48 protein-coding genes (2 of these 48 cut by a window edge) are annotated in these 57671 nt (G+C 65.2%); 34 read left to right on the forward strand and 14 right to left on the reverse strand.

What is annotated here, in order from left to right:
- From R9J51_RS10955 to R9J51_RS10970, 4 genes are all read left to right on the forward strand, one after another.
- Nucleotides 1-483, forward strand: the final stretch of a protein-coding gene (locus R9J51_RS10955) for a TIGR03087 family PEP-CTERM/XrtA system glycosyltransferase (RefSeq protein WP_179504483.1). The gene continues 744 nt to the left of window position 1, outside the view; only the last 483 of its 1227 coding nucleotides appear in the window; the start codon falls outside the window, past its left edge; the stop codon is at nt 481-483.
- A gap of 100 nt (nt 484-583) precedes the next feature.
- A complete protein-coding gene (xrtA, locus tag R9J51_RS10960; protein ID WP_432787386.1) occupies nt 584-2113 on the forward strand; it encodes an exosortase A in 1530 nt (509 codons plus the stop codon).
- A gap of 18 nt (nt 2114-2131) precedes the next feature.
- Nucleotides 2132-4036 (forward strand): XrtA/PEP-CTERM system amidotransferase, encoded by a 1905-nt coding sequence (locus R9J51_RS10965; RefSeq protein WP_179504484.1) that lies wholly within the window; start codon nt 2132-2134, stop codon nt 4034-4036.
- A 280-nt stretch (nt 4037-4316) separates the two neighbouring features.
- Nucleotides 4317-6404, forward strand: a complete 2088-nt coding sequence (locus tag R9J51_RS10970; protein WP_432787387.1) for an EAL domain-containing protein — start codon at nt 4317-4319, stop codon at nt 6402-6404.
- A 386-nt stretch (nt 6405-6790) separates the two neighbouring features.
- Here R9J51_RS10970 and zapE read toward each other — a convergent pair whose 3' ends face one another.
- Together zapE and R9J51_RS10980 are read right to left on the reverse strand one after the other, a co-directional pair.
- Complete coding sequence (zapE, locus tag R9J51_RS10975; protein ID WP_179504485.1) at nt 6791-7909, reverse strand: cell division protein ZapE; 1119 nt, start codon at nt 7907-7909, stop codon at nt 6791-6793.
- 94 nt (nt 7910-8003) lie between these two features.
- Entirely contained in the window at nt 8004-8786 is a 783-nt protein-coding gene (locus tag R9J51_RS10980) for a succinate dehydrogenase iron-sulfur subunit (protein WP_022675959.1), read from the reverse strand.
- A gap of 296 nt (nt 8787-9082) precedes the next feature.
- Between R9J51_RS10980 and R9J51_RS10985 the strand changes: the two genes are divergently transcribed.
- Together R9J51_RS10985 and R9J51_RS10990 are read left to right on the forward strand one after the other, a co-directional pair.
- Nucleotides 9083-11113: an alpha/beta hydrolase family protein gene (locus R9J51_RS10985; protein ID WP_179562284.1), complete on the forward strand. Its 2031-nt coding sequence runs from the start codon at nt 9083-9085 to the stop codon at nt 11111-11113.
- A 337-nt stretch (nt 11114-11450) separates the two neighbouring features.
- The gene (locus R9J51_RS10990) at nt 11451-15098 is read left to right on the forward strand and encodes a tetratricopeptide repeat protein (RefSeq protein WP_179504487.1); all 3648 of its coding nucleotides are present in this window, start codon (nt 11451-11453) and stop codon (nt 15096-15098) included.
- A 77-nt stretch (nt 15099-15175) separates the two neighbouring features.
- On the opposite strand, the gene R9J51_RS10995 is transcribed toward R9J51_RS10990, so the two are convergent.
- Entirely contained in the window at nt 15176-18088 is a 2913-nt protein-coding gene (locus tag R9J51_RS10995) for an Rne/Rng family ribonuclease (protein ID WP_179504488.1), read from the reverse strand.
- Nucleotides 18089-18802: 714 nt separating this feature from the next.
- On the opposite strand from R9J51_RS10995, the gene R9J51_RS11000 reads away from it, so the two are divergent.
- From R9J51_RS11000 to R9J51_RS11020, 5 genes are all read left to right on the forward strand, one after another.
- Nucleotides 18803-19711, forward strand: a complete 909-nt coding sequence (locus R9J51_RS11000) for an N-acetylmuramoyl-L-alanine amidase family protein (RefSeq protein ID WP_168554512.1) — start codon at nt 18803-18805, stop codon at nt 19709-19711.
- Between the two features lie 74 nt (nt 19712-19785).
- A complete protein-coding gene (locus R9J51_RS11005; protein WP_179504489.1) occupies nt 19786-22356 on the forward strand; it encodes a transglycosylase domain-containing protein in 2571 nt (856 codons plus the stop codon).
- Between the two features lie 29 nt (nt 22357-22385).
- Nucleotides 22386-22943, forward strand: coding sequence for a peroxiredoxin (locus tag R9J51_RS11010; protein WP_168554514.1), 558 nt, complete (start codon nt 22386-22388; stop codon nt 22941-22943).
- Between the two features lie 137 nt (nt 22944-23080).
- Nucleotides 23081-24208, forward strand: coding sequence for a peptide chain release factor 2 (prfB, locus tag R9J51_RS11015; RefSeq protein WP_168554515.1), 1128 nt, complete (start codon nt 23081-23083; stop codon nt 24206-24208).
- 238 nt (nt 24209-24446) lie between these two features.
- Nucleotides 24447-25856 carry an NAD(P)H-dependent flavin oxidoreductase gene (locus R9J51_RS11020; RefSeq protein WP_168554516.1) on the forward strand — a complete coding sequence of 470 codons (1410 nt, stop codon included), beginning with the start codon at nt 24447-24449 and terminating at the stop codon, nt 25854-25856.
- Between the two features lie 77 nt (nt 25857-25933).
- Here the strand turns inward: R9J51_RS11020 and R9J51_RS11025 are convergent, their stop codons facing one another.
- Both R9J51_RS11025 and R9J51_RS11030 read right to left on the reverse strand, forming a co-directional pair.
- Nucleotides 25934-27256, reverse strand: coding sequence for an ammonium transporter (locus R9J51_RS11025; protein WP_432787389.1), 1323 nt, complete (start codon nt 27254-27256; stop codon nt 25934-25936).
- A gap of 65 nt (nt 27257-27321) precedes the next feature.
- Nucleotides 27322-28350: a 2-hydroxyacid dehydrogenase gene (locus R9J51_RS11030; protein ID WP_168555464.1), complete on the reverse strand. Its 1029-nt coding sequence runs from the start codon at nt 28348-28350 to the stop codon at nt 27322-27324.
- A 238-nt stretch (nt 28351-28588) separates the two neighbouring features.
- On the opposite strand from R9J51_RS11030, the gene R9J51_RS11035 reads away from it, so the two are divergent.
- A complete protein-coding gene (locus R9J51_RS11035) occupies nt 28589-29089 on the forward strand; it encodes an SH3 domain-containing protein (RefSeq protein ID WP_248290265.1) in 501 nt (166 codons plus the stop codon).
- A gap of 118 nt (nt 29090-29207) precedes the next feature.
- Here the strand turns inward: R9J51_RS11035 and R9J51_RS11040 are convergent, their stop codons facing one another.
- Nucleotides 29208-30404: an acetyl-CoA C-acyltransferase gene (locus R9J51_RS11040; RefSeq protein WP_168554517.1), complete on the reverse strand. Its 1197-nt coding sequence runs from the start codon at nt 30402-30404 to the stop codon at nt 29208-29210.
- Nucleotides 30405-30603: 199 nt separating this feature from the next.
- On the opposite strand from R9J51_RS11040, the gene R9J51_RS11045 reads away from it, so the two are divergent.
- From R9J51_RS11045 to R9J51_RS11145, 21 genes are all read left to right on the forward strand, one after another.
- A complete protein-coding gene (locus tag R9J51_RS11045; RefSeq protein WP_432787391.1) occupies nt 30604-31371 on the forward strand; it encodes a prepilin peptidase in 768 nt (255 codons plus the stop codon).
- Between the two features lie 256 nt (nt 31372-31627).
- Entirely contained in the window at nt 31628-32002 is a 375-nt protein-coding gene (gene ndhC / locus R9J51_RS11050) for an NADH-quinone oxidoreductase subunit A (RefSeq protein WP_168554518.1), read from the forward strand.
- Nucleotides 31999-32556, forward strand: coding sequence for a NuoB/complex I 20 kDa subunit family protein (locus R9J51_RS11055; protein WP_168554519.1), 558 nt, complete (start codon nt 31999-32001; stop codon nt 32554-32556). The genes ndhC and R9J51_RS11055 overlap by 4 nt, the downstream gene beginning before the upstream one ends.
- A 13-nt stretch (nt 32557-32569) precedes the next feature.
- The gene (locus R9J51_RS11060) at nt 32570-33301 is read left to right on the forward strand and encodes an NADH-quinone oxidoreductase subunit C (RefSeq protein WP_179504490.1); all 732 of its coding nucleotides are present in this window, start codon (nt 32570-32572) and stop codon (nt 33299-33301) included.
- A complete protein-coding gene (locus tag R9J51_RS11065) occupies nt 33298-34509 on the forward strand; it encodes an NADH-quinone oxidoreductase subunit D (protein ID WP_179504491.1) in 1212 nt (403 codons plus the stop codon). The genes R9J51_RS11060 and R9J51_RS11065 overlap by 4 nt, the downstream gene beginning before the upstream one ends.
- Complete coding sequence (locus R9J51_RS11070; RefSeq protein WP_168554522.1) at nt 34506-34715, forward strand: hypothetical protein; 210 nt, start codon at nt 34506-34508, stop codon at nt 34713-34715. Before R9J51_RS11065 ends, R9J51_RS11070 begins: the two co-directional genes overlap by 4 nt.
- Nucleotide 34716: 1 nt before the next feature.
- Nucleotides 34717-35052, forward strand: a complete 336-nt coding sequence (locus R9J51_RS11075) for a nuclear transport factor 2 family protein (protein WP_168554523.1) — start codon at nt 34717-34719, stop codon at nt 35050-35052.
- Complete coding sequence (locus tag R9J51_RS11080; protein ID WP_168554524.1) at nt 35052-35720, forward strand: complex I 24 kDa subunit family protein; 669 nt, start codon at nt 35052-35054, stop codon at nt 35718-35720. Before R9J51_RS11075 ends, R9J51_RS11080 begins: the two co-directional genes overlap by 1 nt.
- A gap of 3 nt (nt 35721-35723) precedes the next feature.
- Nucleotides 35724-37019 (forward strand): NADH-quinone oxidoreductase subunit NuoF, encoded by a 1296-nt coding sequence (gene nuoF, locus R9J51_RS11085; RefSeq protein WP_168554525.1) that lies wholly within the window; start codon nt 35724-35726, stop codon nt 37017-37019.
- Nucleotides 37019-39025: an NADH-quinone oxidoreductase subunit NuoG gene (nuoG, locus tag R9J51_RS11090; protein WP_179504492.1), complete on the forward strand. Its 2007-nt coding sequence runs from the start codon at nt 37019-37021 to the stop codon at nt 39023-39025. The genes nuoF and nuoG overlap by 1 nt, the downstream gene beginning before the upstream one ends.
- Nucleotides 39022-40068, forward strand: a complete 1047-nt coding sequence (nuoH, locus tag R9J51_RS11095; protein WP_168554527.1) for an NADH-quinone oxidoreductase subunit NuoH — start codon at nt 39022-39024, stop codon at nt 40066-40068. Before nuoG ends, nuoH begins: the two co-directional genes overlap by 4 nt.
- Nucleotides 40065-40550 (forward strand): NADH-quinone oxidoreductase subunit NuoI, encoded by a 486-nt coding sequence (gene nuoI / locus R9J51_RS11100; protein ID WP_168554528.1) that lies wholly within the window; start codon nt 40065-40067, stop codon nt 40548-40550. The genes nuoH and nuoI overlap by 4 nt, the downstream gene beginning before the upstream one ends.
- Nucleotides 40551-40562: 12 nt before the next feature.
- Nucleotides 40563-41180: an NADH-quinone oxidoreductase subunit J gene (locus tag R9J51_RS11105; protein WP_168554529.1), complete on the forward strand. Its 618-nt coding sequence runs from the start codon at nt 40563-40565 to the stop codon at nt 41178-41180.
- Nucleotides 41180-41485 (forward strand): NADH-quinone oxidoreductase subunit NuoK, encoded by a 306-nt coding sequence (gene nuoK / locus R9J51_RS11110; RefSeq protein ID WP_110761368.1) that lies wholly within the window; start codon nt 41180-41182, stop codon nt 41483-41485. The genes R9J51_RS11105 and nuoK overlap by 1 nt, the downstream gene beginning before the upstream one ends.
- 4 nt (nt 41486-41489) lie before the next feature.
- Complete coding sequence (nuoL, locus tag R9J51_RS11115) at nt 41490-43535, forward strand: NADH-quinone oxidoreductase subunit L (RefSeq protein WP_179504493.1); 2046 nt, start codon at nt 41490-41492, stop codon at nt 43533-43535.
- A complete protein-coding gene (locus tag R9J51_RS11120; RefSeq protein WP_168554531.1) occupies nt 43532-45064 on the forward strand; it encodes an NADH-quinone oxidoreductase subunit M in 1533 nt (510 codons plus the stop codon). Before nuoL ends, R9J51_RS11120 begins: the two co-directional genes overlap by 4 nt.
- Nucleotides 45064-46527 carry an NADH-quinone oxidoreductase subunit NuoN gene (gene nuoN / locus R9J51_RS11125; protein WP_179504494.1) on the forward strand — a complete coding sequence of 488 codons (1464 nt, stop codon included), beginning with the start codon at nt 45064-45066 and terminating at the stop codon, nt 46525-46527. The genes R9J51_RS11120 and nuoN overlap by 1 nt, the downstream gene beginning before the upstream one ends.
- Nucleotides 46528-46534: 7 nt before the next feature.
- Nucleotides 46535-47281, forward strand: coding sequence for a biotin--[acetyl-CoA-carboxylase] ligase (locus R9J51_RS11130; RefSeq protein ID WP_179504495.1), 747 nt, complete (start codon nt 46535-46537; stop codon nt 47279-47281).
- Nucleotides 47281-48087 (forward strand): type III pantothenate kinase, encoded by an 807-nt coding sequence (locus R9J51_RS11135; RefSeq protein ID WP_168554534.1) that lies wholly within the window; start codon nt 47281-47283, stop codon nt 48085-48087. Before R9J51_RS11130 ends, R9J51_RS11135 begins: the two co-directional genes overlap by 1 nt.
- Nucleotides 48088-48140: 53 nt before the next feature.
- Nucleotides 48141-49736, forward strand: coding sequence for a ribonuclease J (locus tag R9J51_RS11140; protein ID WP_218843599.1), 1596 nt, complete (start codon nt 48141-48143; stop codon nt 49734-49736).
- A 34-nt stretch (nt 49737-49770) separates the two neighbouring features.
- On the forward strand, nt 49771-50046 hold the full coding sequence (locus tag R9J51_RS11145; RefSeq protein WP_168554536.1) for a DUF1467 family protein: 276 nt from the start codon (nt 49771-49773) through the stop codon (nt 50044-50046).
- A gap of 87 nt (nt 50047-50133) precedes the next feature.
- Here R9J51_RS11145 and R9J51_RS11150 read toward each other — a convergent pair whose 3' ends face one another.
- Together R9J51_RS11150 and R9J51_RS11155 are read right to left on the reverse strand one after the other, a co-directional pair.
- Nucleotides 50134-51018, reverse strand: a complete 885-nt coding sequence (locus R9J51_RS11150; protein WP_168554537.1) for a bestrophin family protein — start codon at nt 51016-51018, stop codon at nt 50134-50136.
- 18 nt (nt 51019-51036) lie between these two features.
- Nucleotides 51037-51336: a hypothetical protein gene (locus tag R9J51_RS11155; RefSeq protein WP_168554538.1), complete on the reverse strand. Its 300-nt coding sequence runs from the start codon at nt 51334-51336 to the stop codon at nt 51037-51039.
- Nucleotides 51337-51522: 186 nt separating this feature from the next.
- On the opposite strand from R9J51_RS11155, the gene R9J51_RS11160 reads away from it, so the two are divergent.
- Nucleotides 51523-52404 carry a LysR family transcriptional regulator gene (locus R9J51_RS11160; protein ID WP_168554539.1) on the forward strand — a complete coding sequence of 294 codons (882 nt, stop codon included), beginning with the start codon at nt 51523-51525 and terminating at the stop codon, nt 52402-52404.
- Nucleotides 52405-52459: 55 nt separating this feature from the next.
- Here the strand turns inward: R9J51_RS11160 and phoB are convergent, their stop codons facing one another.
- The 6 genes from phoB to R9J51_RS11190 form a co-directional block, all read right to left on the reverse strand.
- Entirely contained in the window at nt 52460-53149 is a 690-nt protein-coding gene (phoB, locus tag R9J51_RS11165; RefSeq protein ID WP_168554540.1) for a phosphate regulon transcriptional regulator PhoB, read from the reverse strand.
- 101 nt (nt 53150-53250) lie between these two features.
- The gene (phoU, locus tag R9J51_RS11170; RefSeq protein ID WP_168554541.1) at nt 53251-53934 is read right to left on the reverse strand and encodes a phosphate signaling complex protein PhoU; all 684 of its coding nucleotides are present in this window, start codon (nt 53932-53934) and stop codon (nt 53251-53253) included.
- An 11-nt stretch (nt 53935-53945) separates the two neighbouring features.
- Nucleotides 53946-54788: a phosphate ABC transporter ATP-binding protein PstB gene (gene pstB / locus R9J51_RS11175; RefSeq protein ID WP_432787393.1), complete on the reverse strand. Its 843-nt coding sequence runs from the start codon at nt 54786-54788 to the stop codon at nt 53946-53948.
- Between the two features lies 1 nt (nt 54789).
- Nucleotides 54790-56073 (reverse strand): phosphate ABC transporter permease PstA, encoded by a 1284-nt coding sequence (pstA, locus tag R9J51_RS11180; protein WP_179504497.1) that lies wholly within the window; start codon nt 56071-56073, stop codon nt 54790-54792.
- Nucleotides 56066-57448, reverse strand: a complete 1383-nt coding sequence (pstC, locus tag R9J51_RS11185; protein ID WP_179504498.1) for a phosphate ABC transporter permease subunit PstC — start codon at nt 57446-57448, stop codon at nt 56066-56068. Before pstC ends, pstA begins: the two co-directional genes overlap by 8 nt.
- A 22-nt stretch (nt 57449-57470) precedes the next feature.
- Nucleotides 57471-57671 carry the final stretch of a substrate-binding domain-containing protein gene (locus tag R9J51_RS11190; RefSeq protein WP_168554544.1) on the reverse strand. The gene runs 846 nt beyond the window's last position, so the window shows 201 of its 1047 coding nt (coding positions 847-1047); its start codon lies beyond the right edge, outside the window — the gene reads right to left on this strand; it ends in the stop codon at nt 57471-57473.

Raw genomic sequence — 57671 nt, forward strand, 5'->3', positions numbered from 1 at the left:
CGCCAGGTCATGCCCCTGATCCGGGGGCGGTTTCCGCGTGCCGAATTCAACGTGGTGGGCCGCGCACCCACGCCGGCCGTCCAGGCGCTCGATGGCGTGAACGGCACCCGCGTGACCGGCGCCGTGGCCGATGTGCGCCCCTGGCTGGCCGGGGCAGACCTGGTCGTCGTGCCGCTGACGCTGGCGCGCGGGGTGCAGAACAAGGTGCTCGAAGCCATGGCCATGGCGCGGCCCGTATTGCTGACGCCAGAGGCCGCCACCGGGATTGCGGCCACGGACGGGCGCGACTTTGCCATTTCGCCGGCCGCCAGCGAGGAACTGGCCGCGCGCGCGGTTGGGCTGCTGTCCGACACGATCCGCGCCGATGCGCTGGGCCGTGCGGCGCGCGCTTTCGTGATCGCGCAATGCGGATGGGATCGCGTGCTGGCGCCATTGCCCGCGTTGGTTGGCCTCGATCGCCGGTTTGGCCGCCGTGCGGCTTGATATTTTTGCCAGATCCTCTCCCGCAAAGCGGGGGAGGGGGACCGCCGGCGCAGCCGGTGGTGGAGGGGGTGGGGCGCTCGATGCCCCCTCCGTCGGGCCTGTGGCCCGCCACCTCCCCCACGGTGTGGGGGAGGATCTTGGGCCTTGGGCCATTCTGGCGCTGTGCTGGCTGGGGCTGATCGCGCTGTTCCATGCCGATTGGGCGGCTATGGCGGGGCAGTGGTGGGAGAGTTCCACCTATAGCCACATCCTGCTGGTGCCCTTGATCCTGGCCTGGCTGGTGTCGCTGCGCTGGGCCGCCTTGCGCCAGATCGCGCCGCAGGGGTGGTGGCCGGGGCTGGCGCTGTTTGCCGGCGCTGCGTTCCTGTGGATGCTGGGCGATTTCGCCGGTTTTTCGCTGGTGACGCAGACGGCCTGCGTGCTGATGCTCCAGGCCAGCCTGCTCGCGCTGATGGGGCCGCGCGTCGGGGCCGCCTTGCTGTTTCCCCTGGCCTACATGCTGTTCCTGGTGCCGTTCGGCGATGAACTGGTGCCGATGTTGCAGCTGGTGACGGCGCGTATCGTCATGGCGCTGCTGCATGTGGTGGGCATTCCTGCGACGCTCGATGGCGTGTTCATCACCACGCCGGCGGGCTATTTCAAAGTGGCCGAAGCCTGTTCGGGCGTGAAGTTCCTGATCGCCATGGTCGCCTATGGCGTGCTGGTCTGCCAGGTCTGCTTTCGTTCCTGGCCGCGCCGCGCCGGGTTCATGGTGCTGGCGCTGGAGGTGCCGGTGCTGGCCAACGGGGTGCGCGCCTGGGGCACGATCGTGCTGGCGGGCAAGCTGGGCATCCAGTTCGCCGCCGGGTTTGACCATATATTTTACGGCTGGGTGTTCTTTGCCGTGGTCATGGCACTGACGATGCTGGCCGGCTGGCGCTTTTTCGATCGTGGGCGCGACGATCCGCCGGTGCGGGCCGCCGTGATCCTGGCGGACGCGCGCCTTGCCCGACTGGCACGGGCGCGCCTGGGGCAGGGTGTGGTGCTGGCCGGGCTCGTGGCCCTGGCGCTGGGCTTCGTTTTATGGGGAGAGGCGGCGGGCCGGCTGGCTGCACCCCTGCCGGCGCGGATCGACCTGCCGGCCGTGCCGGGGTGGCACCGTGTGGCAACGCCCCCGGCCTGGCCGTGGCAGCCGCGCCATGCGGGCGCCGATCATCGCCTGCTGGGCCGCTTTGCCGATGGGCAGGGCCATGTGGTCGATGTGTCATTCGCGCTCTATGCCGGGCAGGGCGAGGGGCGCGAGGCGGGCGGTTTTGGCGAAGGCGCTGTGCCGCCGGGCAGCGGCTGGGCCTGGGAAAAGCCCGCTCCGGCGCTGGAAGGCGGCAAGGGTGACATGATCCAGGCCCCCGGCCCGGTCCATCGCCTGGCGCTGACCTGGTACCGCACCGATGGCTGGCTGGGTGGCAGCAATATCCATCTCAAGCTGTGGAACATCGCCGACCGGCTCTTGCTGCGTCCGCGGACCACGGCCACGCTGATCCTGTCGAGCGAGGACAAGGCCAATGCACCGGCAGCGCCGGCACTGGCCGCCTTCGTGGCCTCCGCCGGGCCGCTCGACCGCTGGATCGACACCATTTCGCGCGGGCAATAAGGGGCTGGTTTTCACGGCATGTGCGGCATTGCGGGGATTTTTCACACCCAGGGGATGAAGCCGGTCGATCCGGTGCGCTTGCGCGCCATGGGCGACGTGATCGCGCATCGCGGCCCCGATGGCGATGGGGTGTGGACCGCGCCCGGCGTGGGCCTGGGCCACCGCCGCCTGTCGATCATCGACCTGGCCGGATCGCCCCAGCCCATGGCCAGCGCCGATGGCGCGGCAATGCTCGTGTTCAATGGCGAGATCTATAACTACCAGGACTTGCGCCGCGAACTGGTCGCGCTCGGCGCGCGGTTCCGCACCGACGGCGACAGCGAAGTGATCCTGGCCGCCTGGCAGCATTGGGGCGTGGACTGCCTGGCGCGGTTCAACGGCATGTTTGCCTTTGCCCTTTACGACTTGCGCGCACGCACGCTGCTGCTGGCCCGCGACCGGTTGGGGGTGAAGCCGCTGCACATGGCCACGCTTGCTGACGGCAGCGTGATCTTCGGCTCGGAGCTCAAGCAGTTGCTTGCCCATCCCATGCTGCGCCGCACGCTCGATCCGCTGGCGGTGGAAGACTATCTGGCCTGGGGCTTCGTGCCCGATGGCTGCTCGATCCTGGGCGGGGTGGAGAAACTGCCGGCGGGGCATTATCGCCTGCTGCGCCACGATGCCCCGCCACCGCCACCGGTGCAGTGGTGGGACGTGTCGTTTGCCGAGCGTGACCGCGCCAGCGAAAAGGACCTGGAAGCGCACCTGCTGCACCGCCTGCGCAAGGCGGTCACGTCGCGCATGGCGGCCGATGTGCCGCTGGGCGCGTTCCTGTCGGGCGGGGTGGACAGTTCCACCGTGGTGGCGCTGATGGCCGAGGCCAGCCGCGACCCGGTCAAGACATGCGCGATCGGGTTTGACGTGGCCGCGCTCGATGAAACCAGCTGGGCGGGCGCGGTGGCGCAGCGCTTTGCCACGCAGCACCATGCGCGTACGGTTTCTGCCGACGATTTCCAACTCGTTGACCGGCTGGTCGCGATGTTCGACGAGCCCTTTGCCGATGCTTCGGCGCTGCCCACCTTCCGGGTGTGCGAACTGGCGCGCAGCCATGTGACGGTGGCGCTGTCGGGCGATGGCGCGGACGAGGCCTTTGCCGGCTATCGCCGCCAGGTGTTCCATCATTGCGAAGAGCAGGCGCGCGCGCTTTTGCCCGCCGGCCTGCGCCGCCCGGTGTTCGGCGCGCTGGGCCGGCTCTATCCCAAGGCGGACTGGGCGCCGCGCCCGCTGCGCGCCAAGGCCACGTTCCAGAGCCTGGCCCAGGATGGCGAGGTGGGCTATGCCCGCGCCCTGGCGGTGACCGCGCCCGAGGCGCGTGCGGCGCTCTATTCCCCCGAATTTGCGCGGCTTCGCGGGGATTACCGCGCCGAGGAGCCGCTGGTGGCGCTGATGCGCGGCGCCCCGGCGCAAAGCGGGCTGGACCGCGCGCAATATGCCGATCTCAAGTTCATGCTGCCCGGCGACATCCTGACCAAGGTGGACCGCACGAGCATGGCCGTGAGCCTGGAAGCGCGCGAGCCGTTGCTTGACCACCGCCTGATCGAATTCGCCGCGCGCCTGCCCGAAACCATGCGGGTGCATGGGGCCACCGGCAAATGGCTGATGAAGCAGACCATGCGCCGCTACTTGCCCGACGATGTGTTGTTCCGGCCCAAGATGGGCTTCGTCACCCCGATCGCGGCCTGGCTGCGCGGGCCATTGGCGAGCGCGGCACGCGGCGTTGCCCACGGTGGCGCGCTGGCGCGCACGGGTTGGTTCGATGCGCAACGCATGGCCGCCCTGGCCGAATCGCATATTGCCGGAAGGGCCGACAACAGCCGCGTCCTGTGGCAGTTGCTGATGCTCGATCGCAGCCTGGCCCGGCTGGATAGCTCTTTGGCACCATAGCCTTACCCCGGGCCTAGGGCCTTGCGCGTTACCACCGATGGTAAACGGTAAGGTGATCTAAACCATTTCGGACTAGCTCAGTTAGGTAACCCAACTGCGCCGATGGTCCATGCGAAACTTTCTGCGATCCCCGATCGGAATATCGCTGCTGCTGAGCCTGGCGCTTTGGCTGCCCCTTTTGGGCATCACGGACATTCCCCGCCACGTATATTGGAACACTGCCTTTCACTTCGTGACGCGGCCTGCGCCCTCTTCGGTAGTGGTCGTTTCCGTGGATGGGATGCCCGAACTCGACACCGCTACCGAAGCCCGCGTGCTCGAAGGCGTGCGGCGGCAGATGCCGATGCAGGTGTTCGTCGATCTGCGCATCCCCTACGGGCTCGACGCCGACGGTGACAGGCAACTGAAATCGATCATCGATAGCTATGGTACCGACATCGCGTTCGTCGCGCGTGCAAGCGAGGCGAACCGCAAGGACAAGGGCGCCTTCACGTTTCCGGCGCCCGAGATTGCCGGCACGCATCCGATCTACGTGTCTTCGTGGAACGACAATTTCATCCACGCCGCCGTGTCCGCACCTTACGCCGTGGAAATCGGCGGCAGGTCGTATCCTGCATTGTCCGCAGCGCTGGCGGGTGTGAAGTCTGTGCCGGACGGCACGTTTTATCCCGATTTCACGGTCGATCCCAGCACCATCAAGCAGATCAGCGCGCGCACGCTGCTGGAACATTCCTATACCGCGGGCCTGCTGTCAGGGCGGACGGTTATCATCACGGCATCGAACGGCATCGCGCCCATGCGATACCTTGGCCACGGTATCAAGCCGCCCGTCTCGCTGGACATCGCCGGCGCGGAAGGGCTGAAGCGGCCGCTGAACGCCGATCTCTCGTTCTTGCCCTTGCTGATGCTGGCGGTGGGAACCGTGCTCTTGGCCAGGCGCATGCAACGCCGTGCTGCTAAGAATGCTGCTTACGTCGCCTTGATGGTGATCCTGATCTTCTTGCCGATCACCATTCGGTTCATCGGTCTCGTGATCCATCCCGATGTCGCGCTGACATTCATGGGCATATATGGAGCCATTCGGCTCTGGCAGCGACGAACGCGGCGGATCCAGCACACCAGCACGTCGGGCCTTCCCAACTTCCTTGCACTGTCGTCTCATCCAATCGACGTCGGCCGCGATGTAATCGTCGCGGTTGTCGCACGCTACGAGGAAATTCTCGCGACGTTGCCGCGCGACCTTCATGGCGAATGCGCCAACCAAATTGCACGTCGGCTGTCGGTTGGGTCAGGGGCTGGGCAAATCTTTCACGGCGACGGCGGCCATTTCGCCTGGGCGGAAGAGGCACGGCCGATCGATGTGCAATTGAGCCACCTGGAAGGTTTGCGCGCGCTGTTTTCGGCGCCATTGCAAATCGGCACGCACACGTTTGATACCAACATTCACTTCGGGTTGGACCGCAACGAAGGCTTGGACGCGCTGACGCGCGTGAATTCGGCCCTCGCGAGCGCGAACGATGCGTTGAGCAACGGGCGACCCGTGGAGGTTTTCGAGGCGCATCGACTCGCCGAAGCGCCATGGGAGCTTTCGCTGCACGCGCGCATCGACGAAGGCCTGCGCAATGGCGACATCTGGCTGGCGTTCCAGCCGCAGTGGGATTACCGCACTGGGCGCGTCTCGGGCGCGGAAGCCCTGATCCGTTGGAATCACCCGACGCGCGGGTTCATCGCACCGGATGCTTTTATCCTGCAGGCAGAGCGGGCAGGACGGATCGACGCGCTGACGTATTGGGTGCTTGAAGAGGCCATTACGGCGGCGCAGGCCGTGAATGCCCTTGGGCCGCGTTTCCAGATGAGCATCAACCTTTCGGGCCAAATGGTCGACAAGCCCGACCTGGTCGGAAACTTTCGTGAGATCGTGACCCGGCGCGGCATCAATCCCAGTCTGCTGACCATCGAGATCACCGAGACGTCAGGCATGAACAATCGCGCTGATGCCGTCCGCAATCTCTCGCGTCTTCGCGACCTGGGTTTCCGCCTGTCGATTGACGACTTCGGCACGGGTGAGGCCAGTCTTGCCTATCTGGCCGATCTGCCGAGCGATGAGTTGAAGATCGATCGGCGTTTTGTTTCGCGCTTGCTGACCAGTGACCGTGACCGGGCGATTATCACCAGCACCATTGGTCTTGCGCATGCTCTCGGGCAGGCGGTGGTGGCCGAAGGGATTGAGGACGAGGCGACGTTCCAATTGCTCGCCGCCTTGGGATGCGACCATGCGCAGGGGTATTACCTGAGCAAGCCCCAGCCTTTCGACATCATGTTTCGCGACTACCAGGCGCGCATGCAGCCGCAGAGCAAGGCTGTCTGATTTAACAATCTGAGCCGAATTGGTGAGCGCAGGCCGCCTTGAGCTGGCTGCGTTTCGTTGCGCTGCGTCAAATTTCCCTATGTTTATATACGGTTGGTTGTTCTGAAATGGGACAGGTGCCCCTTCGGGAGGCGAATTTGCAATTGTTTACTTCTTGTTAACCAAGGAACTTAGTGATATCTCGAGGCCTCTAACCGTGGATGGAGGTTCTCATGCTGCTTCGCCTGCTGTTCGGCTAATGCCGATACGGGAACTCGCTGTAGCGTAGGCATTTTTTAAATGTTGTGCGTATCAGGTCAGTAAAGCCCTTTAAAAAGCAAAAGCCCGCGATGAATAATCGCGGGCTTTCGTCTTTATAATGACTTTAAGTTTTATTGGATTATGGCTCACTCATTGCCGTGTCCGAGCGCCAGATAGTCTTGGCTTTGCATTTCCATCAGTCGACTCACGGTGCGCTCGAATTCGAATCGGCCGTCGCCCGATTCGTAAAGGTTAACGGGTTCGGCGTCGGCCGTGGCGATCAGCTTGACCTTGTGTTCGTAGAGCGCGTCGATGAGGGTGACGAAGCGGGCGGCTTCGTTGCGCTGTTCCGGGCCTAGTTGCGGAATGCCGACGATGATCACGGTGTGATAGGCGTGGGCGATCGCGAGGTAATCCGAGGCACCGCGCGGCTGGGCGCAAAGGCGCTTGAAGCTGAACACGCCAACGCCCTTGAGGCTTTTGGGCACGTGCAGCGTGCGTCCTCCGCCCACGTCGAGTTCTGCGCTCGGCACGTTGGCGCTGTCTTCGGGGGCAAAGTCGGTCATGCGGAAGAATGCTTCGCGTACGGCTTCGGTCGCGGCCGGGCCATTGGGCACGTGCCAGGTGCCCACGCCCTGCAGGCGTTCGAGCCGGTAATCGACCGGCCCGTTGAGCGCCAGCACGTCGAGCCGGCTTTCGACCAGCGCGATGAACGGCAGGAAATGCTCGCGGTTTAGGCCGTTCTTGTAGAGTTCCGACGGCGCGCGGTTGCTGGTGGTGACCACCACCACGCCATGTTCCACGATCAGCGCGGTGAACATCCGGCTCATGATCATGGCATCGGCGCTGTTGTTGACGACCATTTCGTCAAAGCACAGCACCCGGCATTCGGCGGCGAGGCCGGCGGCGACGGGCACGATCGGGTCGCCGCTCTCGCTCTTGCGCGCTTCGCGCAGGCGGGCATGCACATCCAGCATGAAGGCATGGAAATGGGCGCGTCGCTTGGCCGACACGGCGAGATTGTCGTGGAACAGGTCCATCAACATGGATTTGCCGCGCCCGACGCCGCCCCACATGTAGAGCCCGCGGGGCGGAGGCGGAGCCTTGTTGCCGAGCATGCGGCCAAAAAGACCCGGCGCGGGCGGGGGGCTTTCCAGTTCCTGCTGCAGCCGGTCGAGCCGGGTGGCGGCGGCCGCCTGTTCGGGATCGGGGCGCAGTTCGCCCGAGGCGACGAGTTGCGCATAGCGCTGGGTGATGCGAGTCATGAAAAAGGAACGGGCCCCTGGAAAAGCAGAACGCCGGCCGGAAGGGACCGGCCGGCGTTCGGGATAACGCGAGAAGGAAAGCCGGCGCTGCGCGTCAGATCGCGCGTTCGGCCTGCATCTTCTTGATTTCGGCAATGGCGCGCGCCGGCGAAAGACCCTTGGGGCACACGTTGGCGCAGTTCATGATGGTGTGGCAGCGATAGAGGCGGAAGGGATCTTCCAGCTCGTCGAGACGCTCGCCGGTCATCTCGTCGCGGCTGTCTGCCAGCCAGCGGTAGGCCTGGAGCAGGATCGCCGGGCCAAGGAACTTGTCGGAATTCCACCAATAGCTCGGGCACGAGGTGGAGCAGCAGGCGCACAGGATGCACTCATAAAGGCCATCGAGCTTTTCACGCTGTTCCGGGCTCTGCAGGCGTTCCTTGCCCGAAGGCGTGGGCGAGACGGTTTGCAGCCAGGGGCGGATCGACGCGTACTGCGCGTAGAAATGGGTGAAATCGGGAACCAGGTCCTTGATCACCTGCATGTGCGGCAGCGGGGTGATGCGGATTTCGCCCTTGAGATCCTCGATCGCGGTGGTGCAGGCCAAGCCGTTGCGGCCATTCATGTTCATCGCACAGGAACCGCAGATGCCTTCGCGGCACGAGCGACGGAACGTGAGCGTCGGGTCCTGCTCGCCCTTCATCTTGATCAGCGCGTCGAGCACCATCGGGCCGCACTGTTCGAGATCGATCTCGAACGTGTCGTAGCGGGGGTTCTCGCCGCTGTCCGGGTCATAGCGATAGACCTTGAACTTCTTGATCTTGCCGTTGGTGGCGGCGGCGTGATGGCGCGCCTTGCCGGTGATCGTGGAGTTCTTGGGGAGCGTGAAAGTCGCCATAAAACCGGGTCCTGCTGCACTGGGCCGCTGGCCGGCAAGGCCAGATCGGCTTCAACGAGTCGTCCTTAGCGCAAACGCAGCATGGGGCAAGGGGGGAGTGGGGCGCTTGCCCCATGGTATGCCCGAAACCGTTGGCCTCGCTCGCTGGCGGGGCATGTTGCCAGTGCGAAAAATCCCCGGGCGTGGCGGGTGGCGCGATAAATCCCATCCAGGATGGTGACAATTGGACGGTGGGAGGCTGGATTATCGCCCTGATTGTGCAATAGCTTGAAATAATGGGCTATATAGGGGGACAGATGCGGTACGAGCTGGCGCGCGTTGGGGCAATCGGCGTGTGTGCATGGGGTTGTGGCCTGGCGGCATTGCTGGCGACGCCGGCCTTTGCGGAAACGGGTGCGTCACCGCAGGGGGCGCCGCCGGCCGCCGCGTCTGCTGCCGCTGCCGCTTCAACGCCCAGCGCAACCGTGCCCGACGCCGATGCCTTTGCCCGGATTCCCTTCTTCGCCGATGGCGCGCTTTCGCCCGACGGGCAGCGGATTGCCGGCAAATTCGGCGTGGGCGGGATGCAGGTGATCGGCGTGCGCAGCCTGTTCGATCCCAAGGAAAAGCCGGTGCAACTGGCCGTACCCGACATGACCGAGGCGGACTGGGTGCAATGGGTCGGCAACGATTACCTGCTGGTCAAGCTGCGCGCGCTGGTGCCGCTGGGCCAGGGCGATCGCGGCTATGTCTCCCGACTGATTGCGGTGGAGCGTGCCACTGGCAAAGTGACGCGCATCCTGTGGTCGCTCAACGGGCAGAATACCGCCTCGGTGATCTGGACAGCGCACGACGGCACCCCCGAAATCCTGGTTTCGGCGCAGCACTCGATGTATCTGGACGAAGGTTTTTTTCCCACTGTCCACCGTGTGAACCTGGCCAACGGGCGCGATCGCATCGTGCAGAACTGGCGTGCCGGGGTGGTGGAGTGGCAGGCCGACGGCAACGGCGTGGTGCGCAGCGGCGTTTCCTTCACCCAATCGGGCCGCCAGGCGCAGTTGGTCTATCGCGGCGCCGATCCGGCCCAGGCGCTCCGCACGATCGACCGCGCCAGTTCGCGCGCCCATGAATCGCTGATTGACCCGATCGTGTTCCTGCCAGGCGGCGACAATGCAGTGGCCGTGTTTACCGGTGACGATGGCCGCGACCGGCTGTTCGAAGTCAACATGCTGACCCAGCAGACCGGGCGGATGCTGTTCGAAGCGCCGGCGGGGACCGAGATCGACCACACGGTACTTTCCACCGATCGCACCGCCGTGCTGGGCGTGGCCACCACCGATGCGCCGGGCCGGGTCCACTGGCTCGATCCCGAGATGGCGGAAATCCAGGGCGCGTTCGACAAATCCGTGGCGGCGCAGGGCGTGAGCGCGGAAATATCCAGCCTCAACGCCGACCGCAGCGCCATGCTGCTCACGCTCGCCCGGCCCGAAAGCCCGGGCGGGCTCTATTACTTCAGCCTCAATTCGGGCCAGATGCAGCGCATCGCGGTGTTCAACGATGCGCTCAAGCAGGTGCCGCTCTCCCCGGTCAAGACCATGCGCTACAAGGCGCGTGACGGGCTGGAGATCGAGGCTGTGGTGACGGTGCCCAAGGGGCACGAGGCGCACAAGTTGCCCGTGGTGATGCTGCCCCACGGCGGGCCCTGGGCGCAGGACGTGGCCAGTTGGGACTATCTGGCGCAATATATCGCCAGCCGTGGCTATCTGGTGATCCAGCCCAATTTCCGCGGTTCCACCGGCTATGGCGTGGGTTTCTTGCGCAAGGGCGAAGGGCAGATGGGCCTGGCCATGCAGGACGATATCACCGATGGCCTGGCCTGGGCGGTGGCCCAGGGCATGGCGGACCCCAAGCGGGCGTGTATCGTGGGCGCATCCTATGGCGGCTATGCCACGATGTGGGGCCTGGCCAAGGACCCGGACCTCTACCGCTGCGGCATCTCGATTTCCGGCGTGGCCAGCCTGCGCCGCGAAGTGAACGATTTCGGCGGCTATTACATGCAGGGCAAATACAGCGACGACTGGAAAGCGATGACGCCCGATTTCCCCGCCGTCTCACCGCTGAACGCGGTGGACAGGATCAAGGCGCCGCTGCTGCTGATCCACGGCCGCAAGGACGTGACCGTCGCCGCCTCGCAATCGGACTCCATGGCCAGCCGCATGCGCGCAGCCGGCAAGACGGTGGATTATGTCAGCCTGCCCAAGGCCGACCACTATTTCACCCGCGCCGAAGACCGCAAGGCGATGCTGGACGCGATCGGGGCATGGCTGGCGAAGTATAATCCTTCTTGAGCGCCCAAGGTCGAATCCTAGGTCGTGAATTCATAAATGGCACCCCCCCGAGGCGCCAAAATGGCGAACATATCGGGCCAAAGTGACCGCAGCGAAGGCTGGTGGCCTTTGCATGGGCACTTCGGGCGGAGATGGAAGCCATTTTGGCGTCTCTTCGGGTATTGACCCAAAGGCTCCCTCGCGGCGTCATTTCTGAGTTCACGATCCAGAGGTGCGGCACCGTCAGCTTGGCAATGTGCTGTTTCCTGATCTTGGCGTCGCTTCGTTCGAGCTGATTATGGGCATTTTAATTTCCGCGCTGGATGGCTAGCTTGCGGCCATCAAGGGAGTGATGTCCATGAAATTGCTGCTCTCTGCGCTTTTTGTCACCAGCGCGCTGACAAGTGCAGCGCTTGCGGCAGACCAGCCCGTGATCGCCCCAGCACCGTCGTGGGTCAAGCCGGTCAATCCGGCCACCGATAGCCAGCCGGCAGACGATGCACCGGTGCGCGTTCTCTTGTCCGACGAGCAAGTGTCACTGGAGCCGGGACGCCGCACGACGTACCTGGCCAGCGCCATCAAGATACAGACCTCGCAAGGCTTGGCTGCGGCCAACATCTCGTTGCCATGGCGGCCCGACACCGATGTGCTGACCGTGCACAAGCTGTTGATACGGCGCGGGGACCAGGCCATCGACGTGTTGAAATCAGGCCAGGCGTTCACGGTCTTGCGACGTGAGCAAAACCTGGAAAGCGCGGTGCTGGACGGCGTGCTGACTGCCAATATCCAGCCCGAGGGCTTGCAAGTGGGCGACACGCTGGAATTTGCGGCCTCGGTTTCCTCCAGCGATCCCACCTTCAAGAACCATGCCGAATATACCGCGGCGATGTGGAACGCTATTCCGATCGAGCATGCGCACGTGCGCGTGCAATGGCCCAGCGCGATGCCGGTGCGATTTCGCGCCGTGGATATTCCCGCCATGAAGCCCGTGAAAACGGGTAACCTGATGACGTTGGAATTGACGCTCGAACACATCACGCCCATCCGCCCGCCCAACGGTGCCCCGCCGCGATATCGCCTCGGGCGCGTTCTGGAATTGACCGATTTTGCCTCGTGGGCGGATCTCGGCGCGCTGATGGCACCGCTTTACGACAAGGCGGTAAGCGTCTTGGCGCAGGGTGCGTTGCGAGCGGAACTGGATCGCATTGCCAGTCAGTCAGCCGATCCCAAAGCGAGGGCGCTGGCAGCGCTTCTACTGGTGCAGGACCGGGTGCGCTATGTCGCATTGCAGATGGGGGCGGGCGGTTATGTGCCGGCCGATGCCGAAATCACATGGGCGCGTCGGTTCGGCGATTGCAAGGCCAAGACGGCGCTGCTGCTCGCGTTGCTTCATGGCATGGGAATCGAGGCTGAGCCCGTGATGGTGAGCACGTTTGCAGGCGATGGTCTCGATTCGCGCCTGCCCATGGTGGGACTATTGAATCATGTCCTGGTCAGGGCGTCGCTTGGCGGCCGCACCTATTGGCTCGATGGCACGCGAACGGGCGACACCAGCCTCGATCGATTGACCACACCCAACTTTGCCTGGGGCGTTCCCTTGCGCAGCAATGCCGCGTTGGTGCGCATGCTGCCAGCGCCGCTGGCCACGCCGACCGACGACCTTTCGATCCGGATCGATGCGAGTGCGGGCATTTCCGCCCCCGCGCCCATTACGATCGAAGAGACGCTGCGTGGCGACGAAGCGATCGTGATGCGTGGCGGACTGGCCAATCTTTCCGGGGACCTGCGCGATCGGATCCTGCAGGAATACTGGAAAAAGCAGTTCGATTTTGTCGACGTGAAAACGATCGATGTGTTGTTTGACCCCAATACGGGGGAAGAACGCCTCTCCATGAGCGGCGTGGCCACGATGGACTGGTCCTCGGGGGCGTACGAGACAGATCGCACCACGTTGGGCTATCGCGCGGATTTCAGCCGCGACCCTGCGCAAGACCGGGACGCGCCGTTTGCCGTTTCCTATCCAGCGTTCCACCGCACGGTGGAAACGATCGTCTTGCCCAAGGGACAGGGTGACTTCGTGCCCGGACCGGGAATGGACGTAGACCAGACGGTGGCGGGTTTTGAATATCACCGCCATGGCGCGGTCAAGGATGGTGTGTTCACGATCGAGAGTACCGAGCGCAGCATCGCGCCCGAATTTCCATCGAGCGAGGCGGTGGATGCGCAAGCGACTTTACGGGCGCTTACTGCCCGAACGGCCACCCTGCGCAAGCCGGCCGGCTACAAGGCATCGGCGTCGGAAGTCGCTGCCAGCCTGGCCACAACACCGTCCAGCGCGGCGGAATACCGACAAAGGGCGAGCCTGTTGATGCAGCAGGGCCGGCGCAAGGAGGCGCTGGCGGATTTCGACAAGGCCGTCGCGCTTGATCCCGGCGATGTTTCGGGATGGGCAAATCGCGCGGTGATACGCATCCAGGACGGCGATCTGCCCGGTGCGCATGCCGATCTTGCCAGGGCCTTGGCGCTCGATCCGGGTTTTGTGCAAGTCTTCATCGCCCAAGGCATGTTGGCAGATGCCGAGCACAGGCCGAACGATGCCCTTGCGGCTTATACCAAAGCCTTGCAGCGCGAACCCGGCCAGGCCTTTGCACTTCACCAGCGTGCCGCGGCACATACGGCATTGGGGCAGGATGAAGAAGCATCCGCAGACCGTCTTGCCGCCGCCGAAGCCATGGCTGCTGCCGATCCTGGCAATGCGCGCGCTTATGGCGAAAAGGGTAACGTGGAACTGGATGAAGGGAAGTTCGACGCAGCGATTTTCGATTTCGACAAGGCCCTGGAATTGGAACCCAACAACGCGATGGCTTTGGCTGATCGCGGCCTGGCCTGGGTGTGGAAGGATGACAAGGTCGCGGCGGAACGAGACCTGGATGCCGCGTTTGCGCTCGATCCGAAGAATCCTGTGATATTCCGTGCCCGCGGCCTGATGGCTGAGCGCAGCAATCGGTTGGCAGATGCGATTGCAGCCTATACCGCAAGCCTGAAAATCGAGCCCACCAACGCCTTTGCGCTCGAGCATCGGGCGCGGCTGGCATATGGTGTGGGCGATAGCGCCATGGCTGAGCGCGATACTGCAGCAGCGATTGCGCAAAGGCCGCATGCCATTGGGCTGTACTTGTTACGCGCCAATGTGCTGCGGGGGCTTGGTCGCGATCAGGACGTGCTGGCCGTGGCGCGTAGTGTCGAGGCTGCCAATCCTGCCGTGAATTATGCCCATGTGGTGGCAGCAAACATCTACAGTGCGCTGCACCGCGATACCGATGCAATGCAGGCCTATGACAGGGCAATTGCCAACAAGCCGGAAGCCTATATCTATCTCAATCGAGGCCTTCGTCGCCCCAAGGCCGATGTCGCGGGCCGGATGGCGGATATTGACGCGGCGTTGAAGCTTGACCCAGCCTTGGACGAGGCCATTGCGGAAAAGGCCAAGTTGCTGGCTGATGGCGGTGATGTTTCTGGGGGGATCGCGACTTTGTCCAAAGCGCTGGTTGCGGCGCCGGACAATGCCGTGCTTTTGGTCGGGCGCGGCCTGATCTATTTACAAGCCGGTGACGCCGCGCGTGCCGATGCGGATTTCAGGCAGGCGCGCGGTTCGGCCAAGACTGCCCAAGACTTGAACGCCATGTGCTGGAAAAAGGCGATTGCTGGCCTGGCACTCGAATCCGCCCTGGCCGATTGCGATGCGGCGTTGGCCAAGGTGCCAGGTTCGCCTGCATTCCTCGACAGCCGTGGATTGGTGTTGCTGCGCCTTGGCCGGCTGGACGACGCCATCGCCGATTATGACCAGGTCTTGGCCAAGCACGCCATTCCCACCTCGCGCTTTGGCCGTGCAGTGGCCTGGGCACGCAAAGGCGATCACGCCAAAGCCATCAGCGATGCCGCGTTGGCGGAAAAGTTGGATCCCGGCGTTCGGGCCGATTTTATCAGCTACGGCATAACGTTGTAGAACCAGCGCCCCGCAAAGAAAAACCCCGCCACCGGCTATCCGATGGCGGGGTTTTCTATCGGGCTTTGATCCCAGGCTCAGGCGCCGAAGGTGCGTTGCCACCAGCCGCGGCGGGGGGCGTTGCCGTCTTCGCCTTCGCCTTCGCTTTCCGCGTCACCGGCGGGTGCCGGGGCGGTGGCGCTGGGCTCGGCCGCTTCGGGCTGGGCCAGAGCAGCAGCGGGCGCAGGTTCGGTGGTCGCTTCGGCCGGGGCTTCGGCGACCTTCTTCTTGCGCACGCGCTTGGGCTTTGCCGGGGCTTCCTGGGCCGGGGCTTCCTGGGCCGGGGCTTCCTGGGCGGGAGCTTCAGCAACGGGCGCAGGTTCTGCGGTCACTTCGGGCGGGGCTTCGGCGACCTTCTTCTTGCGCACGCGCTTGGGCTTTGCAGGGGCTTCCTGGGCCGGAGTTTCCTGGGCTGGGGCTTCCTCAGCGGGAGCTTCGGCAACCGGCGCAGGTTCGGCGGTCACTTCGGCCGGGGCCTCGGCAACCTTCTTCTTGCGCACGCGCTTGGGCTTTGCAGGGGGTTCCTGGGCCGGGGCTTCAGGGGCCACGGCTTCGGTCGCCGGGGCTTCTGCGGCGGCCAGGGCCGCAGCAGCCGGTTCGGTCGCGGTGTCCTCGGCCACGGGGGCCGGGGTTTCCTCGCCGGCCGCATCGGCCTGGGCTTCTTCACCCTGCACGTCGGCAGCGTCATCACGCTGGCCACCGCGACGGCGACGGCTGCGGCGGCGGCGCTTGCGCGGGCCACGGTCGGCGTCGTCGTCAGCGTGGGCTTCGCCCGCGGTGTCTTCGGTGCTGTCGGCGTCTGCTTCGGCTTCGGCGCCATCGGCAGCGATGGCCGTTTCGTCGGCTTCGCCTTCGCCTTCATAGGCTTCGCCTTCGCCGTCTTCACCCGCTTCGCCGTTCACACCGTCTTCGCGGCGATCGCGGTTGCGGCCACGCCGGCGCTTGCGGCGCTTGCGACGACCACTGCCTTCGCCTTCGCCTTCGCTACGGCTTTCACGCCGTTCCTCGCGCTCGCGGCGTTCCTCGACGACTTCTTCTTCCTCGTCGTCATAGGAATCCTCGATCTCATCGTCTTCTTCGGGTTCGACGATGGGTTCGAAGCGGGGCACGAATTCCGGCTTGGGCCCGCGCGAGGCAACGCGCATTTTAGCGCCTTCGTTCTCGCCTTCGGGGATCACTTCCACGGTCACGCCATAGCGCAGTTCGATCTCGGCAAGATCGGCGCGCTTGGTGTTGAGCACGTAGATCGCCGCTTCCTGGCTGGCATAGAGCGTGATGACGTTGCCCTTGCCCTTGGCGGCTTCGTCTTCGATCATGCGCAGCGCCGAAAGGCCGGCGGACGAGGCGGTGCGGACCAGGCCCGAACCATCGCAGTGCGGGCAGGCGCGCGTCGTGGCTTCGAGTACGCCGGTGCGAAGGCGCTGGCGGCTCATTTCCATGAGGCCAAAGCCCGAGATGCGGCCCACCTGGATGCGGGCGCGGTCATCCTTGAGGGCGTCCTTCATCGCCTTCTCGACCTTGCGGATGTTCGATCCGTATTCCATGTCGATGAAGTCGATCACGACCAGGCCGGCCATGTCGCGCAGGCGCAACTGGCGGGCGATTTCGCGCGCGGCTTCCAGGTTGGTGGCCACGGCGGTCTGCTCGATGCCGTGTTCCTTGGTGGAGCGGCCCGAGTTGATGTCGATCGAGACGAGTGCTTCGGTCGGGTTGATTACCAGGTAACCGCCCGACTTGAGCTGCACCACCGGATCGTACATCGCCGAAAGCTGGTCTTCGGCGCCATAGCGCTGGAACAGCGGCACGGGATCGGCATACTGGCGCACCCGCTTGGCGTGGCTGGGCATCAGCAGCTTCATGAAGTCCTTGGCGGCGCGATAGCCCGCTTCGCCTTCGACGACCACTTCCTCGATGTCGCGGTTATAGATGTCGCGGATCGCGCGCTTGATCAGGTCGCTGTCGGAATGGATCAGCGCCGGGGCCGACGAGCGCATGGTGCGTTCGCGGATCTCGTCCCACAGGCGGGCGAGATAGTCGAAATCGCGCTTGATCTCGGGCTTGGTGCGCTGCAGGCCGGCGGTGCGGACGATGCAGCTCATCGAGCGGGGCAGTTCCATGTCGGCGATGATCTGCTTCAACCGCTTGCGATCTGAAGCCGAGCTGATCTTGCGGCTGATGCCGCCACCGTGGCTGGAATTGGGCATGAGCACGCAATAGCGGCCCGCGAGGCTGAGATAGGTGGTCAGCGCAGCGCCCTTGTTGCCGCGCTCTTCCTTGACGACCTGGACAAGCAGCACCTGGCGGCGCTGGATCACGTCCTGGATCTTGTAGCGGCGGCGCAGGGCCATGCGCTTGGCGCGCAGTTCTTCCGCTTCCTTGCTCTGGCCGCGGCCCTGGCGGCGGGGACGGCGCTGGCGGCGGCCGCCTTCACCGTTGGATTCTTCCGCTTCGCCATCGGCGGCGTCTTCGCCTTCGTGGTCAAAGCCGTTTTCGACCACGCCACCTTCGATCGTGGCGACCTGGTCCTTTTCCGAAGTGTCGACTTCGGTCACGCCCCGGCCGTCTTGATAACCGCCGTCTTCATAACCGCCGTCGTCGTAACCGCCTTCGTAATCCTCGTCGTCACCGTCTTCGGCGGCGCGCAGGGCGGCTTCTTCCTCGGCGTGGGCAGCTTCTTCAGCCAGCAGCGCCTCGCGGTCTTCCTTGGGGATCTGGTAATAATCCGGGTGGATTTCGCTGAACGCGAGGAAACCGTGACGGTTGCCCCCGAAATCGACGAAGGCCGCCTGGAGCGAAGGCTCTACGCGGGTAACCTTGGCGAGGTAGATATTGCCCTTGATCTGCTTGTGATCAGCAGATTCAAAGTCGAATTCTTCAATACGATTGCCCTTGAGCACAGCCACCCGGGTTTCTTCCTGGTGGCGCGCATCGATCAGCATGCGCGTGGTCATTCCGTTGTCTCCAGCCGCGCGGCCACGGGGCAGGGCCCGGGTGAATGGCGCGGTTTCTTGTAGTGAGGCAAAGGCCTGGCGTGCGCCCCTTGTCCTTTTGAAAAAGGAAGCTGGGCCAGTGGCGCTTTGCAAATGCGGGTTTGCCGGATCGGAGCATGGACAGGTTGCCCTGCGGCATGGCGCCGCAATGCAGGGGGCCATGGTGCTCGCCGCCCGGCGGCGGTTGGTGTGCGTCTGCGGTGGCAAAGACGTGCAACGATTGCCCCGTGCGGGGGCCCCGGTCTGCAAAATTGTCTGCAAAAGTACCGGGATATTCGTGCGTGCCGGCATCCGTCCAAAACGCAAAGGCCCCGGTGGGGCGCTTTGGCTGGAACGGTACGCGGCTCTTCATCACGGCATCAACCTCAAGCGCGGGCGAGGGTGGCGTCCTGCCTTGTCCCTTCTGCCCGCCAGGACCAAGCCCGACCCCTTCCATCCCCTGCCATTGGCGCGTGTGCCGTGGGCGTTGCGGCCGGGCGCACCATGCGGGCGCAGCGACAACGCGGCGGGAAAGGCAGTTGGTCGAACTGCTCCGTTAGATGGGTGCTAGCACCCCAATCGCAAAGCAGCAATTAAAACCGTGTCCCGAAACGCTCCGTCATCATGCGGATAGGCATTTGCCCCGGTTTTTGCGCTGGACCAGCCGGCCTGCGGCGCGGCATAGGCATCTGCAATATGGTTAAACCTTGGCCGATACCTGCGCGCACGCTGGCAATTGCCGCGCTGTTTGTCGTGCCGCTGCTTGTTCTGCTGGTGTGGGCGCGGGTGGTGCTGGGCATCGGGCCGGGCGCGGGCGCAAGGGTGCCGGCCTATGTCGTGCGCCTGGCGCTGCCCGACGGCACGCGCGCCGTCGATCTGCCGCCGGTGCTGGGCCCGGCCGATGCCAGCCGCCCGCTGGTGGTGATTGATGCCGGCCATGGCGGGCACGATCCGGGCGCCAGCGGCGAGGGATCCTTGCGCGAAAAGCAGTTGACCCTGGCGCTGGCGCTGGCGCTGCGCGATGCATTGCTGGCGCAGGGGCATGTGCGCGTGGCCCTGACCCGCAGCGACGATCGCTTCCTGGCGCTGGACGAGCGTTCGGGCATTGCGCGGCGCCTGCATGCCGACCTGTTCCTGTCGATCCATGCAGATTCCGCGCCGAGCGCCGATGCCGGCGGGGCAACGGTCTATACCCTGTCCGATCGCGGCTCGGATGCGGTCGCCGATGCCCTGGCGCAGCGCGAAAACCGTGCGGATACGATCAACGGCGTTAACCTTGCCGGCCAGTCGGGCACAGTTTCCTCCATTCTGGTCGATCTTTCCCGGCGCGCGATGCGCGGTCGCTCGCTGCGCCTGGCCGATCTTATCTTGCGCGAAGGGCAGGGCGCCGTTCGCTTCCATGTCGATCCGCGCCGCGAGGCCGCGTTCGTGGTGCTCAAGTCGCTCGATCTGCCATCGGCGCTGCTGGAGGCTGGCTATATCAGCAACGCGGCCGATGCGCGTGCGATGACCGACAAGGCCTGGCGCAACGGCTTTGCCCATGCCGTTGCGCGCGCCATTGCCATTTTCCTGGCGGAGCAGGAAAGCCGCCCCCTGGGCGCATGACGGGCGCCTGACCGACACGCGCTCAACATAGGCACTGGTGCGCGCGCAAACCCCCGTGCTAGAGCGCGGCCACGATGGCCGACGACTTGCCCCCGATCATTGCGCGCGGCGATGCGCCCGAACCTGACCGCAATCCCGACGGTGATCCCGAACGGCGGCGCTTTCGCATAAGGCGGGGGGGCAATCTGTGGGGCCGGGCCAAGGGGCTGTGGCAGCGTTCCAAATGGGTGCGCCGTGCCGGATGGCTGGTGCTGGTGCTGCTGATCCTGCGCGGGCTGCTGTGGGTGACGGTGGAGCGCACGCTGCCATCGGCCGATACGCTGCTGACCTATCAACCGCCGCTGCCGACCATGGTGCGCGGCGCGGATGGGCAGATCGTGTCGAGCTATGCGCGCGAGCGGCGCGTGCAATTGCGCTTCGTGGATTTCCCGCCGCAGTTGATCAACGCGTTCCTTTCGGCCGAGGACAAGACGTTCTGGAGCCATGGCGGCGTGGACCTGACCGGCCTTGCCGGTGCGGTGGTGGACTATGCCACCAAGCTGGGTTCGGGCGAGCGCGCGCGGGGCGGTTCTACCATCACCCAGCAGGTTGCCAAGAACATCCTGATCGGCAACGAATATTCGGTCACGCGCAAGCTCAAGGAAATGCTTCTGGCGCGACGCATCGAAAGCGTCTTGACCAAGCAGCAGATCCTGGAGCTGTACCTCAACGAAATTCCGCTCGGCCGCCAGAGCTTTGGCGTGCAGGCGGCAGCGCGCGCCTATTTCGACAAGGACGTGGGCGACCTGGCTTTGCACGAAGCCGCGTTCCTGGCGATCCTGCCCAAGGCGCCCGAAACCTATAGCCGGGCCAAGTTCGCCGAAAAGGCCATCACCCGCCGCAACTGGGTTTTGGACCAGATGGCCAAGAACGGCTGGGCCAGCGCGGCCGATGTGGCCCAGGCCAAGGCACAGCCGCTCGGCCTGGTGCCGCGCCGCACCGAAAACTACACCGCCGACGCGGGCTATTTCCTGGAGGAAGTGCGCCGCCAACTGATCGACCAGTTCGGCGAGCAGGCCGAGGACGGGCCCAACAGCGTCTATGCCGGTGGCCTGTGGGTGCGCACCTCGCTGGACCAGCAATTGCAGACCGCGGCCCAGGATGCGTTGCGCGCCGGGCTGCTGCGCTATGCCGCCGGGCGCGCCTGGCATGGGCCGATCGCGCATATCGACATGGATGATGGCAACTGGCAGGCGCAGTTGATCAACAGCAACCTGTCGATCCGCTATCTCGACTGGCGGGTGGCGGTGCTGGTTTCGCGGCGCGGCAGCAGCGGGCAGGTGGGCTTTGCCGATGGGCAGACCGGCACGCTCTATGGCGTGCCCGACGCGATGAAAGTGGGCGACGTGATCACCGTGGCCCCGGCCGGCAATGGCATCTGGGCGGTGCGCGTGGTGCCCGAAGTTTCGGGCGGCATGGTGGTGGAAGACCCGCAGAGCAGCCGCATCCTGGCGATGCAGGGCGGGTTCGATGCGCGGCTCGGTTCATTCAACCGCGCCACCCAGGCGCAGCGCCAGCCTGGCTCCACGATCAAGCCGTTCGTCTATGCCACGGCGCTCGACAACGGGATGACACCGGCCTCGATGGTCGTCGATGGCACGTTCTGCGTCTATCAGGGGGCTGCGCTGGGGCAGAAGTGCTTCCGCAACTTCGGCAACGAGGGCGGATCGGGCAGCCACACCATGCGCTGGGGGCTTGAGCAATCGCGCAACCTGATGACGGTGCGCGTGGCCAACGACACCGGCATGGACAAAGTGGTGCGCACGATCAAGGCCGTGGGTATCGGCGATTACCAGCCGTACCTTTCCATGGCGCTGGGCGCGGGCGACACCACGGTGACGCGCATGGTCAACGCCTATGCCGCGCTGGCCAACCACGGCCGGCAGCGCGACGCGACGCTGATCGACTATGTCCAGGATCGCAACGGCAAGGTAATCTGGCGCGCCGACAACCGCGCCTGCACGGGATGCAACCTGCCCCGCTGGGATGGCACGGCGATGCCGCGGCTGCGCGCCGCGGGCAAGCAGGTGCTCGACCCGCGCACAGCCTATCAGGTGGTCCACATGCTGGAAGGCGTGGTGGTGCGCGGCACGGCCGAAACCCTGCACGACCTGGGCCTGCCGTTGTTCGGCAAGACCGGCACCACCAGCGGCCCCACCAACGTGTGGTTCGTGGGCGGATCGCCCGACATCATCGCGGGCATCTACATGGGCTATGACCAGCCGCGCAGCCTGGGCGGCTATGCCCAGGGCGGGCGGATCGCCGCGCCGATCTTCAAGCAGTTCGTGCTGGCCACGCGCCCGCGCTGGGCCGACATTCCCTTCACGGCGCCAGCGGGCGTCTCGATGGTCAAGATCGATCGCGTCTCGGGCAAGCGCGTGTTTGGCGGGACGCCGCAGGACAACGAGCGCAAGGCCTCGATCATCTGGGAAGCGTTCAAGCCCGATACCGAACCGCGCCGCACGGTGCAGCCATCGGAAATCACGGCCAAGGAAGCCGTGCTCGATGCCCTGCGCAAGGCGCGTGCGGCGCGCGGGACCACGGCGGCCCCGAACGCCAAGCCGGCGGGCAGCAACTTCGTGGAGGACCAAGGGGGCATCTATTGAGGCGTGCTGCGCTGTGCTAGGCATGGCACATGAACACGCGCTCCCCTCTTGCCGCGTTGGCGGCCTTCGCCCTTTCCCTCACCCCCATGGCCGCGGCAAATGCCGCGTTGCCGCAAGGCGCCCGCGCGCCCGATTTTACCGCGGCCGGTGCGCTGGGCGGCAAGCCGTTCAGCTTCAACCTGAAAAAGGCTCTGAAGCGCGGCCCCGTGGTGCTCTATTTCTATCCCAAGGCATTTACCCAGGGCTGCACGCTGGAAGCCCACGCCTTTGCCGACGCCACCGCCGATTTCGCCAAGGCCGGCGCCACCGTGATCGGGATGTCGAACGACGATGTCGCCACGCTGACGCGCTTTTCGACCGAGGAATGCCGCAACAAGTTTGCCGTCGCCGCCGCCAGCCCGGCCGTGGTCAAGGCCTATGACGTCGATCTCCAGCAGGGTGGCAAGTCCACCGGGCTGACCACGCGCACCAGCTATGTCATCGCGCCCGATGGCCGGATCACCCTGGTCCATTCCGACATGGACTATCGCGATCACGTCAAGCTCACGCTCGCCGCGGTGCAGGCGATTCGACACAAGCACGGTTGATCGCGCCGGTCGCTGCCCGTCCGGGAAGGCGCTTTCCGGGCGGGCGGGCCAGTCTGCGTCATTACAAGGCGGGCACACCTTTACAAACGGCCCCGCTTCGCTAAGCGGCCAGTTCGTTTGTATGGAGTAAGACCGTCATGCGTGCCGAAGGGCAGGCTCATATCGACCGCATCGAGGCAGCGCTGGCGCTGGTGCGCAAGTTCCTCGACTGGGACCGCGCCGTGCGCCGGCTCGACGAACTCAACGCGCGCGTCGAAGATCCCAAGCTGTGGGACAACCCGAAGAACGCCGAAGCCGTCATGCGCGAGCGCCGGCGGCTGGAAGCCTCGATCGGCACGGTCAACCAGATCGGCAGGGAAATGGCCGACGCCATCGAATTCGTCGAACTGGGCGAAGTGGAAGGCGACGATGCCACGATCGCCGAGGGGCTGGCCACGCTGGCCGCCCTGGCCGAGCGCGCCGATGCCGACAAGGTGCAGGCGCTGCTGGCGGGCGAAGCCGACGCCAACAATGCCTATCTTGAAGTGCACGCCGGCGCCGGCGGCACCGAAAGCCAGGACTGGGCGGAAATGCTGCAGCGCATGTACACGCGCTGGGCCGAACGCCATGGCTACAAGGTGGACCTGGTGGATTACCACGCGGGGGAAGCGGCCGGGATCAAGAGCGCCACGCTGCTGATCAAGGGCGAGAACGCCTATGGCTATGCCAAGACGGAAAGCGGCGTGCACCGCCTGGTGCGCATCAGCCCCTACGACAGCTCTGCCCGCCGCCACACGTCGTTTTCGTCGGTCTGGGTCTATCCCGAAATCGATGACAACATCGAGGTGGAAATCAACCCGGCCGACCTCAAGATCGATACCTATCGCGCTTCGGGCGCGGGCGGGCAGCACGTCAACACCACGGACTCGGCAGTGCGTATCACCCACGTGCCCACCGGGATCATCGTGGCCAGCCAGAACGACCGCAGCCAGCACAAGAACCGCGCCACCGCGATGAACATGCTGAAAGCGCGGATCTATGAAGCCGAACTGGCCAAGCGCGAAGCGGCCGCTTCGGGCGAATACGCCGCCAAGACCGAGATCGGCTGGGGTCACCAGATCCGTTCCTATGTCCTGCAGCCCTATCAGCAGGTAAAGGATCTGCGCACGGGCGTGGTCAGCACCAATCCCACCGACGTCCTCGATGGGGCGCTCGATCCGTTCATGGCTGCGGCCCTTTCGCAGCGCGTGACGGGTGAAAAGGTCGCCGTGGAAGACGACGATTGATGGTTTGCCACCGGTTCGGAGCGGGTTTTTGATGGGCGGCAGGCCCATTTCGGCGCGCTGAACCGTCAAAACCGCCACACCGGACTTTCGCTTGGCCGCGTTTCGCCGTAAGCCAAAGCATTCGGGTTTTCATGTCCGGTACGCCAGGCCGGGCACGGACGATCGACAAGGGAACGATCGGCCCGTGCTCGGGGCAAGCCGGCAAATGTCACGCGCCTGAGCGCGTCGAGGGAATGATATGTCTGCGTTCAAGGGGTTGAAGCCGATCCTCTATGGTGGCCGGGAAGTGTGGCCGCTGGTGGAAGGCGGCAAGGGGGTTGCCGCCACCAATCACATGAGTTCGGGAGCCTGGGCTGCGGCCGGGGGAATCGGCACGGTGAGCGCGGTGAATGCCGACAGCTATGACGCCGAAGGCAAGATCGTTCCCCAGGTCTACAACGCGCTGACCCGCAAGGAACGCCACGAAGAGCTGATCCGCTATGCCATCGACGGCGCGGTGGAACAGGTGCGCCGGGCCTATGACATTGCCAGCGGCAAGGGCGCGATCAACATCAACGTGCTGTGGGAAATGGGCGGCGCGCAACAAGTGCTCGAAGGCGTGCTGGAACGCACCCGCGGGCTGGTTTCGGGTGTCACCTGCGGCGCCGGCATGCCCTACAAGCTTTCGGAAATCGCGGCGCGGTTCAACGTCAGCTACCTGCCGATCGTTTCGTCGGGCCGGGCGTTCCGCGCGCTGTGGAAGCGCGCCTATCACAAGGTGGCGCACCTGATGGCCGCGGTGGTCTATGAAGACCCGTGGCTGGCCGGCGGGCACAATGGCCTGTCCAACGCGGAAAACCCGCGCAAGCCGGAAGATCCCTATCCCCGCGTCAAGGCGCTGCGCGACACGATGCGCGCCGAGGGCGTGAGCGACGACGTGCCGATCGTGATGGCTGGCGGCGTGTGGTTCCTGCGCGAATGGAACAACTGGATCGACAATCCCGAACTGGGCGCGATTGCCTTCCAGTTCGGCACGCGCCCTCTGCTGACCGAGGAAAGCCCGATTCCCCAGGCGTGGAAGGACCATCTGCGCACGCTGGAGCCGGGTGATGTGCTGCTGCACAAGTTCTCGCCCACCGGGTTCTACTCCTCTGCGGTGCGCAATCCGTTCCTGCGCGCGTTGGAAGCGCGGTCCGAACGCCAGGTGCCTTATTCCAAGGTGGCGGCAGGCGAGCACACCGTGCAGCTGGACGTGGGCGTTAAGGGCAAGAACTTCTGGGTGACGCCGGCCGATCTGGACCGCGCGCGCGCGTGGTTCGGCGCCGGTTTCACCACCGCGCTGCGCACGCCCGACGACACGGTGATCTTCGTCAACCAGGCCGAGCGCGACGAGATCCGCAAGGACCAGGCCGATTGCATGGGCTGCCTGTCGCACTGCGGGTTCTCGTCGTGGAAGGACCACGACGATTACACCACCGGGCGCCTGGCCGATCCGCGCAGCTTCTGCATCCAGAAGACGCTGCAGGACATCGCCCATGGTGGCGATATCGACCAGAACCTGATGTTTGCCGGCCACGCCGCCTATCGTTTCAAGCAGGACCCGTTCTATTCCAACAACTTCACCCCGACGGTGAAGCAACTGGTGGATCGCATCCTGACCGGCGACTGATCGGCCTGGACAGAACAGAAAAAGCCCGGGTTTTCCCGGGCTTTTTTGTTGCGGTTGAAAGGCTTGGCGGGGCTTCCTCAGTCGGGCTGGTAAGCGTCTTCGCCGTGGCTGGCTTTGTCCAGCCCCGCCAGTTCGTCTTCGCGGGTGACGCGCATGGGCAGGGCCATCGATACCATCAGCGCGGCAATGGCCGTGGCGATCGCGCTCCACGCCGCCACGGTTACCACACCCACGACCTGGCCCACCACCTGGTGGGCAAGATCCATGCCCGGACCATAGCCGGTGCCGCCGAACGCCGGGTTGAGCACCAGCGCGGTGAGCACCGTGCCGGCCGCGCCGGTAACCCCGTGGCCGGCAAAGACCCCAAGCGAATCATCGATTTGCAAGTGGCCTTGCACCACCCGTGCAGCGCCCTTGGCAAGCACCGCCCCAAGGATGCCCAAAACCACGGCCATGCCGGGGCTGATATAGGCTGCGGCCGGCGCCACGATCGCCAGACCCGCCACCACGCCGCGGGCAAGCCCCGTGGGCCCTGGTTTGGCCCCCTTGAGCCGATCCAGCAGCAGCCAGGCCAGCGCCGCGACGGCGGCTGCGACATGGGTGTTGACCAGCGCCATGGCTGCGTCGTCTCCGGCAGCAAAGGCGCTGCCGCCGGCCAGAGCCAGGCTGCCCGCCCAGACCAGCGCGGCGCCGGTGATGGTCAGCAGTGGGCTGCTGCCGGTGCTGGCAACGGCTGTGGCAAAGCGTTCGCGCCGGCCAAGCAGCAGGGCAACGACCAAGGCAGAAACCCCCGCGCTGACATGCACGACCAGGCCGCCGGCGTAGTCCACCGTGCCCAGCCGGGTGGCCAGCCAGCCGCCGCCCCACACCCAGTGGGCGATCGGGGCGTAGACGATCAGGCTCCATAGCGCGGCAAAGCCAATGACCCAGCCAAATCGCGCGCGATCGACCCATGCACCCACCAGCAAGGCCGGGGCGACGAGGGCGAAGACCATCTCGAACAGGGCATAGGCGCTTTCAGGCACCAGCGTGTCTTGCCGCACATTGCCCAGATCGATCAGCATCCAGGCATTGCCACTGCCCAGCCAGCCGTTGCTGACCGTGCCGAACGCCAGGGTATAGCCCACCACGATCCACAGCACCGAGACCAATGCCACCACCGCAGCGGTCTGTGTCATCACCGAGGCCAGGCTTTGCGCCCGGGCACGGCCGGCGTTGAACAGAGCCAGGCCCGGCAGCACGAGCAACAGGCCAAGCAGCGTGGCGGCCAGCAGCCATGCGGTGTCGCCGCTATCGGCGGGATCGAGCGCGGCATCCTGGGCATGGGCGAGGGCGGGCAGGCCAAGCCCGGCGATCCACATCAGCGCCTTGGCAGCGCGCATCCGAAGCGATTCGTTCATGGCGCGCACCCTAGGCCCAAGTCTTTGACAAATCCAAAATGGTTAGCGCCCTGGCGAAGGGGGCTTCAGGCCCAGCCTTCGATGACCTGATCGGGTGGCCGATGGCCATCGGCCCAGAACCGGATGTTGGCGATCACCTTGTCGCCCGAGGCCAGGCGCCCTTCGAACGTGGCGCTGCCCATGTGCGGCAGCAGGACGACATTGGGCAGGCGGCGCAGCCGCGGATCGACTTGCGGTTCGTGGGCAAAGACATCGAGCCCGGCCCCGCCAATGGCCCCCGCTTCCAGTGCCGCGACCAGGGCGGCTTCCTCGATCAGTTCGCCGCGCGCGGTGTTCACCACATAGGCGTGCCGCTTCATCATGGCGATGCGCCGGGCGTTGATCAGGTGGTGGGTTTCGGCCGTGTGCGGGCAGTGCAGCGAGAGAATGTCCGCCTCGCGCACCAGGGCATCGAGATCGGGTTCATAGCGCGCGCCCAGCGCCGCTTCGACCGCGGGGGGCAGCCGGTGGCGGTTGTGATAGACCACCGCCAGGCCAAAGGCGCGGGCGCGCAGGGCCACGGCCTGGCCGATTCGGCCCATGCCCACGATGCCCAGCATCTTGCCGCCGAGCCGGTGGCCCAGCAGGCTGGAAGGCGACCAGCCCTCCCACGTCTGCTCGCGGATCACCCGCTCGCCATCGGTCAGCCGGCGGGGCACGGAAATGATCAGCGCCATCGTCATGTCGGCGGTGTCGTCGGTGAACACGCCGGGCGTGTTGGTGACGATGATCTTGCGCGCGCGGGCGGCGGCCAGGTCGATATGCTCGATCCCTGCGCCGAAATTGGCAATGAGGCCAAGGCCAGGGCCGGCTGCGGCGATCAGATCGGCGTCGATGGCGTCGGTCACTGTGGGGACGAGCACCTGTGCTTGCGATACCGCATCCAGCAGTGCCTGGCGCGACATTGGCCGATCATCGGCGTTCAACGTCACGTCGAACAATTCGGCCATGCGGCGTTGGGTTTCGGGCAGCAGGCGGCGGGTGACGACAACGCGAGGCTTGCCGTCGATGCGGCGCGTCAGGCGCAAATCTTGCGGGCGGGCGTGCTGGCTCATCGCCACCATGGCTATGCCCATGGGGCATGGCCGGTCAAGCCGGACATGGTCGAACATGGTCTGGCATTGCGCCGGACATGGGCGCATCTGCCCCAATCTCGCGCCACTGCGCCGCGATCCGCCGGGGACAGCGCCGGATGCATGCGACGAGACGGTTGCCGCGGTGGTTGCCCTTGGCGATCAATCCTGTATCGCAGGGGCGTTGCGCGCCCCGCCGTGGGGCGGGAGAAGTCTTACCGTGATCCAGTTTCGCTTCATGATCCGAGGGGCCGTCGCGCTTGCCATCCTGGGCGGCGCCGCGGGGCTGGCCGGGCAACCGGCGCGGCTGCAGGCGGCGGACGACGGCAACGCCCGTTACTGGGCCTCGCTCGCCAAGGATGAGACCAACATGCGCGTTGGCCCGGGGCGCGAATATCGCATCAACTGGGTCTATGTGCGGCACGGCCTGCCGGTCAAAGTGCTGCGCGTGATGGGCGGTTGGCGCCTGATCGAAGACCCCGATGGCGCGCGCGGCTGGGTGCTGGCGCAATTCCTCAGCCGTACCCGCACCGCGCTGGTGAAAGGTGCGATCACCGCAATCCGCGCCAACAAGGATGGCAGCGGCCCGGTGCTGTGGCGCGCGGCGCCCGGCGTGCAGGCGATGCTGGGGGAATGCCGTGACGGCTGGTGCCCGGTGGACGTCGACGGTCGCCGGGGCTTCGTGGCGCAAGATGCGCTGTGGGGCGCGGGCACGCCCTGATCATTTCGGGGATTGCCGGGGTTTCCGCCGCTTCTTGAGGCTTCCACCATCCCTGTCCCCTTCGTCCGAAGAGGAGGGGGTTGGGGGGTGATGCATCGCCCACCCCCCTGATTTCAAATCAGATCAATTCGACAGCCAGTGCCGTGGCTTCACCGCCGCCGATGCACAGGCTGGCAATGCCCTTGGTCTTGCCGTGGCGCTTGAGCGCCGCGAGCAGCGTGGTGATGATGCGTGCGCCCGAAGCGCCGATCGGGTGGCCGAGCGCCGTGGCACCGCCGTGGACGTTCACCTTGGCATGGGGAATGCCCAGGTCGTGCATGGCGAACATCGCCACGCAGGCAAAGGCTTCGTTCACTTCGAACAGGTCGACGTCGTCCACGCTCCAGCCGGCCTTTTCCAGCACCTTGTTGATCGCGCCGACCGGGGCCGTGGTGAAGTCCTTGGGTTCCTGGGCATGGGCGGCCAGGGCAACGATGCGGGCCACCGGCTTGAGGCCCTTGGCATCGGCCACGCTCTGGCGCGTGAGCGCAAGGGCTGCCGCGCCGTCGGAGATCGAGGACGAGGTGGCCGCGGTGATCGTGCCATCCTTGGCAAAAGCGGGCTTGAGCGCCGGGATCTTGTCGGGGCGGGCCTTGCTGGGGGCTTCGTCGGTGTCCACCGTCACTTCGCCGGCGCGGGTCTTGATCGTCACCGGCGCGATTTCTTCCACGAACGCGCCCTCGTCGATCGCGGCCTTGGCACGGCGCAGCGATTCGATCGTGTATTCGTCCTGGTTTTCGCGGGTCAGGCCATAGTCGTTGGCGGTGTCCTGGGCGAACGTGCCCATGGCGCGGCCAGCTTCATAGGCGTCTTCAAGGCCGTCGAGGAACATGTGGTCATAGGCGGTATCGTGGCCGATGCGCGCGCCCGAGCGGTGCTTCTTGAGCAGGTAGGGGGCGTTGGTCATCGATTCCATGCCGCCGGCAACGGCCACGTCGATGCTGCCGGCCGCCAGGGCTTCGGATGCCATGATCACCGTCTGCATGCCCGAGCCGCAGACCTTGTTGACCGTGGTGGCCTGGGCCGACTTGGGCAGGCCGGCCTTGATCGCGGCCTGGCGCGCGGGCGCCTGGCCCAGGCCAGCGGGCAGCACGCAGCCCATGTAGACACGTTCCACATCGCTGCCGTCCACGCCGGCGCGGGCCACTGCGGCCTTGACGGCGGTCGCGCCAAGATCGGTCGCGGCGACGTCGGCGAGCGCGCCCTGCATGCTGCCCATCGGGGTGCGGGCATAGCCGAGGATGACGATCGGATCGGCGGCGGAGAACTGGGCCATGGTAACAGGTCCTTCCTGTGCTAAGCAGCCGCCACGGCAGCGGTCGGGCGGCGGAATCTTGTCGTTGCCTGCGCCGATGTAGAGAGCAGGCGGGGCGATTGCAATTGAAGGCGGCGTCACATTGCCGTTTCATGACGCATTGCAGCATTGTCGCGCGCCTTGGTCCGGGCCGAGGCGGCGGGGCAAGCGGGGGCAAAACTTGGAAATTCCGGCTCAGATCGTCGCGCTGGGGCTGCCATGGGAACTGGCCTTGGCAATCGGCACCATATTGGGGGCAATCGTCGGCTCGTTCCTGGGCACGGTGGCAGTGCGGTTGCCCGCAGGGCGCTCGATCGTGCACGGCGCATCGGCGTGCGACCGGTGCCACCGGCAACTGCGCGCGGCGGAGCTTGTCCCGATCGTGTCCTGGCTGGCCCTGCGCGGGCGGTGCCGGCGTTGCGACGTATCTATCGGCTGGGGCCAATTGGCGGCCGAGGCGGGCGGCGCCGTGGTTGGCGCGCTGGCCTGGTGGGCGCCGGATGGCTTGATCGTGCCGGCGCTGGCGCTGGGCTGGCAACTGCTGCTGCTGGCGCTGCTCGACGCGCGCTGCCTGTGGCTGCCCTGGCGGTTGACTGCGGCCCTGGCGGCAAGCGGCCTCGCGCTTGCGCTGTGGCAGGGCGCCGACGCGCTGGTGCCGGCCCTGCTTGGCGCCGCGCTGGGCTATGCCATGCTGGGCAGCGTCGCCTGGGCCTATCGCAAGGCGCGCGGATGTGAAGGGTTGGGCGGGGGGGACCCCTGGCTGCTGGGCGCGATCGGTGCCTGGGTGGGCCCGCTGGGCGTGGTGCATGTCTTGCTGGTGGCCGCGCTGCTGGGGCTGGCCGTGGCACTGGTGCTGCACCTGTCGGGCAAGCGGATCGATGCGCAGACCGCCCTGCCGCTGGGCACCTTCATGGCGCTTGGCGCCTGGCCGGTGTTCCTGCTCCGGTAGGCACCGCGCGCCGCCAACTGGCTTGCGTCTCATGCAATCGTGTGCGCAATTCGTGCAAGGGCGTCTCGCGTTGCGGCATCGCCGCCGTGCGATCGCAGGCTTTCGGGCGAAATCGGGGGGTTTTTGCCTCGGTATTGTCACGGTCTTGCCCAAATGGGCGCGGTCAATCCCCTTTATTGCGCTGCACCCCACTTGCACATGCGCCAAGGGGGGACTAGTGCCCCGTGCCAAGTGCATTCCATCGCGAGTCAGCCCCTTGGTCGACCTCATCCAATATCTGCCGATCCTGATTTTTCTCGGGATCGCGCTCGCGCTTTCGACGGCTTTCGTTTTTCTGCCGATGGGGGCAGCCCGCCTGACGGGCACCTACAACCCCACGGCGGACAAACTGGCCGAATACGAGTGCGGCTTTCCCGCCTTTGAAGACCCGCGCAGCCAGTTCGACGTGCGGTTCTATCTCGTGGCGATCCTGTTCATCATCTTCGACCTGGAGGCAGCGTTCCTGTTCCCCTGGGCGGTGAGCCTCAAGCAGACCGGTTGGGCCGGTTGGGCGACCATGATGGTCTTCCTGGCGGAACTGGTGCTCGGCTATATCTACGCCTGGAAAAAGGGCGCGCTGGATTGGGAATGAACCACATGGCTACCACCCCTGCTGTCTCGCCAGTTGCCGGATCGCCCATCGTGGCACCCGACCAGGCGTTTTTCGAAAGCATCAACGCCGAAGTTTCGGACAAGGGCTTTCTCGTCACCTCGACCGAGGAACTGTTCCAGTGGGCGCGCACCGGCTCGCTCTGGTGGATGACCTTTGGCCTGGCTTGCTGCGCCGTGGAAATGATCCACGTCAACATGCCGCGTTATGACATGGAGCGCTTCGGCGTTGCCCCGCGCGCCTCGCCGCGCCAGTCCGACGTGATGATCGTGGCCGGCACGCTGTGCAACAAGATGGCCCCGGCGCTGCGCAAGGTCTATGACCAGATGTCGGACCCCAAGTACGTCATCTCGATGGGTTCGTGCGCCAACGGTGGTGGCTATTACCACTACAGCTATTCGGTGGTGCGCGGCTGCGATCGCATCGTGCCGGTCGACATCTATGTGCCGGGTTGCCCGCCCACTGCCGAAGCGCTGCTTTATGGCGTGATGCAGTTGCAGCGGAAGATCCGCCGCGTCGGCACGCTCGAGCGTTGAGAGGGTAGGGCACATGGCCATTCTGCATTCCGCGCCGCGCTATGCCCCCTTCGACGGGGTAAAGGACACGCTGGTTGCCGCGCTGGGCGACCAGGTGATCGAAGCCAAGGAGCAGCACGGCGAAATCGTGCTGCTGGTGGCACGCGATTCCGTCGAGACCGTGCTGCGCACCCTGCGTGACGAGCACGAATACCAGCAGCTGATGGAAATTGCCGGGGCGGACTATCCGCAGCGGCTCGATCGCTTCGAGGTGGTCTATTGCCTCCTCTCGCTGACGCGCAACCATCGCCTGATCGTCAAGGTTCGCACCGACGAGACGACGCCGGTGCCTACGGTCACCACGCTGTGGCCGGTGGCCGGCTGGCTCGAACGCGAAGTCTACGACATGTATGGCGTGCTGTTCGAGGGCAACCCCGACCTGCGCCGCATTCTCACCGACTATGGCTTCCAGGGGCACCCGTTCCGCAAGGACTTCCCGCTGACCGGCTATGTCGAGCTGCGCTATTCCGAGGAAGACCAGCGCGTGGTCTATGAGCCGGTGCGCCTGGCCCAGGACTTGCGCCAGTTCGACTTCATGAGCCCATGGGAAGGCGCGGACTACGTGCTGCCGGGTGACGAAAAGGCGGCCCAGGCCGCGCCGCCGCCGCCCGTGGCCACGCCCAAGGACACGCCCACCCCGGCGCAGACCGGCGCCGGCGCTGCTGCCAACAAGGAAGCGACCAAGCCCGCGGGAGACAAGGCATGAGCTTCTCGCTCGAACAGTCGCCCACCACCGGCGACGAGGTCATCACCAACTACACGATCAACTTCGGTCCCCAGCACCCGGCCGCGCACGGTGTGCTGCGCATGGTGATGGAGCTGGACGGCGAAATCATCGAGCGCATTGATCCGCACGTCGGCCTGCTGCATCGCGGCACCGAAAAGCTGATCGAGCACAAGACCTATCTCCAGGCGCTGCCTTACTTCGACCGCCTGGACTACTGCTCGCCGCTGGCGATGGAGCACTCCTACGTGCTCGCGGTGGAAAAGCTGCTCAACGTGGAAGTGCCACTGCGCGCGCAATACCTGCGCGTGCTGTTTGCGGAACTGACCCGCATCTGTAACCACATGCTCAACATCGGCAGCCACGTCATGGACGTGGGCGCGATGACGCCGAACCTGTGGCTGTTCGAAATCCGCGAGGACTGCCTCACGTTCTTCGAGCGGGCCTCGGGCGCGCGCATGCACGCGGCCTGGTTCCGTCCGGGTGGCGTGCACCAGGACGTGCCGCTCAAGCTCCTCACCGACATTGCCGACTGGCTCGATACGCGCCTGCCGCAGCTGTTCGACGACGCGATGAGCCTGGTGGTGGACAACCGCATCTTCAAGCAGCGCAACGTCGATATCGCCGTTGTCAGCAAGGACGACGCGGTGCGCTGGGGTTTCTCCGGCCCGATGATCCGCGGTTCGGGCATCCCCTGGGATATCCGCAAGGCGCAGCCCTATGACGTCTATGACCGCATGGAATTCGACATTCCGGTGGGCACGCGGGGCGATTGCTATGACCGCATGATGGTGCGCGTGGAAGAAGTGCGCCAGTCGGCCCGGATCATGAAGCAGTGCCTGGCGCAGATGCCCGAAGGCCCGGTCATGACCAGCGACCGCAAGGTGGCCCCGCCCAAGCGTGGCGAGATGAAGAGCTCGATGGAAAGCCTGATCCATCACTTCAAGCTCTACACCGAAGGGTTCCACGTGCCGGCCGGCGAAGTCTATGTCGCCACCGAAAGCCCCAAGGGCGAATTCGGCGTCTATCTGGTCTCCGACGGCACCAACAAGCCCTATCGCTGCAAGATCCGCCCCACGGCGTTCTCGCACCTTCAGGCGATGGATTTCATGTCGAAGGGCCACATGCTGCCCGACGCGACCGCCATCCTGGGCGCGATCGACGTGGTGTTCGGGGAGTGCGACCGGTGAGCCGCGCGCAGGTCGACCAGGTTTCGATCCTCGCCTGCCTGACCGGGCTGGTGCTGACGGCCGCCTGGTTCATCGCCCTGGCGGTGACCGGCAAAGCCCCCGAAACGCTGGCCATGCTGGCCAGCGCGGTGGGTGGCTTCGAACTGTTCCATTTCGGCCAGGGGCTGTGGTTCGGCCGCGCCCTTCGTCGCAGCCGGAGGCGCTGACATGGCGGGGCTGACCGAAATCGCCACGGCCATGATCGCGGCGTACAACGCGCAGGATGCCGATACCTACGTCACCTACATGACCGATGATGCCTGCGAAGCGGGCTATCGCGGCGCGGTGGTGCGCGAAGGCAAGGAAGGCACCCGCGAGGGCCTCAAGAAGATGTTTGCCGAGTTTCCGGAAAACCGCGCCGAAGTGATCGGCGCGAACGAACTGGGCAATTATGTCGTGTTTCACGAGCGTGTGTGGCGTTCTGCCGCGGCCGAGCCGTTTGACGTGATTGCCGTCTACAGCTTCGAAGGCGACAAGTGCGCACGCGTGGAGTTCATTCGCTAATGGCTGATCGTCATCCCGAACCCGATACCCCGCAGCTGCGCGCGCGCTGGGGTAGCTTTGCCTGGACCGAGGCCAACGCGGCCAAGGCCAAGGAAATCATCGCGCGTTATCCCGCCGGCCGCCAGCGTTCGGCGGTCATGCCGCTGCTCGATCTGGCGCAGCGCCAGGTCGGCGCCGAGGAAAACACGCAAGGCTGGCTGCCGCTGCCGGTGATGGAATACGTCGCCGCGCAGCTCGACATGCCGATCATCCGCGTGCTCGAAGTGGCCACCTTCTACACGATGTACAATATCGCGCCGGTCGGCCGGTTCCACGTGCAGGTCTGCGGCACCACGCCGTGCATGCTGCGCGGGTCGGACGACATCCTGGCGGTCTGCAAGCAACGCGGGCTCAAGAAGGGCCACACCACGGCCGATGGCCTGTTCACGCTGACCGAAGTGGAATGCATGGGCAACTGCGCCTCGGCCCCGATGGTGCAGATCAACGACGACAACTATGAAGACCTGACGGCCGAGCGGATCGAGCATATCCTCGACGAACTCGCCGCCGGGCGCCAACCCAAGACCGGCACGCAGGAGCCGGGCCGCCACACCGTGGAACCGGTGGGCGGGCCGACCTCGCTGACGGCGATGGTTTCCGAAAACCACGATTACCGAGGGGAGTGGTAAGCCATGGCCCTTGCCGACAAGGATCGCATCTTCACCAATCTCTACGGCTATCAGCCGTGGAACCTGGCCGCCGCCCAGGCGCGCGGCGATTGGGACAACACCAAGGACCTGATCGCGCGCGGCCGTGACGCGATCATCCAGGAAATGAAGGACTCCGGCCTGCGTGGCCGTGGCGGTGCGGGCTTCCCCACCGGCATGAAGTGGTCGTTCATGCCCAAGGAATCCAAGGATGGCCGTCCCAGCTTCCTGGTGATCAACGCCGACGAATCCGAACCCGGTTCGTGCAAGGACCGCGAAATCATCCGCCACGATCCGCACAAGCTGATCGAAGGCGCGCTGGTGGCCGGCTTTGCGATGGGCGCGCGCGCAGCCTACATCTACATTCGCGGCGAATATATCCGCGAAGCCGAAACGCTGTTCGCCGCCGTGGCCGAAGCCTATGACGCGGGCCTGCTGGGCAAGAACGCGGCCGGTTCGGGCTATGACTTCGACGTCTTCGTCCATCGCGGCGCGGGCGCCTACATCTGCGGCGAAGAAACCGCGATGATCGAATCGCTCGAAGGCAAGAAGGGCCAGCCCCGCCTCAAGCCGCCGTTCCCGGCCGGCGCGGGCCTCTATGGCTGTCCCACCACGGTCAACAACGTGGAATCGATCGCGGTTGCCCCCACCATCCTGCGCCGTGGCGCGGCATGGTTTTCCAGCTTCGGCCGGGAAAACAACAAGGGCACCAAGCTGTTCCAGATCAGCGGGCATGTGGACAAGCCCTGCGTGGTCGAGGAAGAGATGTCGATCCCGTTCCGCGAACTGATCGAGAAGCACTGCGGCGGTATTCGCGGCGGCTGGGACAACCTCCTGGCCGTGATCCCCGGTGGTTCGTCGGTTCCGCTGGTGCCGGCGGCCGAGATCATGGACGCACCGATGGACTTCGACGGGTTGCGTGCGCTCGGCTCTGGCCTGGGCACCGCGGCGGTCATCGTCATGGACAAGTCCACCGACATCGTGCGCGCGATCAGCCGGCTTTCGTACTTCTACAAGCATGAAAGCTGCGGCCAGTGCACGCCCTGCCGCGAAGGCACCGGCTGGATGTGGCGCGTGATGGAACGCCTGCGCACCGGCGATGCCGACGTGGAGGAGATCGACATGCTCTTCAACGTGACCAAGCAGGTCGAAGGCCACACCATCTGCGCCCTGGGTGACGCGGCCGCCTGGCCGATCCAGGGCCTGATCCGCCACTTCCGCCCCGAAATCGAACGTCGCATCGCCGATCGTGCGGGCGATGTCCGGGAGGCAGCAGAATAATGCCCAAGGTCAAAGTAGACGGCGTCGAACTCGACGTTCCGGCCGGGGCCACCGTGCTCCAGGCCTGCGAACTCGCCGGCAAGGAAATCCCCCGCTTCTGCTATCACGAGCGGCTGAGCATTGCCGGCAACTGCCGCATGTGCCTGGTCGAAGTGAAGCCCGGACCGCCCAAGCCGCAGGCTTCGTGTGCGCTTCCGGCGGCCGAGGGCCAGGAAATCCGCACCGACAGCGAAATGGTCAAGAAGGCGCGCGAAGGGGTGATGGAGTTCCTCCTCATCAACCACCCGCTCGATTGCCCGATCTGCGACCAGGGCGGCGAGTGTGACCTGCAGGACCAGTCGGTGGCCTATGGCCGCGGCGGCTCGCGCTATCACGAGCACAAGCGTGCCGTGACCGAGAAGTACATGGGTCCGCTCATCAAGACGACGATGACGCGCTGCATCCACTGCACCCGTTGCGTGCGCTTCTCGGAAGAGATCGCCGGCGTGGACGAAATCGGCGCGCTCTATCGCGGCGAAACGATGCAGATCAGCACGTACCTGGAAAAGGCCGCCAAGCACGAGCTTTCGGCCAACGTGATCGACCTTTGCCCGGTCGGCGCGCTGACCAGCAAGCCCTATGCGTTCGAAGCGCGCCCGTGGGAGCTGAAGAAGACGCTGTCGATCGACGTTTCGGACGCGATCGGCGCCAACATCCGGCTCGACAGCCGTGGCCGCGAAGTGCTGCGCATCCTCCCGCGCGTCAACGATGACGTGAACGAGGAATGGCTGGCCGACCGTGGCCGTTTCCTGGTCGACGGGCTGACTCGCCGCCGCCTCGACCGTCCGTGGCTGCGCCGCGACGGCAAGCTGGTGGCCGCGACCTGGGCGGAAGCCTTTGCCGCCGTTGCCTCGATCAATCCGGGCTCGTCGGTGGCGGTGGTCGCCGGTGACCTGGTCGATTGCGAAACCATGTTCGCCGCCAAGGAACTGGCCGGTGCGCTCGGTTCCTCGCTGTTCGAAGGGCGGCAGACGGGCCTCGCTTATACCGCATCGAACCTGGCGGCCGTGGCGTTCAATTCGACGCTGGGCGGCATCGAGGAAGCCGACGCGATCCTGATCGTGGGCAGCCAGATCCGCGACGAAGCCCCGCTGCTCAACGCCCGCCTGCGCAAGGCGGTCAAGCGCGGCGCCAAGGTCTTCGTGATCGGGCCGGTGTGGGATACGACCTATCCCGCCACGTTCCTGGGCGAAGACGCCGGCCTGCTGTTCGACCTGCCGAGCGACGTCACCGACGCCTTCGGCGCGGCGGCCAAGCCGGCGATCATCATCGGCGGCGGCGCGCTGGCCAAGGGCGCGCTGGAAGCAGGCCTTGGTTTTGCCGAGCGCTTCAACCTGGTGCGCGATGGCTGGAACGGCTTCAACGTGCTGCACATGGCCGCTTCGCGCATGGGTGGCCTGATGCTGGGCTATGCCCAGGCTGGCGGTCTTGCCGATCTGGCGGCGGCCAAGCCCAAGATGGTGATCTCGCTGGGCGCCGACGAAGTCGACTGGACCAAGTTTGCCGACAGCATGATCGTGCACATCGGCCACCACGGTGACAAGGCGGCCCATGCCGCCGACGTGATCCTGCCGGCCGCCGCGTTCAGCGAAAAGGACGGCACTTACGTCAACACCGAAGGCCGCGTGCAGTTTGCCGAACGCGCCGTGTTCGCCCCTGGCGAAGCGCGCGAAGACTGGACGATCCTGCGTGCGCTGGCCGATGCCTTTGGCGTAAACGTCGGCTTCGACAGCTTTGAGCAGCTGCGCGCCGCGATGATCGCGCAGGTGCCAGCGCTGGGCGTCGAAGGGCTGGCCGATTACGGCGCGCTGCCGGCGGCCCCGGCCACCGCGGCCTGTTCGGGCACGATCGGCTATCCGATCAAGGACCCTTACCTCAACAACGCCATCGGCCGGGCCAGCCCGACGCTGCAGCGGTGTTCGAGCGAATTGCTCCACGGTGAACTTCAGGCGGAGGCCGCGGAATGACTGCGTTCTTTCAAGGTCTTGGCCTGCCCTTCGGGGCGGCCTGGGCCATCTCCACGATCTGCGGCATTCTGCTTATCGCGCTGCCGGTGATGCTCGCCGTGGCGATGGTGATCTATGTCGACCGCAAGGTCTGGGCCTCGATGGCGCTGCGTCGCGGCCCCAACGTGGTTGGCCCGTTCGGCATTCTCCAGTCGTTTGCCGATGGTCTCAAGGTCTTCCTGCAGGAAACCATCATTCCTTCGGCGGCGAACAAGGGCCTGTTCCTGATCGCCCCGATCATCACTTTCACCGTGGCGCTGCTGGCCTGGGCGGTGATCCCGTTTAATTCGGGCGCGATCCTGGCCGATATCAACGTCGGTCTGCTCTACATCCTCGCGATCTCGTCGCTGGGGGTTTACGGCATCGTCATCGCGGGCTGGTCTTCGAATTCGAAGTACCCGTTCTTCTCGGCGATGCGCGCCTCGGCCCAGATGATCAGCTATGAAGTCTCGATCGGCTTCATCCTGATCTGCGTGGTGCTGTGGGCCGGTTCGTTCAACCTCAACGATATCGTCAAGGCGCAGCACGGCTTTGGCCTTGGCTTCATCAACGGCTTCTGGTGCAGCCCGCTGCTGTTCCCGATGTGGGTGATGTTCCTCATCTCCAGCATGGCCGAAACCCAGCGCGCACCGTTCGACCTGACCGAAGCGGAAAGCGAACTCGTCGCCGGCTATCAGACCGAATATTCGTCGATGGCTTTCGCGCTGTTCTGGCTGGGCGAATACGGCAACGTGCTCTTGATGTGCGCGCTCAACGCCACGCTGTTCTGGGGTGGCTACCTGCCGCCGGTGGAACTGGCGATCCTCTATTGGATCCCTGGCTGGATATGGCTCATCCTCAAGATCGCTTTCGGCTTCTTCGTGTTCAGCTGGGTCAAGGCAACGGTGCCCCGTTACCGTTATGACCAACTGATGCGCCTTGGCTGGAAAATCTTCCTGCCCGTCTCGCTGCTGTTCGTGTTCCTCGTCAGCGGCTACCTCATGGCTACCGGACACTTCGCATGACTGTCGGACAGCTCGTCAAGAGCTTCACCCTCTGGGAGTTCGTGAAAGCGCACTGGCTGACCCTGAAGTATTTCTTCAGGCCCAAGGCGACCGTGAACTACCCGTTCGAGAAGAACCCGCTCTCGCCGCGTTTCCGTGGTGAACACGCCCTGCGCCGTTATCCCAACGGCGAAGAGCGCTGCATCGCGTGCAAGCTGTGCGAGGCCGTGTGCCCGGCGCAGGCGATCACGATCGAGGCGCAACCGCGTGAGGACGGCAGCCGCCGGACCACCCGATACGATATCGACATGACCAAGTGCATCTTCTGCGGCTTTTGCCAGGAAGCCTGCCCGGTCGATGCCATCGTCGAAGGGCCGAACTTCGAGTACGCGACCGAAACGCGCGAAGAGCTGCTCTACGACAAGGCCAAGCTTCTGGCGAACGGGGACAAGTGGGAGCGGGCGATTGCCGCGAACCTTGAAGCCGATGCACCGTACCGGTAAGGGGCGCGCGTCATGATCCAGGCAATTGCCTTTTATCTCTTTGCCACGCTGACGATCTTTTCGGGCGCGGTAACCATTCTCGCGCGCAACCCGGTCCATTCGGTGCTGTGGCTGATCCTGGCGTTCTTCAACGCGGCCGGCCTGATGATCCTCATCGGCGCCGAGTTTATCGCCATGCTGCTGGTGATCGTCTATGTCGGCGCCGTCGCGGTGCTGTTCCTGTTCGTCGTCATGATGCTCGACATCGACTTCTCGCAACTGCGGGCCGGGTTCATCAAGAACTTCCCGCTGGGTCTCGCGCTGGCCTTTGTCCTCCTGGCCGAACTGGTCATGGGCGTGGGCGCCTACAAGGCCGGGGGCCTGGCGCTGGGCACGGCGAACGCGGCCACTGCGCCGATCGCGGGCCTGTCGAACACGGCGGCCATCGGGGCGCTGCTCTATTCGCGCTATCTCTTCCTGTTCGAAACCGCCGGCATCATCCTGCTGGTGGCGATGATCGGCGCCATCGTGCTGACCCATCGCCAGCGTGGCGACGTGCGCGGCCAGAACGTGTCGCGCCAGAACGCGCGCCGTCCGGAAGAGGCGACTATCAATCTTCAGCCGGAAGTCGGGAAGGGGGTCACGCTCTGATGATCGGCATCGAACACTATGTCATCGTCAGCGCGATCCTGTTCGTGCTCGGCGTGCTGGGGATTTTCCTCAATCGCAAGAACGTCATCATCCTGCTGATGGCGATCGAACTGATCCTGCTGTCGGTGAACCTCAACCTGGTCGCCTTCAGCGTCTTCCTTCACGATCTGGTCGGCCAGATCTTCGCGATGTTCGTGCTGACCGTGGCGGCGGGCGAAGCGGCGATCGGGCTCGCCATTCTTGTCATCTACTTCCGTGGCCGCGGCACGATTGCCGTTGACGACGTCAACCGGATGAAGGGCTGAACCCATGTCGTCCATCAACGTCATCGTCTTTCTGCCGCTTCTGGCAGCGATCGTTGCCGGCCTTGGCAACAAGAAGCTGGGCATGGTCCCGGCCAAGGTGATCACCACCGGCGCGCTGGCCGTGTCCTGCGCGCTGTCGTGGCCGATCTTCCTCTCGTTCCTGGGCGGTCACGCCGAAGCCAGCGTCACGCCGGTGCTCAACTGGGTGAAATCGGGCGATCTCGATTTCCTCTGGGCGCTGCGCGTCGATACGCTCACGGCCGTGATGCTGGTGGTGATCACCAGCGTGTCATTCCTCGTGCACCTCTATTCGTGGGGGTACATGAGCGAGGAACCGGATCAGCCGCGCTTCTTCGCCTATCTCTCGCTGTTCACCTTCGCCATGCTCATGCTGGTGACGGCGGACAACCTGGTGCAGATGTTCTTCGGCTGGGAAGGCGTGGGCCTGGCCTCGTATCTGCTGATCGGTTTCTGGTTCCGCAAGCCGAGCGCCAACGCTGCCGCGATGAAGGCCTTCGTGGTCAATCGCGTGGGCGACCTTGGCTTCATGCTGGGTATCTTCGCGACGTTCCTGGTGTTCCACACCGTCTCGATCCCGCAGATCCTGCACGACGCGCCAGCCGTTCTTTCGGGTTCGACCATCGGTTTCCTGGGCTATCGCTTTGATACCGCCACGGTGATCTGCATCTTGCTGTTCATCGGCGCGATGGGCAAGTCGGCGCAGCTCGGCCTGCACACCTGGCTGCCTGACGCGATGGAAGGCCCGACCCCGGTGTCGGCGCTGATCCACGCGGCCACGATGGTGACCGCCGGCGTGTTCATGGTCTGCCGCCTTTCGCCGCTGTTCGAACTGAGCCCCACGGCGACTGGTTTCGTAACCTTCATCGGCGCGATGACCTGCTTCTTTGCCGCCACCGTCGGCACGACGCAGACCGACATCAAGCGCGTGATCGCCTATTCGACCTGCTCGCAGCTAGGCTACATGTTCTTTGCCGCCGGCGTTGGCGCCTATGGCGCGGCGATGTTCCACCTGTTCACCCATGCCTTCTTCAAGGCGCTGCTGTTCCTGGGCGCCGGTTCGGTGATCCACGCGATGCACCATGAGCAGGACATGCGCTATTACGGCGGCCTGCGGAAGAAGATCCCGATCACTTATTGGGCGATGATGGCCGGTACGCTGGCGATCACCGGGGTGGGCCTGGTCGATGTGTTCGGCTTTGCCGGGTTCTATTCCAAGGACGCGATCCTGGAGAGCGCCTGGGCCAAGGGCACGGAACTGGGGCACTTCGCCTTCTTCATGGGCGTGTTCGCCGCGCTGCTCACCAGCTTCTATTCGTGGCGCCTGGTCTACCTGACCTTCTTCGGCAAGCCGCGCTGGGAGCAGTCGGAGCATATCCAGCACGCCGTTCACGATGCGCACGGGCATGACGACCACGCGCACGATCATGGCCACGATCACCACCATCACGACGCGCACAGCGACGGCACGGCGGGCTATCACCCGCACGAAAGCCCGCTGGTCATGCTGGTGCCGTTGATCGTGCTGTCGGTGGGCGCGGTGCTGGCCGGTTTCGTGTTCAACCATGCCTTCGTCAGCGAAGGGACGGGCGAATTCTGGAAGGGCGCGCTGGTCTATAGCGAGCATCTGATCCACGCCGCGCACCATGTGCCGACCTGGGTGAAGTGGGCGCCGTTCGGCGTGATGGCCACCGGTTTCCTGATCGCGACTTATGCCTATGTCGTGAACCCGGCATTCCCGGCGGCCTTTGTCGAGCAGTTCGGCTTCCTCTACCGCTTCCTGCTCAACAAGTGGTACTTCGACGAGCTCTATCACTTCATCTTCGTGCGCCCCGCGCTGTGGCTCGGTCGCGTGTTCTGGAAGGTGGGTGATATCGGGATCATCGATCGCTTTGGCCCGAACGGCGCTGCCTGGCTGGTGGCGCAGGGCAGCCGCGGGGCGGTCAAGCTCCAGTCCGGATATCTCTACAGCTATGCGCTGGTCATGCTCGTCGGTCTCGTCGGCGCGATCAGCTGGGTGATCGCACAATGACCGGCTTTCCGATCCTTTCGCTCCTGATGCTGGTGCCGCTGGTCGGCGCCGGCCTGGTCCTCAAGGCCAATCGCGAGCAGGCCCGCCTGATCGCCTTGGTGGCAACCCTGATCGACTTCGCGCTGGGCGTGGTGCTTTGGGCGCACTACGATGTCGGCGGCGCGCAGTGGCAGTTCCAGGAACGCGCCGCGCTGTTCTCGGGCTTCGAATGGAAGCTGGGCATCGACGGCATCGCCCTGCTGCTGATCGCGCTGACCGTGTTCCTCATGCCGATCTGCATCGGCGCGAGCTGGAACTCGATCGAGAAGCGTGCCGGCGAATATTATGCCGCCTTCCTGCTGATGGAAACGCTGATGATCGGCGTGTTCACGGCGCAGGACTTGTTCCTGTTCTACATCATGTTCGAAGCCGGCCTGATCCCGATGTACCTGATCATCGGCATCTGGGGCGGGGCGGATCGCATCTACGCCAGCTACAAGTTCTTCCTCTACACGCTGCTCGGATCGGTGCTGATGCTGATCGCGATGTTCTGGATGGTCAACGTGGCCGGCACCAGCGACATCCCGACGCTGATGGCCTACAACTTCCCGGTCCATGCGCAGACCTGGCTGTGGCTTGCCTTCTTCGCCAGCTTTGCGGTGAAGATGCCGATGTGGCCGGTGCACACCTGGCTGCCCGACGCGCACGTGCAGGCGCCCACCGCCGGCTCGGTGATCCTGGCGGGCGTGCTGCTCAAGATGGGTGGTTACGGCTTTATCCGCTTCTCGCTGCCGATGTTCCCCGAAGCCTCGGCGCAGTTCGCGCCGCTGGTGTGGGGCCTGTCGATGGCCGCTGTGGTGATCACGTCGCTGATCGCGCTGGTCCAGCATGACATCAAAAAGCTGATCGCCTATTCCTCGGTCGCGCACATGGCGATCGTGACGATCGGCCTCTTCGCCTTCAACACGCAGGGCCTCGAAGGCTCGATGCTGATCATGCTCAGCCACGGCCTGGTGGCCGGCGCGCTGTTCCTCGGCGTGGGCGTGATCTATGATCGCCTCCACACCCGCGAAATCACGCGTTATGGTGGCCTTGCCATCAACATGCCCTACTATGCGCTGTTCATGCTGCTGTTCACCATGGCTTCGATCGGCCTGCCGGGCACCAGCGGGTTCGTGGGCGAATTCCTCTCGCTGATGGGCGTCTATGCTGAAAGCAGCTGGGTGGCGCTGGTCTGCACCACCGGGATCATTCTGGGCGCGGCCTACATGCTCTACCTCTATCGTCGCGTGATCTTTGGCGACCAGAAGAACGCCGATGCCGCCGCGATGCTCGATCTCGACAAGCGCGAATGGGCGATGATGGTGCCGCTCGCGGCCGTGGTGCTGTGGATGGGCGTCTATCCCGAAAGCTTCCTGGCGCCGATGCGCAAGGATATCGCCACGCTCGAACACCGCCTGGCCCCGGCCAAGCCGAAGGGCGACGCGCAACTGAAACTGGGGGCAGGCAAGCCGGCCCCTGAAGAAGCCGCGCACGGGGAGGCGCACTGATGGAACTGCTTCGCTCTCTCCAGATCACCCTGGCCGAGGAAGTGCTCAGCATTTCCGGCCTGGTGCTGCTGCTGGTTGCCGCCTGGGGCGGAGACAAGGCGTCGCGCCTGATCTCCATACTGTCGGTCGCCGTGCTGACAGTCTGCGCGCTGATTGCCGCGCCCGCCCTGTGCGGCTCGGCCATGGGCCCCGACGTGACCGCCTTTTCCGGGCAGTACCGGGCCGACGCCTTTGCCGCCTTTGCCAAGCTGCTGATCTATGCCGGTGCCGGCGTGACGCTGATTGTCGCGCCTGCGTTCTTCGATCGCGTGCGCGCCATGCGGGCCGAATTCCCGCTGCTGGTGCTGTTCGCGGCGCTCGGCATGGGGATCATGGTTTCGGCCGGTGACCTGCTCGCGCTCTACATCGGTCTCGAACTCAACAGCCTTGCCTCCTACGTGCTCGCCTCGATGCTGCGCAGCGACGAGCGTTCGGCGGAATCGGGCCTCAAGTACTTCGTGCTGGGCTCGCTCGCTTCGGGCATCCTGCTCTACGGTGTCAGCCTGACCTATGGCTTCACCGGCACGACGAGCTTTGAAGGCATCCGCCTGGCGCTCAGCCACGGGCTGACCACCGGCGCCACCTTTGGCGTGGTGTTCGTGCTCGCCGGCCTGGCCTTCAAGATCAGCGCCGCGCCGTTCCACATGTGGACGCCCGACGTCTATGAAGGCGCGCCGACCCCGGTGACGACGTTCTTCGCCACGGCGCCCAAGGTTGCCGCGCTGTCGCTGCTGATGCGCGTAAGCCTGGAAGCGTTCGGCACGCAGGCGCACGCCTGGCAGCAGATCGTGATCTTCGCCGCGCTGCTCTCGATCGTGATCGGGGCACTGGGCGCGATCGGGCAGAACAACATCAAGCGCCTGATGGCCTATTCGTCGATCAACAACGTCGGCTTCATGCTCATCGGCCTGGCTTGCGCCAACCAGCCGGGCGCGGCCGCCATGCTGATCTACCTGGCGATCTACGTGGCGATGTCGGTGGCTGGCTTTGTCGCCGTGCTGATGCTCAAGGACGCCGATGGCGAGCCGGTGGAAGCGATTTCCGACCTTGCCGGCCTGTCGAAGACGCGCCCCGGCCTGGCGGCCGCGCTGGCCGCGGTGATGTTCAGCCTGGCAGGCATTCCGCCGCTGTTCGGGTTCTGGGGCAAGTTCGTGGTGTTCCAGGCCGCGGTGCAGGCCAACCTGCTGGCGCTGGCTGCCATCGGTATCGCCGCTTCGGTGATCGGCGCGTTCTACTACCTCAAGGTGGTGAAGGTGCTCTATTTCGACGACGCGACCGACAAGGTGACGGGCAAGAGCGACGTGGCGCACACCGTGCTGCTGGTGATCGCCACGCTGTTCATCTCGCCGCTGGGCTATCTCTTGACGGGCTGGCTGCACACCCTGGCCGGCAACGCGGCGGCTGCGCTGTTCCACGTGGCCTGAGCCACCCTTGCTCGAATTCGTCAAAGAGATCCCCTCCACCAACGCGGCCCTTGTGGCGCGCGCTGGTGGGGGGGATTGCTTTTTGGAAGGGCACTGGCTGATCGCCGATCGCCAGAGCGCCGGGCGCGGCCGCGCCGGGCGGGCCTGGAGCGATGGCTTCGGCAATTTCATGGGCTCCACTGCCGTGCAACTCGCGCCCCATGAAGCCGCGCCGCAGACGCTGGCGCTGGTCGCGGGGCTCGCGCTGTGGGATGCCGTGGCCGCCTGTGCGCCGGGGCTGCCCGATCTCTACCTCAAATGGCCCAACGACCTGCTGGTGCGCCAGGCCAAGCTGGCCGGCATCCTGCTGGAACGTGTGGGCAATACGGTGGTGGTGGGTATTGGCGTGAACCTGGCGGTGGCGCCGCCGGTGTCCGGGCGGGAGACCGTTTCGCTTGCCGCCCTGGGGCATGGCACCGATCGCGATGCCTTTGCCGCCCACTTGGCGACGCACTGGGCCGCGCGCCTGGAAGCGTGGCACGCCGGGCAATGGCCCGCGCTGCGCCGCGCCTGGGAAGAGCGTGCCGTGCCACGTGGCACGCTGGTTTCCGTCAATGACAAGGATCATGGCCCGATCATGGGTGGTTTTGCCGGGATCGATGCCGATGGCGTAGCGCAATTGCGCCTGGCGGACGGCCGGCTTCTTGCCATTCACGCCGGCGATGTCGATCTGGTGGGTGAGCCGGGGTCTTCCGCGGCCCGAGGAGAAGCGTGATGCTGCTGGCGGTCGATGTCGGCAATACCAATGTCGTCTTTGCCCTGTTCGAGGAACGGACGATCCGTGCGCGCTGGCGCGTGGCGACCGATCCGCGCCGCACGGCCGATGAATATGCCGTATGGCTGCTGCAACTGATGCAGATCCAGGGTTTTGCCCGCGACGCCGTGCGCCAGATCGTGATTTCCACGGTGGTGCCGCGCGCGCTGCACAATCTGGAAGTTCTGGCCGACAAGTATTTTGGCCTGGAACCGCTGGTGGCGGGCCAGGGTGCGGCCGAATGGGGCTTCGTTGCCGATGTGGACGAACCGCGCTCGCTGGGTGCGGACCGTGCGCTCAACGTCATCGCCGCCCATGCACGCCATCCCGGCGAGCATCTGATCATCATCGATTTCGGCACCGCAACCACGTTCGATTGGGTTGACCCCGAGGGCACCTACAAGGGCGGGATCATCGCGCCGGGCATCAATCTGTCGCTCGATGCGCTGGTGAGCGCGGCGGCCAAATTGCCGCGCATCGCCATTTCCGTGCCGCGCCAGGGCGAAAGCGTGATAGGGCGCAACACTGAAGACCAGATGCACATCGGCGTGTTCTGGGGCTATGTGGCGATGATGGAAGGCCTGATCGCCCGCATGCGCGCCGAAATCGGCCATCCGGCCAAAGTGATTGCCACAGGCGGCCTGGCCGTGCTGTTTGACCGCCACACGCGGATTTTTGACCATGTTGACGCCGATCTGACGTTGGACGGCATGGCCTTGCTTGCAGAGCGCGCCCAGGGGGCCGCCCAGAACAGGACACAAGAGTGAAGCCCGGTAAGGAATTGTTGTTTCTCGCCCTTGGTGGTTCGGGCGAGATCGGGATGAACGTCAACCTCTATGGGTGTGACGGCAAATGGCTGATGGTCGACCTGGGCATGACCTTTGCCGATCCCTGGTATCCGGGCGTGGAACTGGTGTTTGCCGACCTGGAATTCATCGAGGAACGCAAGAAGGACCTGCTCGGCATCGTCCTGACGCACGCGCACGAAGACCATATCGGTGCCGTGCCCTATTTTGCGCAGGAACTGGGCGTGCCGCTTTATGCCACGCCGTTCACCGCGCGGCTCGTGCATGAAAAGCTGGTCGAGGCGGGCATCGAGAACAGCGTCGAGCTGAACTTGATCGAGAACGAGGGCAGCCTCTCGCTGGGTGCGTTCGACATCCGCTATGTGCCGCTGGCGCACTCGATTGCCGAAGGCAATGCGCTGGTGATCGACACGCCCTATGGCCGCGTGTTCCACACCGGCGACTGGAAGCTGGATGACGAGCCCCGCGTGGGCACCCCGGCGACCGAGGAAGAACTTACCGCGATCGGCGACGAGGGCGTGCTGGCGCTGGTGTGCGATTCCACCAACGTGTTCAATCCCAAGCCTTCGGGCTCGGAAGGGGCGGTGCGTGCGGGCCTGCTGGAAACCATTGCGGAACTGAAGGGCCGCCGGGTGGTGGTGACGACCTTTGCCTCCAACGTGGCGCGGTTGCAGACCCTGGCCGAAGTGGCCGAGGCGACAGGGCGGCAGCTCTGCGTTGCGGGTCGTTCGCTTGATCGGATCATCAAGGTATCGCAGGCATCGGGCTATCTGCTCGATTTTCCCGATCCGATCAGCATGGACGCGGCGATGGACCTGCCGCGCGGCGAAGTGCTGATCCTGGCGACCGGCGGGCAGGGCGAAGCGCGCGCCGCGCTGGCGCGGATCGCGGGCGACCAGCACCCGATCAAGCTGGAAGCGGGCGATGCCGTGGTCTTTTCCAGCCGCCAGATCCCTGGCAACGAACTGGCCATCGGCCGCGTGCAGAACGCGCTGGTGGAAAAGGGCGTGCGCCTGGTCACCGACAAGCAATCGATGATCCACGTTTCGGGCCATCCAGGCCGGCCGGAACTCATGGCGCTGTATGAATGGCTGCGCCCGCACATCCTAGTGCCCGTGCATGGCGAGATCCGCCACATGGCCGAGCAGGCCCGCCTGGGCAAGGCCGAGGGCATTCCCAAGACGATCGTGCAGAAGAACGGGGATTTGGTGCGCCTGGCGCCCAACGGGCCGGTCAAGCTGAGCACCGAGCGCAATGGTCGCCTGGTGCTGGACGGCGATATCATCGCCCCGGCCGATGGCGAAGCCATGGCTGCGCGGCGCAAGCTGGGCAACAACGGCCTGGTCAGCGTTGCCCTGGCGGTGACCGCAGAAGGCAAGCAGGCGTCGGGCGTCGATATTGGCTGCATCGGCGTGCCCCTGGAAGAGGACATGGAGCCTTTCCTGGAAGAAGCCCGCGAGGACGTGTCCAAGGCACTCAAGGCGCTGAAGGGCGATCGCAAGCGCGATCGCGTGGCCGTTGCCGAGTGCGTGCGGCTTACGGTAAGACGCACCGCGCAGCGCTGGTGCGGCAAGAAGCCGGTGGTGCAGGTCCTGCTGCGCGAACGCTGAAACCCATGCGCCGGCGCGGCTAGGGAGAGAGACGATGCGTTGGACGTCGATGTTGGCGATCTATGCCCTGTTCTGGGTGCTTTCGGCCTTTGCCGTGCTGCCGTTCGGCCTGCGCACCCCTGATGAAGTGGGCGTGGCGCCGGCTGCTGGCCATGCCACCAGCGCGCCGGTCAATTTCCGGCCGCGCGTGGTGCTGTTGCGCGCCACGCTGGTTTCGGCAGCGCTGTTTGCGCTGTTCTATGCGAATTTCTACAAGGGCTGGGTGACGGCGGCAGACCTTGATGTGTCGCGGCTTTTGGGGATCGACTGAAGCCCCTCCATCGCGGCTTCGCGGCGGCTCGCCCTCGCCATCACCGATGGGGATGGCGCAGACCGCAGGCCCGACGGACGGGCCCCATCACCACAAGATGCCGCCGTCGGGCTGAACCACCGGCACGGGCGGCAGGCCGATGCTTTCGTTGCAATCGGATTCGATCGTTGCGCACATCGCGGTCAGCGGGGCATCGTGGATCGTGTTGGCGAAGGGGTTGACCAGATCGTCGCCGATCTGCAGCGCGGCCAGGAACATGAACCCGGCCAGCGCCGAACCCAGCGGCGTTGCCGGCCCCAGCGTCTCGACCAGACCGATCGGCAGCAGCACGCAGAACAGCCGGGTAAAGAAGGTAGGGAAGCTGCGGTATTGGGCGGGAAGCGGCGTGTTGCGCAGGCGCTCCATCGCGCCTTGGGCGTTGGCGATGTCCACCATGATCGCTTCGATCCGGTTCAACTGGACCGTGTCGATCCAGCCTTTGCGGAGCGCGGCGGCCAGGCGCATGCCATTGCCTTCGAGCAGGCCGTTGGCGGGATTGCGGCGCCCCAATTCGGGAATTTCGCCATCGCCCAGCACGCGATGCGCGCTGTCCGCCGGGCTTTCACCGCGCAACTGGTGGCGCAGCACATGCACATAGGCGATATGCCGCCGTACCACTTCGTGGCGCAGTGCCTGGCCTTCGGCATGATCGGGCAGGGCCGCGCCCACCGCGCGTGCCAAGCTGCGCGAGGCGTTGGTCATCGCGCCCCACACGATGCGGCCTTCCCACCAACGGGCATAGGCAGAGTTGACGCGGAAACCGAGCAGTAGCGCCAGGCCCGTGCCGAAAATGGTAAGCGGCAGGGCCGGCGCGGGAAACGGCGTGTAATAATAGAAGACGGTTACCGCCACGTCCCACACGAACAGTGCGATCAGCGTGTTCCACGCCGCCACGAATGTCATGCGGATACGCGGTGTCTTGCCAACGATCATGCCTGGATAAGCCCTTGGTCAGAGGCGTGCGGCCGAACTGCTGCCGTTATCCATGGTCAGCCAGGCCCGCCGCAGCGCGATGCAGCCGATAATACCGATCAACTTGGCCAGCGCCAGTTGCAGTGTCTGCCCTTCTTCGTTGAACGCCAGCCAGGCCAGCACGGCCATGGCAACCAGTGCGCAATGCACCGGCAGCGCTTCGATATCGTTCCAGCGCAGCGGTTGTTCGACATCCGCTGTGGTGTTGCGAAAGGGGAATGCAAAGGCCATCGACAGGTTCCCATGGTTGTGGATCGCGCCACCGTGGCGCGCCGCCATGCCCATCATTTTGCGTTGCGCCAGGCCCATGGGAAGGGCTGCGCAGGACAAGTGTGGCTTGCATTTCCCGAAAACATCATGCTTTTGAATGGGTTGCTCGGCAATTTCAAGAGTGGGCAACGATTTCAAACAGTTCTGCAACCTTCCTTATATTGCGACGCAACACCCGCTTCCTATCGTAGGGACATGGCTGATCGATTTTCCGAACTGCTCTCGTTCGTCCGCGTTGCCGAGGCTGGCAGCCTGTCGCAGGCGGCCGTCCGCCTGGGTTTGTCGCTGCCGGTGGTCAGCCGCCGGCTGGCGCAACTGGAAGCGCGCCTGGGCGTGGCACTCGTCCGGCGCAACAGCCGGCACCTTTCGCTGACCGAGGAAGGCCAGTTGTTCTATCGCCAGGCCGGGCAAGTCCTGGCGGATATGGAGCGCGCTGAAACCGTGGTGCGCACGCGGGCCTTCGGGCCGGCCGGTACATTGAAGGTGGCAACCACGCTGGCGTTCGGCCGCCGCCGCCTGGGTGACCTGCTGCAGCGCTTTGCCAAGGCCCATCCGGACGTGACCGTGCATCTCGACAGCGTACCCGCGCTGAGCAATCCGGTGGAAAGCGGCCACGACCTGGTGATCAGCTTTGCCACGCCGCCGCTGTCATCGCTGATCTGCCGCCGCCTGGGCAGCAACCCGCGCTTGTTGTGTGCGGCGCCGTCTTATCTGGAGCGGCGCGGGCGGCCGCGCGTGGTGGAAGACCTGGCCCGGCACGATCACGTGGTGGTGCTGGACGAAGCGGGCGCCGTGTTGCGCGAAGGGCTGCCTGAAAGCCTGGCGCTGCCAGCGGGCCTGGCCACCAACGATGCCGACGTGGCGCGGGCATGGGCGCTGGACGGGGCCGGGATAGCCCTGCATTCGCTGTGGGAAGTGGCCGAAGACCTGGAAAGCGGCGCGCTTGAAGTGGTGTTGCCCGAAGTGGAACTGCCCGCGCTGCCCGTGGTTGCCCTGTTCGAGCCGCGCCAGGGCCGCACCCCGCGCTTGCGGCGGTGCCTGCAATTCCTGGCGCACCAGGTGCCAGCCTTGGCTTGAGGGGAGGCCGCTGCCCGCTGCGGGCTGCGACCTCCCGATGGGGAGGATCTTTGCTTTACACGCCTTCCAGCGCGTAGCCGGCCGAGCGCACGGTGCGCACGGGGTCGGCGGCGCCGGGGACGGCGATCGCCTGGCGCAGGCGGCGGATGTGGACGTCCACGGTGCGCAGTTCGATGTCGCTGCCGCTGCCCCACACGGCATCGAGCAGTTGCCCGCGCGAGAAGACGCGGCCGGGATGCTCCATGAAATGCTTGAGCAGGCGAAATTCGGTGGGGCCGATCTTGATCGACTGCCCGCGCCGCGTCACGCGGTGGGCGGTAGGATCGAGGCTCATGTCCCCGACGGTAATGGTTTCGCCGGCCAGCGCCGGGCGCACGCGGCGCAGCACGGCGCCAACGCGGGCAATCAGTTCGCGGGGAGAAAACGGCTTGGTGACATAATCGTCCGCCCCGGTTTCCAGGCCGCGCACGCGATCGTCCTCGTCGCTGCGCGCGGTCAGCATGATGATCGGCACATGCGCGGTGGCCTTGTTGCGGCGCAGGCGGCGGCACACCTCTATCCCGCTGGTGCCACCGATCATCCAATCGAGCAGGACGAGATCGGGCGTATCCTCGGCCGCGAGCAGCAAGGCCTCGTCACCGTCGTCGGTGCTGCGCACGTCATAGCCTTCGCCGCGAAAGCGGTATTCGACCAGTTCGGCCAGCGCGGTATCGTCTTCGACGAGAAGCAGCTTGGGGGCAGACACGCAGAACCTCCGGTAGTGGACCTTGACCGTAACCTTGCGAAAGCACGACAAATGTTACGCGGCCATGACGAAACCGGCGGGAATGTTGTCCCCCCGGTGGATTACGCGGGCGGAATCACGTCTTCCCGTTCGGGCAGATAAGTGCCGGTGGCGGCATAGTGCACGATTTCGGCGATATTGGTGGCCTGGTCACCGATCCGCTCGATATTGCGGGCCACGAACATGAGCTGCGCCACGCTGCTGATCGTGGCGGGGTTTTCCACCATGTACGACACGAAGTTGCGGAACACGCTGTCATAGATCGCGTCCACCTTGGCATCGCGGCGCACGATCTCGGCCGCGGCCACGGCATCGCGCGCGGCATAGGCCGTCAGCACGTCGTGGACCATGTCGCTGGCCAGCTCGTTCATGATCGGCAGCAGGGTGAGCGGTTCGAAGCGCTTGCGCCCTTCGATGTGGCCCACCCGCTTGGCGATGTTCTTGGCATAATCGCCGATGCGCTCGATCACGCCGGCGATTTTCAGCGCGGCGATCACTTCGCGCAAGTCGTCGGCCATCGGCGCGCGCAGCGCGAGGACGCGGATGGCGAGGCGATCGACTTCGCCCTCCAGCTGGTCGATGCGCTTGTCGCGCGCGATCACGCTGGCGGCGAGGTCTTCGTTGCCGCCGACCAGGGCGTCCATCGCCTCGGTAATGGAAAGTTCGGCCAGGCCGCCCATTTCCGCCACCAGGCCGCGCAGGCGGGTGATGTCTTCGTCGAATGCCTTGACGGTATGTTCAGCCACGTCTCGTTCCCTTACCCGTAACGGCCGGTGATATAGTCCTTGGTGCGCTCTTGCCGCGGATTGGTGAAGATATCCGAGGTGGTGCCATATTCCACGATCTTGCCCATATGGAAGAACGCGGTGCGCTGCGAGACGCGGGCGGCCTGCTGCATGGAGTGGGTGACGATCACGATGGCATAGCGGCCGCGCAATTCGTCGATCAGTTCCTCGATACGCGCGGTGGCGATGGGATCGAGCGCGGAGCACGGCTCGTCCATCAGGATCACCTCGGGATCGACCGCGATGGCGCGGGCGATGCACAGCCGCTGCTGCTGCCCGCCCGAAAGCGCGGTGCCGCTGTCGGCCAGGCGATCCTTGACTTCTTCCCACAGGCCGGCGCGCTGGAGCGAGGTCTCGACAATGCCGTCAAGCTCGCTCTTGCTGGTCGTCAATCCGTGGATGCGCGGGCCATAGGCGATGTTTTCATAGATCGACTTGGGGAACGGGTTGGGCTTTTGGAAGACCATCCCGACGCGCGCACGCAACTGCACCACGTCCATGCCCGAGCGGTAGATGTCCTGCCCGTCGAGCAGGATTTCCCCTTCGACGCGGGCGTGGGCAATGGTGTCGTTCATCCGGTTCAGCGAACGCAGGAACGTGGACTTGCCGCAGCCCGAGGGGCCGATGAAGGCCGTCACATAGTCGTTGGGCACATCGATCGAGACGCTGTCGATCGCGCGCTTGGCGCCATAGAATACGCTGACATTGCGCGCGCTGATCTTGGCCGGGCCATCGTCGGGCAGGGCGTTGACGATGGGCGCGGTTTCGCCGGTCGGTTCGGTCGTGGCATCGGTCAGGGGAAGGGGGGCGTTCATGTTACCACCGTTTCTCGAAGCGGTTGCGCAAGTAGATGGCAAGACCGTTCATGAGCAGAAGGAAGATCAGCAGCACCACGATCGCAGCGCTGGTGCGCTGGATGAAGCCGCGGTCGATTTCGTCGGACCACAGGAAGATCTGCACCGGCAGGACCGTGGAAGGCGAAGTGAGATCGCCCGGCGGCGAGGCGACGAAGGCGCGCATGCCGATCATCAGCAGCGGCGCGGTTTCGCCCAGCGCGCGCGCCATGCCGATGATCGTGCCCGTGAGGATGCCGGGCAGGGCCAGCGGCAGCACATGGTGGAACACCACCTGCACCGGGCTGGCACCCATGGCCAGCGCAGCGTCGCGGATCGAGGGCGGCACCGCCTTGATGGCGTTGCGGCCGGAAATCACGATGACCGGCATGGTCATCAGCGCCAGCGTCATGCCCCCGATCAGCGGGGCGGAGCGATAGTGCGGGAACAGCGCCAGGAACACTGCCAGGCCAAGCAGGCCGAAGATGATCGAAGGCACGGCCGCCAGGTTGTTGATCGAGATTTCGATCAATTCGGTCCAGCGGTTGCGCGCGGCATATTCTTCCAGATAGAGCGCGGCGAGCACGCCGACCGGAAATGCCAGCACCAGCGTGACCAGCATGGTCATGATCGAGCCCTTGAGCGCGCCCCAGATGCCCACGGCCTGCGGGCTGGTGGCATCGGACCGGGCCAGGAAACCCCAATCGAATGCGCGCACCAGCTTGCCCTGGTCCACCAGATGCTGCGCTACGGGACGCAGCGATTCCTGGCCGTCGCCACGCTGGGCGGAGGCAAGGCCGTCGGAAGCGGGAAGCGAGACGGCAATGCTGGCTTCATCGAGCAGCGCCGGCTTTGCCGCCAGGCGCGTGGCCACTTCGCGCCAGGCGCCATCGGAAAGCAGCGCGGCGCCGCCCTGGCCCAGGCCCTTTTCGGCGGCTGCATCGACCAGGGCGGGCAGGCCCGCCAGTTCGAGCGCGCTGGCCGGATCGGGCTGGGCCAGCCGATCGCGATCGATCGAAAGCTGGCCGCGCAGCGGCAGGTCAAAGCGCAGTTCGCTGCGCTGGAAACCGGCCAGGCCGCTCGATGCCATCGACACCAGCAGGAATGCGAGCACCAGCGCGGAAAAGGCCACGGCGGCAAGGCCGGCCAGCTTGAACAGCCGGTCGCCAGCGTGGCGCTTGCCCAGGCGTGCCGCCATGCGCGCGCGGCGCTGCGCGGCCAGCGTATCGGAAGAAGAGGTCAGCGTGTCCATGGTCGGCTCACTCATAGGCTTCGCGATAGCGCTTCACCACGCGCAGGGCGATGAAGTTGAGCGCCAGGGTGACAAGGAACAGCACCATGCCCAGGGCAAAGGCCGAAAGCGTGGCAGGATGGTCGAAGCTGCCTTCGCCGGTAAGCATGGCGACGATCTGGAACGTCACCGTGGTCATCGACTGGAACGGATTGGCGGTGAGATTGGCCGAGGCCCCGGCGGCCATGACCACGATCATGGTTTCGCCGATCGCGCGGCTGACCGCCAGCATGATGCCCGCAACGATACCCGGCAGCGCGGCGGGCACCAGCACCTTGCGGATGGTTTCGGCGCGCGTGGCGCCCATCGCCAGGCTGCCGTCGCGCAGCGAATCCGGCACGGCGGCGATGGAATCGTCGGCCATGGAGGAGACGAAGGGAATGATCATCACGCCCATGACCAGGCCGGCGGCCACCGCGCTTTCGGTCGAGGCGCTGGAAATGCCGATCCCCTGGGCAAAATCGCGCACGGCGGGTGCCACGGTGAGCGCGGCAAAATAGCCATAGACCACGGTGGGCACGCCCGCGAGGATTTCGAGCAGCGGCTTCATCACCTTGCGCACCGTGGAGGAGGCATATTGGGTGAGGAAGATCGCGCTCATCAGGCCAAGCGGAATGGCCACAAGCATGGCGATGATCGCGCCGATATAGATCGTGCCCCAGAACAGCGGAATCGCGCCGAACTGCTTGCCATCGACCGCGCCCGTGCTCATCGGATCGGGCGCCCAGTGGGTGCCGAACAGGAAATCGATGGGCGAGACCATGCCGAAGAAGCGCACGGTTTCGAACACCAGGCTGACGATGATGCCGGCCGTGGTGAGGATCGCCACCAGCGAGGCGATCAGCAGCAGGCCCATCACCGCGCGCTCCACCCGCGTGCGCGCGGTGAAATCGGGCTTCAATCGCAGGAAGGCAAAGGCCCCGCCGGCCAGCGCCACCAGGATGGTGACGACCAGGCCGATCGATTCATAGCGGGTAAGCGCCACGCGATAAGGCGCGATCAACCCTTCGGCTTCGGGCATGAACACGCCATAGGCCTTGCCTTCGGCCACGGCGCGCGCCTGCGCCAGCATGGCTTCGCGTTCAAAGCCGAAGCCGGGCAGGGCGGCGGCGGCCGGATCGGCCAGCACGTGCGCCGTGATCAGCGCCGGGCTGACCGCGTTCCAGACCACTGCAAATACCAGCGCCGGCACTGCGATCCACAGCGCCACGTACCAGGCATGGAAACCGGGCAACGAATGCAGCCGCGCGTGCGGCGCTGCGCGGCGGAATGCCCAGGCACGCGAGCGGGCCGCCAGCCAGCCGACAAGGCCCAGCCCGAAGGCGAGCAGGAGAAGAATGGCTGGCGACATGACTGGGCTTACCCGTCCTTTCTTACTTGAGCTGCGAACCGTCGAGCGACGGCATCGTGGTCACGGCCTTGGCGCTTTCAGCCAGGATGGCATCGGGTGCAACCACCATGCCGAGCTTGGCCAGAGTGCCATCCTTGCCCCACAGCTTTGACCATTGCGTGACATAGGCCTGAAGACCCGGGATAGCCTTCAAATGCGCTTTCTTCACATAGATGTAGAGCGG

The organism is Novosphingobium rhizosphaerae (genome assembly GCF_050920675.1).
Classification (GTDB): domain Bacteria; phylum Pseudomonadota; class Alphaproteobacteria; order Sphingomonadales; family Sphingomonadaceae; genus Novosphingobium; species Novosphingobium rhizosphaerae.

Coding starts and splice junctions, on each gene's coding strand:
- R9J51_RS10965 (WP_179504484.1), top strand. CDS start 2,132: ATGTGCGGCATTGCGGGGATTTTTCACACCCAGGGGATGAAGCCGGTC.
- R9J51_RS10970 (WP_432787387.1), top strand. CDS start 4,317: ATGCCCGAACTCGACACCGCTACCGAAGCCCGCGTGCTCGAAGGCGTG.
- zapE (WP_179504485.1), bottom strand. CDS start 7,909: ATGACTCGCATCACCCAGCGCTATGCGCAACTCGTCGCCTCGGGCGAA.
- R9J51_RS10980 (WP_022675959.1), bottom strand. CDS start 8,786: ATGGCGACTTTCACGCTCCCCAAGAACTCCACGATCACCGGCAAGGCG.
- R9J51_RS10985 (WP_179562284.1), top strand. CDS start 9,083: ATGCGGTACGAGCTGGCGCGCGTTGGGGCAATCGGCGTGTGTGCATGG.
- R9J51_RS10990 (WP_179504487.1), top strand. CDS start 11,451: ATGAAATTGCTGCTCTCTGCGCTTTTTGTCACCAGCGCGCTGACAAGT.
- R9J51_RS10995 (WP_179504488.1), bottom strand. CDS start 18,088: ATGACCACGCGCATGCTGATCGATGCGCGCCACCAGGAAGAAACCCGG.
- R9J51_RS11000 (WP_168554512.1), top strand. CDS start 18,803: ATGGTTAAACCTTGGCCGATACCTGCGCGCACGCTGGCAATTGCCGCG.
- R9J51_RS11005 (WP_179504489.1), top strand. CDS start 19,786: ATGGCCGACGACTTGCCCCCGATCATTGCGCGCGGCGATGCGCCCGAA.
- R9J51_RS11010 (WP_168554514.1), top strand. CDS start 22,386: ATGAACACGCGCTCCCCTCTTGCCGCGTTGGCGGCCTTCGCCCTTTCC.
- prfB (WP_168554515.1), top strand. CDS start 23,081: ATGCGTGCCGAAGGGCAGGCTCATATCGACCGCATCGAGGCAGCGCTG.
- R9J51_RS11020 (WP_168554516.1), top strand. CDS start 24,447: ATGTCTGCGTTCAAGGGGTTGAAGCCGATCCTCTATGGTGGCCGGGAA.
- R9J51_RS11025 (WP_432787389.1), bottom strand. CDS start 27,256: ATGAACGAATCGCTTCGGATGCGCGCTGCCAAGGCGCTGATGTGGATC.
- R9J51_RS11030 (WP_168555464.1), bottom strand. CDS start 28,350: ATGAGCCAGCACGCCCGCCCGCAAGATTTGCGCCTGACGCGCCGCATC.
- R9J51_RS11040 (WP_168554517.1), bottom strand. CDS start 30,404: ATGGCCCAGTTCTCCGCCGCCGATCCGATCGTCATCCTCGGCTATGCC.
- R9J51_RS11055 (WP_168554519.1), top strand. CDS start 31,999: ATGAACCACATGGCTACCACCCCTGCTGTCTCGCCAGTTGCCGGATCG.
- R9J51_RS11060 (WP_179504490.1), top strand. CDS start 32,570: ATGGCCATTCTGCATTCCGCGCCGCGCTATGCCCCCTTCGACGGGGTA.
- R9J51_RS11065 (WP_179504491.1), top strand. CDS start 33,298: ATGAGCTTCTCGCTCGAACAGTCGCCCACCACCGGCGACGAGGTCATC.
- R9J51_RS11075 (WP_168554523.1), top strand. CDS start 34,717: ATGGCGGGGCTGACCGAAATCGCCACGGCCATGATCGCGGCGTACAAC.
- R9J51_RS11080 (WP_168554524.1), top strand. CDS start 35,052: ATGGCTGATCGTCATCCCGAACCCGATACCCCGCAGCTGCGCGCGCGC.
- nuoF (WP_168554525.1), top strand. CDS start 35,724: ATGGCCCTTGCCGACAAGGATCGCATCTTCACCAATCTCTACGGCTAT.
- nuoG (WP_179504492.1), top strand. CDS start 37,019: ATGCCCAAGGTCAAAGTAGACGGCGTCGAACTCGACGTTCCGGCCGGG.
- nuoH (WP_168554527.1), top strand. CDS start 39,022: ATGACTGCGTTCTTTCAAGGTCTTGGCCTGCCCTTCGGGGCGGCCTGG.
- nuoI (WP_168554528.1), top strand. CDS start 40,065: ATGACTGTCGGACAGCTCGTCAAGAGCTTCACCCTCTGGGAGTTCGTG.
- R9J51_RS11105 (WP_168554529.1), top strand. CDS start 40,563: ATGATCCAGGCAATTGCCTTTTATCTCTTTGCCACGCTGACGATCTTT.
- nuoK (WP_110761368.1), top strand. CDS start 41,180: ATGATCGGCATCGAACACTATGTCATCGTCAGCGCGATCCTGTTCGTG.
- nuoL (WP_179504493.1), top strand. CDS start 41,490: ATGTCGTCCATCAACGTCATCGTCTTTCTGCCGCTTCTGGCAGCGATC.
- R9J51_RS11120 (WP_168554531.1), top strand. CDS start 43,532: ATGACCGGCTTTCCGATCCTTTCGCTCCTGATGCTGGTGCCGCTGGTC.
- nuoN (WP_179504494.1), top strand. CDS start 45,064: ATGGAACTGCTTCGCTCTCTCCAGATCACCCTGGCCGAGGAAGTGCTC.
- R9J51_RS11135 (WP_168554534.1), top strand. CDS start 47,281: ATGCTGCTGGCGGTCGATGTCGGCAATACCAATGTCGTCTTTGCCCTG.
- R9J51_RS11140 (WP_218843599.1), top strand. CDS start 48,141: ATGAACGTCAACCTCTATGGGTGTGACGGCAAATGGCTGATGGTCGAC.
- R9J51_RS11145 (WP_168554536.1), top strand. CDS start 49,771: ATGCGTTGGACGTCGATGTTGGCGATCTATGCCCTGTTCTGGGTGCTT.
- R9J51_RS11150 (WP_168554537.1), bottom strand. CDS start 51,018: ATGATCGTTGGCAAGACACCGCGTATCCGCATGACATTCGTGGCGGCG.
- R9J51_RS11155 (WP_168554538.1), bottom strand. CDS start 51,336: ATGGCGGCGCGCCACGGTGGCGCGATCCACAACCATGGGAACCTGTCG.
- R9J51_RS11160 (WP_168554539.1), top strand. CDS start 51,523: ATGGCTGATCGATTTTCCGAACTGCTCTCGTTCGTCCGCGTTGCCGAG.
- pstB (WP_432787393.1), bottom strand. CDS start 54,788: ATGAACGCCCCCCTTCCCCTGACCGATGCCACGACCGAACCGACCGGC.
- pstA (WP_179504497.1), bottom strand. CDS start 56,073: ATGAGTGAGCCGACCATGGACACGCTGACCTCTTCTTCCGATACGCTG.
- pstC (WP_179504498.1), bottom strand. CDS start 57,448: ATGTCGCCAGCCATTCTTCTCCTGCTCGCCTTCGGGCTGGGCCTTGTC.